The organism is Streptomyces sp. Pv4-95, from assembly GCF_045782725.1.
Classification (GTDB): Bacteria; Actinomycetota; Actinomycetes; order Streptomycetales; family Streptomycetaceae; genus Streptomyces.
Map to the genome: position 1 here is coordinate 6,070,083 of NZ_CP127172.1, position 56,505 is coordinate 6,126,587.

The following is a 56,505-nucleotide window of genomic DNA, read 5'->3' on the forward strand; positions in this document are numbered from 1 at the left end:
GTCAAGGTCGTCTCCCCCGAGCGGTACCGGGAGCACTTGAAGGACCTGGCGAAGAAGGGCCAGACCGGTTACCTGCCGTCGGGCATCGAGCAGACGGATCACGCCAGGAACGCGGAGACCAAAAACCAGTGAGCATCCTCAACGAACCTCAGGGTGCCGCCGCCGATTCGGCTCCGGCAGCACCGCCCGTACGCAAGAAGCAACCGGGTATCGCCGTGGTGAAGTGGCTCACGACCACTGACCACAAGACCATCGGCACGATGTACCTGGTCACGTCGTTCGCGTTTTTCTGCGTCGGCGGCCTGATGGCGCTCCTCATGCGCGCCGAGCTGGCCCGTCCCGGCACGCAGATCATGTCGAACGAGCAGTTCAACCAGGCGTTCACGATGCACGGCACGATCATGCTGCTGATGTTCGCGACGCCGCTGTTCGCCGGTTTCGCGAACTGGATCATGCCGCTGCAGATCGGCGCGCCCGATGTGGCGTTCCCGCGGCTGAACATGTTCGCCTACTGGCTCTACCTCTTCGGCTCGCTGATCGCGGTGGCCGGCTTCCTCACCCCTCAGGGTGCGGCGGACTTCGGCTGGTTCGCGTACTCGCCGCTCTCGGACGCGGTGCGTTCGCCGGGCGTCGGCGCGGACATGTGGATCATGGGTCTGGCCTTCTCGGGTTTCGGCACGATCCTCGGTTCGGTCAACTTCATCACGACGATCATCTGCATGCGTGCCCCTGGCATGACGATGTTCCGGATGCCGATCTTCACGTGGAACGTGCTGCTGACCGGTGTGCTGGTTCTGCTGGCGTTCCCGGTGCTGGCGGCGGCGTTGTTCGCGCTGGAGGCGGACCGTAAATTCGGTGCGCATGTCTTCGACGCGGCCAATGGCGGCGCTCTGTTGTGGCAGCACCTGTTCTGGTTCTTCGGGCATCCGGAGGTGTACATCATCGCGTTGCCGTTCTTCGGCATCGTTTCCGAGGTCATTCCGGTGTTCGCGCGGAAGCCGATGTTCGGTTACATCGGTCTGATCGCGGCGACGATTTCGATTGCCGGTCTTTCGGTGACGGTCTGGGCGCACCACATGTATGTGACGGGCGGCGTGCTGTTGCCGTTCTTCTCCTTCATGACGTTCCTGATCGCGGTGCCGACGGGTGTGAAGTTCTTCAACTGGATCGGCACGATGTGGAAGGGCTCGTTGTCCTTCGAGACGCCGATGCTGTGGGTGATCGGCTTCCTGATCACGTTCACCTTCGGTGGTCTGACCGGTGTCATCCTGGCTTCGCCGCCGATGGACTTCCATGTGTCGGACTCGTACTTCGTGGTGGCGCACTTCCACTACGTGGTCTTCGGCACGGTGGTGTTCGCGATGTTCGCCGGCTTCCACTTCTGGTGGCCGAAGTTCACCGGCAAGATGCTCGACGAGCGGCTGGGCAAGATCACGTTCTGGACGCTGTTCATCGGCTTCCACGGCACGTTCCTCGTCCAGCACTGGCTCGGCGCCGAAGGCATGCCGCGGCGTTACGCGGACTACCTCGCCGCCGACGGCTTCACGGCGCTGAACACCATCTCGACGATCAGCTCGTTCCTGCTGGGCCTGTCGATCCTGCCCTTCATGTACAACGTCTGGAAGACGGCGAAGTACGGCGAGAAGATCGAGGTCGACGACCCCTGGGGCTACGGCCGTTCGCTGGAATGGGCTACGTCCTGCCCGCCGCCGCGGCACAACTTCCTCACGCTGCCGCGCATCCGCTCCGAATCCCCGGCGTTCGACCTCCACCACCCGGAGATCGCCGCTCTGGAGGAGTTGGAGAAGCCCCACGGCTCCGAGGTCGCCAAGGCCGTCATCGGCGGTAAGGAGGAGGGCAAGTGAAGATCCAGGGCAAGATGTTCATCTGGCTCGCTGTCTTCGTCCTCGCCATGGCGGTCGTCTATGGCGTCTGGTCGAAGGAGCCCGCGGGTACCACCGCACTGTTCCTGGCCTTCGGCCTGTGCATCATGATCGGCTACTACCTGGCCTTCACGGCCCGGCGGGTGGACGCGGGTGCGCAGGACAACGAGAACGCCGAGGTCTCGGACGACGCGGGCGAGCTGGGCTTCTTCAGCCCGCACAGCTGGCAGCCGCTGTCCCTGGCCATCGGTGGCGCGCTCGCCTTCATGGGCGTCGTCTTCGGCTGGTGGCTGCTCTACTTCTCCCTCCCGGTGATCCTCGTGGGCCTGTTCGGATGGGTTTTCGAGTACTACCGCGGTGAGAACCGCACGCAGTAAACGCGGCCCACAGGCCGTACGGGCGGGCCCGGACACCCCAACAGGTGTCCGGGCCCGCCCCTTTTGCGCCTTGAGGTCGACCCCATTTGCAGTCCTCCAACGGGCTGAATCGAGTGATTCTTCATATTTTTGGGTCATGAGTAACAGACCTCGAACCCGGACGGTGCTGAGCTGCGGACTCCTGCTCGTGCCCCTTGCGGTGAGTGCCACCGCTTGCGGGGGCTCGTCGTCGGAACCGCTCTCCGCCAAGCCCTACGACGCGGCCGACCAGATCTCGGCCAACACCCCGGACGGCAAGCAGAAAGCGGATCCGGACAAGCCTCTTGAGGTCACCGTCAAGGGTGACGAGGCGCGGATCACGGACGTGACCGCCACCGACGCCTCCGGCCGCTACATCAGCGGCGAACTGAGCGCGGACGGCAGGCGCTGGCGCACCACCGTGCCGCTGGCCGCCGGAACCCGCTACACGGTGCGCGTGAGCACCGAGGACGAGGACGGCGCGCCCGGCCGCAAGACCCTCGTCGTGGAGACCACCGACGCCGACGACCGGCTGAGCGTCAAGTTCGGCCCGGACAGCGGTGAGTACGGAGTGGGCCAGCCGGTCACCGCCGAGCTGAGCAAGCCGATCAACGACCCGAAGGCGCGGGCCGTCGTCGAGAGCGCCCTGAAGGTGGACTCCGCGCCGCGCGTCGAGGGCTCCTGGCACTGGGTGGACGGCAAGTCCCTGCACTTCCGGCCGAAGGACTACTGGCCGGCGCACGCCACCATCGCGGTGCACAGCAACCTGGACGGGCTGAAGATCACCAAGAAGCTCTACGGCGGCCCGGCCAAGCCCGTTCGGCTCACCACCGGCGACCGGATCGAGGCGATCACCGACGCCGGATCGCACCAGATGACGGTGCTGCGCAACGGGGAAGAGGTCAACACCATCCCCGTCACCACCGGCAAGCCCGGCTACGACACCCGAAACGGCGTCAAGGTGATCCTGGGCAAGGAGAGCTTCGTCCGGATGACCAGCGCCAGCATCGGCGCCTCCGACTTCTACGACCTGCCGGTCTACTGGGCCACCCGGGTCACCTGGAGCGGCGAGTACGTGCACGCCGCACCCTGGTCGGTGGGCTCTCAGGGAGCCGCCAACGTCAGCCACGGGTGCACGGGCATGTCCACGGGCAACGCCGAGTGGTTCTTCAACATGGTGCGGGTCGGCGACGTCGTCAAGGTCGTCAACAGCGACGGCGAGAGCATGACCGCCTTCGACAACGGCTTCGGCGACTGGAACATGCCCTGGAAGGAATGGCGGGACGGCAGCGCGCTGAAGAACAAGGCGTCCACCACCACAGGAGCGGCCGAGCAGCAGCAGGGGCCCGCAGATGCCGCCCGACTGCGCCCGCAGTTCTGAGGGCCCCTCAGCGGGCCGCTCAGGCCTGTGTGAGGAGCTTGCGGCGCAGCAGGGACGCGAGGGAGTCCGCGAACGCCACCGGGTCCACAGGGTGCGTCACAGCCGCGTCCGCACGGCTCCAGGTGGCCAGCCAGGCGTCCTGGGGGCGGCCGATGAGCAGCAGCACCGGCGGGCAGCGGAAGATCTCGTCCTTGATCTGCCGGCATACGCCCATCCCGCCCACCGGCGCGGTCTCGCCGTCCAGCACGCAGACGTCGATGCCGCCCTGCTCCAGGGCCTCCAGGACGGCGGGCTGGGTGGCGCACTCCAGGATCTCGATCTGCGGGGCGTCGGGGGCGGGGCGCCGGCCGGCCGCCAGCCGGACCTGCTCCCGGGTGTGGGCGTTGTCGCTGTAGACCAGCACCGTGGCAGTCGGCTGCATCGTTCCTCCACGCTTCGTCGCGGCACAGGATGGGAGAGGCCCACCGTAGGTAGCCACGGATGCTACTCCCGCACCGGGCGCCCGCAGGAGGGTTCGGACGGATCCAAGATCTGCCCGACGGCCCGTCAGGACTGGTCGCGAGGCGGCCGGGGGGCCGCCGCGGAGGTGTTGCTTCCCTCCTTCGAGCGACTCGCGGAATGGGCCGTACGAGCAGGGCATACGCCCTTGACACACCGAACGGCACCCCCCGGAGTGAGGGCGGGATAAGCGACCGACATAATGTCGGTCGTGGCGACAGCAACGACAGTAGAAACCGGGCACGCGCACCCGTCGGTCAATCGGCCGAACCTCACCAGCGTCGGAACCATCATCTGGCTGAGTTCCGAGCTGATGTTCTTCGCGGCCCTCTTCGCGATGTACTTCACCCTCCGATCGGTGACCGGGGCCGAGTATTGGAAGGAATCCGCCGATGCGCTGAATCTTCCGTTCTCCGCGACGAACACCACCATCCTGGTGCTCAGCTCGCTGACGTGCCAGCTCGGTGTTTTCGCGGCCGAGCGCGGCGATGTCAAGAAGCTGCGAACGTGGTTCGTGATCACCTTCATCATGGGTGCGATCTTCATCGGCGGTCAGGTCTTCGAGTACACGGAGCTGGTCAAGCACGAGGGCCTCTCGCTCTCGTCCGGCCCGTACGGCTCGGTGTTCTACCTGACCACCGGCTTCCACGGACTGCACGTGACGGGCGGTCTGATCGCCTTCCTGCTGGTCCTGGGCAGGACGTACGCGGCCAAGAGGTTCACCCACGAACAGGCCACCGCGGCCATCGTCGTGTCCTACTACTGGCACTTCGTCGATGTCGTCTGGATCGGCCTCTTCGCCACGATCTACCTGATCAAGTAACCGGTCCAGGCCGGACTCGCATTTCAGACATAGCCAAAGCATCGACGCAGAAGATCCTGACACCGGGGTAATCCGTGAAAAAGCTCTCCGCACGACGGCGCCATCCGCTGGCGGCGCTCGTCGTCCTACTCTTCGCGCTGGCGGTCACTGGGGGGCTGTACGCCGCGTTCGCGCCGGCGGACAAGGCTCAGGCCGATGACGCCGCCCAGTCTCTTGCCATCAAGGAGGGCAAGAAGCTCTTCGCCGTGGGCTGCGCCAGCTGCCACGGCACCGGCGGTCAGGGCACCTCCGACGGCCCGAGCCTGGTCGGCGTGGGCGCTGCCGCCGTCGACTTCCAGGTCGGCACCGGCCGTATGCCCGCGCAGCAGCCGGGCGCCCAGGTTCCGCGGAAGAAGAACATCTACAACCAGGCCGAGATCGACCAGCTCGCGGCGTACGTCGCGTCGCTTGGCGCCGGCCCCACCGTGCCGGACAAGGAGCAGTACAGCCCCGACGGTGCCGACATCGGCAAGGGCGGCGAGCTGTTCCGCACGAACTGCGCGCAGTGCCACAACTTCACCGGCAAGGGCGGCGCCCTCACCAACGGCAAGTACGCACCGACGCTCGAGGGCGTGGACCCGAAGCACATCTACGAGGCCATGGAAACCGGCCCGCAGAACATGCCTTCGTTCGGTGACGGCTCGCTGACGAAGGAAAACAAGAAGGACATCATCGCGTACCTCGACGCCGTCAACGGCGACGAATCCGAGAGCCCCGGCGGTCTGGACCTCGGCGGTCTCGGGCCGGTCAGTGAGGGTCTCTTCGGTTACGTCTTCGGCCTTGGTGCGTTGATCGCGGTCGCCATCTGGGTCGCTGCCCGGACTACGAAGGCCAAGAAGTCATGAGTGAGACTGGACGACACCAAGACGTGCCGGAAGAAACCCTTCCCAGTGAGCGGGAGACGGCTCACGACACCGCGGTGGAGACGGCGGGCAACCCGTTCGCGGACCCGGGCCTGCCGCCTCACGAGCACCGCATCCAGGACATCGACGAGAAGGCCGCGCGGCGCTCCGAGCGCACCGTCGCCTTCCTGTTCCTGGTGTCCATGCTCGCCACGGTCGGCTTCATCGCCTCGTACGTGATCTTCCCGATCGAGAAGATCGTCTACATCTGGCCGATCGGTCACATCAGCGCGCTGAACTTCGCGCTCGGTATGACCCTCGGTGTGGCGCTCTTCTGCATCGGCGCCGGTGCCGTCCACTGGGCCCGCACGCTGATGTCGGACGAGGAGGTCGCCGACGAGCGGCACCCGATCGAGGCCGCGCCCGAGGTCAAGGCCAAGGTCCTGGCGGACTTCGCCCAGGGTGCCAAGGAGTCGCAGTTCGGCCGGCGCAAGCTGATCCGCAACACGATGTTCGGCGCGCTGGCCCTGGTGCCGCTCTCCGGCGTCGTCCTGCTGCGCGACCTCGGCCCGCTGCCCGGGACGAAGCTGCGCACCACCGGCTGGAAGAAGGGCGTCCGCCTGGTCAACCAGTCGACGAACCTCCCGCTCCGTCCCGAGGACATCGCGGTCGGCTCGCTCACCTTCGCCAAGCCCGAGGGCCTGGAGGAGCACGACGAGGACTTCAACCAGCAGATCGCCAAGGACGCCCTGATGCTCGTGCGGATTCAGCCGCAGAACATCAAGGACAAGCACGAGCTCGCCTGGTCGCACGAGGGCATCGTGGCGTACTCGAAGATCTGCACCCACGTGGGTTGCCCGATCAGCCTGTACGAGCAGCAGACGCACCACGTGCTCTGCCCGTGCCACCAGTCGACGTTCGACCTCTCCGACGGGGGCCGGGTGATCTTCGGTCCGGCGGGTCACGCCCTGCCGCAGCTGCACATCACGGAGAAGGACGGCTTCCTGGAGGCCGCAAGCGGCTTCGGGGAGCCCGTCGGCCCGAGCTTCTGGGAGCGCGGATGAGTAACGAGACGAGCGCGACCACCACGCGCCGCGGCAAAGCGCCCGCGGGCGAGCGGGTCGCCGACTGGGCGGACGGCCGGCTGGGCATCTACAGCCTCGCCAAGTCCAACATGCGCAAGATCTTCCCGGACCACTGGTCCTTCATGCTGGGTGAGGTCGCGCTTTACAGCTTCATCATCATCATCCTGACCGGTGTCTACCTGACGCTGTTCTTCCACCCGAGCATGGCCGAGGTCGTCTACCACGGCTCCTACGTGCCCATGCACGGTGTCCGGATGACGCAGGCCTTCGAGTCGACGCTGGAGATCAGCTTCGACGTCCGGGGCGGACTCCTCATCCGGCAGATCCACCACTGGGCGGCCCTGGTCTTCCTGGCCGCGATGATGGTCCACATGATGCGGGTGTTCTTCACCGGCGCCTTCCGCAAGCCGCGTGAGGTCAACTGGCTCTTCGGCTTCCTGCTGCTGGTGCTGGGCATGTTCACCGGCTTCACCGGCTACTCGCTCCCCGACGACCTGCTCTCCGGCACCGGCGTGCGGTTCATCGAGGGCGTCATCCTGGCGATGCCGCTGGTCGGTTCGTACCTGCAGTTCTTCATCTTCGGCGGGGAGTTCCCGGGGCACGACATCATCCCCAGGTTCTTCACGGTGCACGTCCTGCTGCTACCGGGCATCATGCTCGGCCTGCTGGTGGCGCACCTGATCCTGGTCTTCTACCACAAGCACACGCAGTTCCCGGGTGCCGGCAAGACCAACAACAACGTCGTCGGTATGCCGCTGCTGCCGGTCTACATGGCCAAGGCCGGAGGCTTCTTCTTCCTGGTCTTCGGTGTGATCTCGGTGATCTCCGCGATCGCCAGCATCAACCCGGTGTGGGCGATCGGCCCCTACCGGCCGGACCAGGTGTCCACCGGCGCCCAGCCCGACTGGTACATGGGCTTCGCCGAGGGTCTGGTGCGTGTGATGCCGGGCTGGGAGTGGAACTTCTGGGGCCACACCGTGAACTTCGGTGTGCTCATCCCGATCGTGGTGTTCCCGCTGGTCCTGGTGGCCATCGCGGTCTACCCGTTCGTGGAGTCCTGGGTCTCGGGCGACAAGCGCGAGCACCACATCCTGGACCGTCCGCGCAACGTCCCGACCCGCACCGGCTTCGGCGTCGCCTGGCTGGTCGCGTACTTCGTGATGCTGATCGGTGGTGGCAACGACCTCTGGGCCACGCACTTCCACCTGTCGCTCAACTCCCTCACCTGGTTCGTCCGGATCGGCTTCTTCGTCCTTCCGGTGCTGGCCTTCATCGCCACCAAGCGGATCTGCCTGGGTCTGCAGCGTCGCGACAAGGACAAGGTGCTGCACGGACGCGAGTCCGGCGTCATCAAGCGCCTGCCGCACGGTGAGTTCATCGAGGTGCACGAGCCGCTCGACCAGGAGCAGCTGCACACGCTCACGCAGCACGAGCAGCCCAAGCCCGTGGAGCTCGGCCCCGAGGTCGACGAGAACGGTGTCGCCCGCAAGGTGTCGCGGGGGCAGAAGCTGCGCGCCAAGCTGTCGAAGTCGTACTACGGCGAGGACAGCGTCATTCCGAAGCCCACGGCCGAGGAGTACAAGGAGATCACCAGTGGCCACGGCCACCACTGATCCCCGCAGCGCCGTGTAGTCACGGCAGGTAGCACGCCACCCAGAGGGCCCCGTCCGGCGAATGGACGGGGCCCTCCGGCCTGCCGGGGCCTCGGTAGGCTGACGGCACAAGCAGGAGACGATCCAGGAGTGTGGACCATGAACGTTGTGACCCCGGTAGGCGGCGACAGCGTGGCGGCCCACACCTGGCCGGACGTGCTGAACGCCCTGCTCGACGGCCGTGACCTCGCCGCGGACGACACCGCGTGGGCGATGGACCGGATCATGCGGGGCGAGGCCAGCGACGCGCAGATCGCCGGGTTCGCGGTGGCGCTGCGGGCCAAGGGCGAGACCGTCGCGGAGATCTCCGGGCTGGTGCGGACGATGTACCGGCACGCCCGGCTGATCGAGGTCCCCGGGCCGAGCGTCGACATCGTCGGCACCGGCGGCGACGGCGCCAAGACCGTCAACATCTCCACGATGTCCGCGATCGTGGTGGCCGGCACCGGCGCGAAGGTCGTCAAGCACGGCAACCGCGCGGCCTCGTCCGCCAGCGGCGCGTCCGATGTGCTGGAGAAGCTCGGGGTCAACCTCGATCTCACCCCCCAGCGGGTCACCGAGGTCGCCCAGGAAGCGGGCATCACCTTCTGCTTCGCGGTGAAGTTCCACCCGTCGCTGCGGCATGTCGCGCCCGCGCGGCGCGAGCTGGGCATCCGTACGACCTTCAACGTCCTCGGCCCGCTGACCAACCCGGCGAAGGTGCGGGCGCAGGCGACCGGTGTGGCGGACGCCCGGATGGCTCCCATCCTCGCCGGGGTGCTCGCCGAGCGTGGTTCCTCCGCGCTGGTCTTCCGCGGAGACGACGGGCTGGACGAGCTGACGACGACGGCGACCTCCCGGGTGTGGATCGTGCGGGACGGCGCGGTGCGCGAGGAGTCCTTCGACCCCAGGGACGTCGGGATCCCCCTGGTGCCGGTGGAGGCGCTGCGCGGCGCGGACGCGTCGTACAACGCCGATGTGGCCCGCCGGCTGCTGGAGGGCGAGACCGGGCCGGTGCGCGACGCGGTGCTGCTGAACTCCGCGGCCGCCCTGGTGGCCCTGGAGCCCTCCGACGCGCCCTTGGCGGAGCAGATCCGGGCCGGCATCGAGAAGGCCGCCCGGTCGATCGACTCCGGCGCCGCGAAGCGGGCCCTGGAGCGCTGGGTGGCCGCAAGCAACGTCTGACCGGCCGCGTGGTGTGACGCAGGACTCGGTCCGTCCTTCGGACCGGGTCTTGCGCCCGCCGGTCGGTGTGGCATGATTCTGCGCAGGTCACGAGTGACAGCGATGCAGGCCCCGGCCCGCTGTCCGGCAACCCTCCTTCCGTGGCGGGGTGCCCCGGGTGATGACCAGGCCGCAGGCAGCGAGGTCTGTGGCAAGCGCGGATCCCTCGCCAGGGATCCTGGTTGTCGAGGGAGATCTCTCCGTGATTCAGCGAATGCGATAGGGCCCGACGGCCCCTTTTCCGCACCCTTTTCTCTTCACGCTGCGCCGCCGCGGCTTTCTGTGCTCACGGCCGTTTCGCAGCGAATTCGCTTATCTCCCAGGGGAGTTCGCCATGTCTGTTTCCGCCGTCGCCGCCGACCGTTCGCTCTGTGCCCCGCTGCCGGTTCTGGGCCGGGATGTCCTCGTCCCGCTCGTGACCGGCGGCGAGGTCGACTACGCCGCGCTCGACTACGCCGCCAGCGCACCGACCCTGCAGCGGGTCTGGGACGACGTGGCCGGCTACGCGCCGTACTACGGCAGCGTGCACCGCGGTGCCGGATACCTCTCGCAGCTGTCCACCGACCTGTTCGAGAACAGCCGCGCCACCATCGCCGGCTTCCTCGGCTGCCGCGCCGATGACCAGGTGGTCTTCACCCGTTCGACGACCGACTCGCTGAACCTGCTGGCGGCCGCCCTGCCGCGGGACACCGAGGTCTTCGTCTTCGAGACCGAGCACCACGCCTCGCTGCTGCCGTGGGAGCAGCGTGCGGACACCGCCGTGACGTACCTGAACGCGCCGCGCACCCCGCAGCAGGCGGTGGAGACCCTGGAGAAGGCCCTGGCAGGCCGGGCGGCGGGGACCGGCCCGGCGCTGGTGTGCGTGACGGGTGCCTCCAACGTGACCGGTGAGCTGTGGCCGGTGCGGGAGCTGGCCGCCGCGGCGCATGCGCACGGCGCCCGCATCGTGCTGGACGCGGCCCAGCTCGCGCCGCACCACCCGGTCGACATCGCCACCCTGGACGTGGACTGGGTCGCCTTCTCCGGACACAAGCTGTACGCCCCGTTCGGCGCCGGAGTGCTGGCCGGCCGCGCGGACTGGCTGCAGGCCGCGGAGCCCTACCTGGCGGGCGGTGGCGCCAGCCGCAAGGTCTCGCGGCGCGCGGACGGCGGCGTGGACGTCGAATGGCACACCACCGCGGCCCGGCACGAGGCCGGCTCGCCCAATGTCATCGGCGCCTACTCCATCGCCTCCGCCTGCCAGGCGCTGACCGAGGCCGGCTTCGACAGCCTGGTCGCCCGCGAGCAGGCGCTGATCGCCCGCCTCCGCGAGGGCCTGGCCGAGGTGCCCGAGGTGAAGGTGCTCTCGCTCTTCGGGGACGACGCCCCGCGGGTGGGCGTGCTGTCGTTCGTCATCGAGGGCTGGAACAGCTCGCACTTCGCGGCGGCGCTGTCGGCCGAGTACGGCATCGGCGTCCGCGACGGCCTGTTCTGCGCCCACCCGCTGGTGCGGACCCTGCTGGGCAGTGAGCCGCAGGAGCCGGGCGAGTGCGGTGCGCCGGAGGCGGCGCCGGGGGAGCGGTCGCTGAACGCCATCCGGGTCAGCTTCGGCGCGGGGACGCCCGACGAGCATGTCGAGCGGTTCGTGCGGGCCGTCAAGGAACTGGTGGCGGACGGTGCGCGCTGGAACTACCGCACCGAGGACGGGCGTTGCGTGCCCGACACCTCGGCCTGACGCTGGTGCCCCGGGACCGGGCGGTCCTCGCCGCCGGCCTCCGGACGCCTGCTAGGCGTCCAGGCCGATGGCGAAGGCCGCTTCGAGGTCGTGCTGGGAGTAGGTGCGAAAGGCGATGTGCGTCTCGGTGGAGGCGACGCCGGGCACCTTGCTGATCCGGCCGGGGATGACATCGGCGAGGTCGTCGTGGGCGGCCACCCGCACCATCGCGATCAGGTCGTGCGCACCGGTGACGGAGTAGACCTCGCTGACACCCTCCAGCGCGGCGATCTTCTCGGCGATCTCCGGGATCTGGTCCACGCTGGTCTTGATGAGCACGATCGACGTGATCACGGCTGGCTCTCTCCCTCGGTCGCCGGTTCGTTCCCCCGGGTGGCCTCCACACTATCTCTCCCGTAGCGCACCCATGCGTACAGGAACCCGAGCGCGAACCCCACCACATGGGCGAGGTAGGCGACCCCCGGGCCGCCCGGATCGTGCCGCGCCGCCTGCCACTGCAGGCCGAACCAGAACAGCAGCACGATCCAGGCGGGGAAGCGCAGCGGCAGGAAGAACAGGAACGGGAAGAGGCTGGTCACCCGGGCCTTGGGGAAGAGGTACAGAAAGGCGCCGAGGACACCGGAGATCGAGCCGGACGCGCCCACGAGGGTCTGGGGGGAGGCCGCGTGGGCGGCCGCGTAGCCGAGCAGCGCCAGATAGCCGGTGGCGATGTAGAAGAGGGCGAACGGCAGCCGGCCCATCCGCGCCTCGGTCATGCCGCCGAAGACGTACAGGAACAGCATGTTGCCCAGCAGGTGCAGCCAGCTGCCGTGGACGAACAGCGCGCTGAGCGGGGTGGCGAGCGCGGCGACCGAGCCGCTCCACAGGTCGACGGGGATCACGCCCCAGCGCTCGAAGTAAGCGGTCTGGGCCTGCAGCAGGGCGTCGCCCGTGCCGTACACGTGGTTGAGGCCGGAGGCCGGGCCGATCACGAAGACCGTGCAGCACAGGCCGATCAGCACGTTCGTCACCCGCGAGAACACCACGGCGAGGGACCGGGCCGGGTGCGGGGGCCGGGGGACTCCGGGGAACAGGGACGGCGCCGTCATGAAGTGATCATGGCGCAATGCGGGCAATCGGGACAGAGTGCCTCGCCGCGTCCCGGCTCCTGGGCGGACCCGCACCGGCCCCCCGTCAGGCCGTAGGGTTACAGGCAGTACTTTGCGTACTTCCGCAGTCCGACGGCGCACCGCGTGAAACCGCACAACTGCACGAGCACGACGAGCACGAAAGAGGACGACACGATGGCTGTTCCCCTGCCGACGGCCGAGACCCGGTGGCGCTGCACGCTGTGCGGCAACCTCACGCGTTTCGATGTGACCCGTCAGTCCAAGGTGGTGGAGTACCTCCACCTCGACCTGGCCGGGGAGCCGAAGGTGGAGGAGCGCGAGGTTCTGAGTGAGAACATCGAGTCCGTGCGCTGCCGCTGGTGCAACGCGGTCGACCAGATCGAGCTGGTGGACCGGCCGGGCGCGAGCGCCTGAGATCGGAGCGATGCAGCCGTGGTGGAGCGTCCAGAAGGGGAGCCGGGGGCGGAGCGTGCCGCCGCATCCGAGGGTGCGGCCGACGACGTGCTGGACCGCCCGCTGCCCGAGGGCGTCCGGCGCCGTGTGGTGGCGCTCACCGCGGACTCGTTCGGCGGCCTGACCGTCTCCGAACTCCCGCCTCCGCTGCGTCAGTACGCCCGCTTCACGCCGTCCCGCCGCGCCAAGTTCGCCGGTAACGCGATGGCCGCGGCGCTGGAGAGCGACGCGGTCTTCCGGCAACGCATCGCGGGCAAGCTCCGCGAGGCCCAGCCGGAGCTGGCCGCCGCCCTCGACCACGGCACCCCGCCCGCCGCCGCCGACCCGCTGGATGTCGCGGCGGCGGCGTACGTCCTGCGCCCGGACGGCTGGGTCAAGCTCGTCGCGGCCGCCGGCGAGGAGGCCCAGCGGGCCAGTGCCGAGCGGGCCGGCGAGGAGGCCGAGCGGGAGCTGGCCAGGCTCCGCGAGGAGCTGTCGCAGGCCCGTACGGAAGCCCGTGCGGAAGCCGACCGGATCCGGGTGGACCTCGACGCCGCCCGCAAGGAGAACGAGTCGCTCCAGCGCAAGCTGCGCAGTGCGCTGAGCGACGTCAAGCGCGGTGAGGCCGCGGTGCGCAAGGCCGAGGCCGCCCTGGAGGCCCAGCGGTCCCAGGCGGCCACCGAGAAGACCGCGGCGGACAGCGAGCTGCGCCGGCTCAAGGCCAGGATCGCCGAGACCGAGGCGTCCCTGGAGACCAGCAGGCGGGCCGCCCGCGAGGGGCGCAGCGTCGAGGACATGCGGCTGCGGCTGCTGCTCGACACGGTGCTGGACGCGGCTCAGGGGCTGCGCCGCGAGCTGGCGCTGCCACCGGCCAGCGTCCACCCCGCCGACACCGTCGAGGCGGTCGCACCGGGCCAGATGACACCGAAGGACGTCGCAACCCGGGCGCTTTCGGACATGGATCCGGCGTTGCTCGACCAGCTTCTGGCCCTGCCGCAGGCGCACTTGGTGGTCGACGGCTACAACGTCACCAAGACCGGCTATCCCACGATGCCGTTGGACAAGCAGCGGCTGCGGCTGCTGGGCGGGCTCGCCGTGCTCGCGGCACAGACCGGCGCGGAGATGACCTGCGTCTTCGACGGCGCGGAGCTGGCGGCGCCGGTGCTGCTCGCGCCGCCGCGCGGGGTGCGGGTGCTGTTCAGCAAACCGGGCGTAACGGCCGATGAGTTGATTCGTCAGCTCGTAAGGGCCGAACCGCCCGGCCGCCCGGTCGTCGTGGTCTCCACCGACCGGGAAGTGGCCGACGGTGTCGCGAAGGCCGGCGCCCGGCCGGTCGCATCGGCCTTGCTTCTCAAGCGACTTGCGCGGACCTGAGCCGAGCGGAATCCGGCGGGAAAATCGCCGCCGACGGTATCTGAGCGTCAAATGCCCATTACTGCCCGTGTGATGTTGGTAAAGCTTGGGCGTGTGACGCAGTTTTTTGCCGTGAGGATTTGAAGCGATCACAACTCGGTTACTAAGGTCAGGCCTCGAACCTTCATGCAGGTGATCATCCACCCGGGATGAACAGTGAAGGAACCGCCGAGTCCGCAGCGTTCACGCGGAGCCGGGGTCTCACCCCCCCCACTTCCCGGTAGGCGGCTGGAGGAAGAAGGAGCTCGCCTTCGTGGCGTCCCACCGTCGACCCAAGCAGCCGAGCCGTACTCGTGTGACCGTGCTGACCGCGACCGCGGCCGCGGCCGTCGCCCTCTCGTCGCAGGCCGCCCAGGCCGATCCGCAGCAGACGAAGAAGGACGTCAAGTCCGAGGTCGACAAGCTCTACGAGCAGGCGGAGCAGGCCACCGAGAAGTACAACGGCGTCAAGGAAGACCAGGAGAAGCTCCAGAAGGAGGTCGAGAGCCTCCAGGACAAGGTCGCCCGCGGCCAGGGTGAGCTGAACCAGCTGCGCAAGGGCCTGGGCGCCGTCGCCTCCGGCCAGTACCGCAGCGGCAGCATCGACCCCTCCGTCCAGCTCTTCCTCTCCGGCGACCCGGACTCCTACCTCGAGAAGGCCGCCACCCTCGACCAGTTGAGCGGCAAGCAGGCCGACCAGCTGAAGACCATCGCGGACAAGCAGCGCCGGCTCGCCCAGGCGCGCGCCGAGGCCGCGAGCAAGATCGAGGACCTCACCGAGACCCGCAAGGCGCTCGGTGACAAGAAGGACGAGATCAAGGGCAAGCTCGGCAAGGCGCAGGAGCTGCTCAACACCCTCACGGCCAAGGAGCGCGCCGCGCTGCAGGCCAAGGAGGACCGCGCCAACCGCAGCAACTCCCGGATCGACCTCGGCAGCGACGTGCCTGCCTCGCAGCGGGGTGCGGCCGCCCTGTCCGCCGCCCAGGCGAAGATAGGCTCGCCCTACGTCTGGGGCGCCACCGGCCCGTCCTCGTTCGACTGCTCGGGACTGACCTCCTGGGCCTACCAGCAGGCCGGCCAGTCCCTGCCGCGCACCTCCCAGGAGCAGGCCAACGCCGGCACCCGGATCGGCGGGCAGGACGCACTCAAGCCGGGCGACCTGGTGCTCTTCTACGGCGACCTGCACCACATCGGCCTCTACGCGGGCAACGGCCAGGTCCTGCACGCCCCCAAGCCGGGCGCGGCCGTTCGCTACGAGTCGATCAACAACATGCCGTTCATGTTCGGGGTCCGCGTCTGAAGCGCCCCGCTCTGCCGCCCGAACGGGCGAATTGCGGCCTGCGCCGCTGACTTCCCGCCCCGCCGGTGACCTGCACAGTCACCGGCGGGGTGGCGTTTTGCGTACGGGCGGAGGTCTTTGGCCGGTGTGGACCGTCGCGGTTACTGTCTGCCCTCGCAGCTGCCGGTCACCGACCGCCCTCCGGGTGGGCAGGGGCTGCACACGGAAGGAGTGCGGCCCTCTTGGTGTCCCATCGCCGTACCTCGCAGCCCGGCCCCGTCACCCTCACCGGTGTCACCGTCCTGTCGGCCGCCCTGGCGACCGCGGCCGCGGCGCTCACCTCGGCACCGGCCGTCGCGGACCCCGCGGACGGCCCCGCCGGGCGCGACCCGGCGGCCTCGGCCACGCGGCTCACCGCGCTCTACGAGCAGGCGGAGCGCGCCACCGAGAAGTACAACGGCGCCCACGAGCGGGCCCGCAGCCTCCGCGTCCAGGTGACCAACCTCCAGGACCGCACCGCCCGCGCCCAGGAGCGGGTCAACCGGATGCGCGGACGGCTCGGCGTGCTGGCCGCCGCCCAGTACCGGGCCGGCGGCATCGACCCCACCGTGCAGCTGCTGCTCTCCGAAGGGCCGGACCGGTATCTGGAGAAGGCCGCCGCGCTCGACCGGCTGCACCGCACCCAGGCCGGCGAACTCCGTGAACTCCAGGTCGCCCAGCGGACCCTGGAACAGCAGCGCCGGGAGACCGTCGCCCGGCTGGCCGATCTGGAGGCGGGCCGCAAGGCGGTCGCGCGTCACAAGAAGGCCGTGCAGGGCAAGCTCGCCGCCGCGCGGCGGATGCTGAACGGACTGCCCGCGGACGTGCGCGCGGCCTACGACCGGGCCTCCAGGGCCCTCGGGCGGGACGGCATCCTCCCGGACCTCTCGGAGGCCCTGCCCACCTCGGGGCGGGCCGCCGCGGCCGTCGCCGCCGCCCGGGCCGCGGTGGGCTCCCCGTACTCCTGGGGAGGCTCGGGCCCCTCGGCGTTCGACTGCTCCGGACTCACCCAATGGGCCTACGGCCGGGCCGGCGTCTCCATCCCGCGGACGTCGCAGGGGCAGCGGGGCGCCGGGCGGCAGGTGTCGCTGGGCGAGGCGCAGCCGGGAGACCTGGTCGTCTACCGCTCGGACGCCAGCCACGTCGGGATGTATGTCGGCAACGGCCAGGTCGTGCACGCGCCCTACCCCGGCGCGCGGGTGCGCTACGACCCGGTCGGGATGATGCCGATCTCGTCCATCACCCGGCCCTGAGGCGGATCCCCCGCGGTGTTGCCCCGGCCCGGCCGCACATACGATCGGCCGCATGTCAGGTCAGCGGGCGATACGGACGCGGCCGCGAGCCGTGGCGGCGGGCTGCGGCGCGCTGCTGCTCGCGCTCCTCGGCCAGCTCGTGGGCTGCGCGCCGGCGCCGGACTCGCGTGACCGCTTCCCGGACGTCCAGCGGATGCTCGACGCCCGGGCGCGCGCGGTCGAGGGCCGGGACGCCGCCGCGTTCCTGGAGTCCGTCGACCCGCAGGCCACCGCCTACCGCGCACGGCAGCAGCAGCTGTTCGGCAACCTCGGCTCGGTTCCGCTCGCCGACTGGCGCTACGAGCTCGTCTCGACCGGCGACTTCCCGCTCCCGGAGGGCGGCACCGGCGAGCGGCTGGCCGCGAAGGTGCGGCTGAGCTACCGCCTGAAGGGCTACGACACCGTGCCGGTCGCCTCCTACCAGTACCTCACGCTGAGCGAGCGTGCGGGCCACTGGCGGATCTCGTCGGACACCGACGGCGCGGCGGACGGGCGGACGGGCCCACGTCAGCTGTGGGACCAGGGGCCGGTGCGGATCGTCCACGGCCGGCACAGCCTGGTCCTCGGTGGCGCCGCGGAGTCGCGGCGGCTGCGCGAGCTGGCGGACCGGGTGGACGCGGCGGTGCCCGCGGTCTCCGCCGCCTGGCGGGGGAAGTGGTCGCGCAAGGTGGTGGTGGAGGCCCCGGACTCGGTCGTGGGGATGGCGCAGCTGCTGGGCAGCGACGATCCGTCCGGATACGAGGAGATCGCGGCCGTCACGACCGGGGAGGCGAGCGCCTCGGCCAGCGCGCCGGCGGACCGGGTGATCGTCAACCCGGAGGCGTATGAGGAGCTCAACGACCTCGGCCGTAAGGTCGTCCTCACCCACGAGACCACCCATGTCGCCACCCGCACGGTCACCACTGAGACCACCCCGCTGTGGCTCTCCGAGGGCCTCGCCGACTGGGTCGCCTACCGCGGCACGCGCCGCAAGACCGCCACCGCCGCACCCGAACTCTCCCGTGCCGTCGCGACCGGCAAGATCCCCGCCCGGCTGCCCACCGATGACGACTTCCGCTTCGAGGCCGGCGCGGACCGGCTGGCGAAGGCCTACGAGGGCGGCTGGCTGGCCTGCCGGATGATCGCCGACAAATGGGGCGAGGAGAAGCTCATCGGCTTCTACCGGGAGGTGGGCAGGAGCCGGGGCGCGGTCGCCGGGGGCGCGGCCGCCCCGATCGAGGCGACCCAGGCGCAGGCGACGGAAGCGCCCGCCGTGGGCGCGTCCCCCGAGACGGGCGACGGCAAGCGGCAGCCGGCCCGCGCCGACCGCCTCGACCGTGCGATGCGCTCCCAACTGGGCGTCGGGCTCGCGGAGTTCACCGTGCGGTGGCGGGCGTACGTGAAGGGGCAGCTGCGCTGAGCAGCCGGCCGCTGCCGCCGCTGCTCAGCTCGTCCCGGCGGTCCGGGAGGCGCCTGCGCCGCCCGAGGCGGGCGACGGCCCGAAGGCGCCCGACGCACAACTGTCCTCGTCCGCCCGGCCGCCGGGCGCGGTGGCGGCGGTGCGCTCACCGGCCCCCGCTTCCTCGGCCGGCGGGGCGTCCTTCCCGGGCGTGGTCCGTCCACCGGCGCCCGTCGACACCCACAGTCGGCGGCAGGCCAGCAGCGAGGCGGCGACGAGCAGGGCGTTGCGGAGTGCGAGCACCCCGACGCCCTGCCAGTCGCTCGCCACGACATGGCCGAACCAGACGGGGAACTCCAGCAGCGTGACACCGGTGGCCAGGACCACCAGACCCGCAGGCAGCGCCTGCCGGCTCGCCCGCGCGGTCATGCACACCGCCGCGAGGCCCACCAGCCAGAGCAGGTACTGCGGGCTGATCACCCGGCTGGTGGTGGTGAACAGCAGCGTGGCCGTGAAGGCGGCGTCGGCGAGCGTCGAGGCGGTGAACTCCCGGGCACGCAGCCGCCACAGCAGCAGCCAGGCCAGGGCCGCCGCGGTCAGCAGCTGGGCGAGGGTGCTGACCAACGCGACCCCAGGCCCGAGGAACTCCACCGAGCCGTAGTTCAGCAGCACCTCACCGCTCCACCCGAAGTGCCTGGCCACATGGAAGACCAGCGCACCGAGCGACTCGATCTCCGTACCGCGGTCCCGCTGGAAGGTCAGGAAGGCGAGCGCGCCGGGCGCGGCGCTCACGAACGCGAGGGTCACCGCTGCCGCGGCGCCGGCCGCGGCCACCCACAGGGACCGCGCCCGCCGGCCGCGCACCGCCGCCCCGGTCAGGAGCAGCACCGGCCACGCCTTCAGCAGGGTGCCGAACGCGATGAGCGCGCCCGCCACCCGGGGCCGCCGGGCCGCCGCGAAGAGGGCCGCGACGGCGACGGCCGTGACCATCAGGTCGTAGCGCGCGTAGGCGGTCGGCCCCAGCAGCGCGACCCCCGCGATCCAGACCCAGGCGCCTAGCTGCCGGTTGCCGGGACGCCGGCCCGCGCGCAGGAAGAGCGCGAGGGCCGCGGCGTCGGCGAGGAGGACCAGGACGAAGAAGGCGGAGGTGTAGTCGAGGAAGGGCAGCAGTCCGGGGCCCAGCACCGCCAGGGCGGCGGCCGGCGGGTACTGCCAGGTGACGTCGTCCAGCGGGAAGGTGCCGGTCTTGAGGACCTCGAACCAGCCCCGGTAGATCACGCTGATGTCGCTGGTGACATCCGGGCCCGGCAGCACCAGCACCTTCTCGGCGCACAGCAGGAGCACGGCGCGGGTCACGGCCCAGGTCACGATCGGGAGCCACCGCCGTCGCGGCCCGGTGCTGGTGCTGGTGCTGGTCATCGTCACCTCGCCGGTCGTCCGCCGGTGGCCGCCGGCGCTGCCGACTGCATGATGGATCACTGGTCCCGCCTGACTGCATGATGCCGGTAGTGGCTGGTCACGACCGTAGAACAGGTGCCCGGCGTGGCGGGGACGCCCCTCCCGCGGCGGGCGGGCGGCCCGCCGTCGCCCGCGCCCGAAGCGGTACTGTCGGCCCCGACCCGCCGGGCCCGCCGGCGCGGACCGCCCGCCGCCCCGACCGCCGAGAGACCATCGTGCACAAGACCTTGATCGTCACGAACGACTTCCCGCCCCGTCCCGGCGGTATCCAGGCCTTCCTGCACAGCATGGCGCTGCGCCTGGACCCCACCCAGGTCGTCGTGTACGCCTCGACCTGGAAGCGCGGCAGGGAGGGCGCCGAGGCCACCGCCGCCTTCGACGCCGAGCAGCCGTTCCCGGTGATCCGCGACCGTACGACGATGCTGCTGCCCACCCCGCGGGTGACCCGGCGGGCCACCGCGCTGCTGCGTGAGCACGGCTGCTCCTCGGTGTGGTTCGGTGCGGCGGCGCCGCTCGGGCTGATGGCGCCCGCGCTCCGCTCGGCCGGCGCCCGGCGCATCGTGGCGACCACCCACGGCCATGAGGCGGGCTGGGCGCAGCTGCCGGCCGCCCGGCAGCTGCTGCGCCGGATCGGCGAGGGCACCGACACTCTCACCTACCTCGGTGAGTACACCCGCTCGCGGATCGCCGGCGCGCTCACCGACGAGGCCGCCGCGCGGATGGTGCAGCTCCCGCCGGGCGTGGACGAGAAGACCTTCCACCCCGGCTCGGGCGGCGAGGCGGTGCGCGCCCGGCTCGGGCTCGCCGGCCGGCCGGTCGTGGTGTGCGTCTCCCGCCTGGTGCCCCGCAAGGGACAGGACACCCTCATCGCGGCGATGCCCGCGATCCTGGCCGAGGTGCCCGACGCGGTGCTGCTGATCGTCGGCGGGGGCCCGTACGACAAGGAACTGCGGGCACTGGCCCGCGAGAAGGGCGTGGGGGACGCGGTGCGCTTCACCGGCGCCGTGCCCTGGGAGGAGCTGCCGGCGCACTACGGCGCGGGCGATGTCTTCGCGATGCCGTGCCGTACCCGACGCGGCGGGCTCGACGTCGAGGGCCTGGGCATCGTCTACCTGGAGGCGTCCGCCACCGGACTGCCCGTGGTGGCGGGCGACTCGGGCGGCGCACCGGACGCGGTGCTGGACGGCGAGACCGGCTGGGTGGTGCCCGGCGGCTCGCCGGCCGCCGCGGCCGAACGGCTCGTCGCCCTGCTCCGCGACCCGGAGCTGCGGCACAGGATGGGCGAGCGCGGACGGGCGTGGGTGGAGGAGAAGTGGCGCTGGGACCTGCTCGCGGAGCGCCTCAAGGAGCTGCTGTAGCGAGCCCCGACCGGCGCGGCCCCTGCGGCCGCACCGGTCCCACCGGTCCGGCGGACCGTACGGAACGACCGCTTCAGCCGCGGTAGAGCGCCTCGATGTCCTCGGAGAAGTCCTTCGCCACGACGTTCCGCTTGAGCTTCAGCGACGGCGTGACATGGCCGGACTCCTCGGTGAACTGGGTCGGCAGGACGCTGAACTTGCGCACCGACTCCGCCTTGGAGACCGCGGAGTTGCCGTCGTCGATCGCGCGCTGCACCGCGGCCAGCAGCTCCGGGTCCGAGGCGACCTGAGCCGGCGTCACATCGGCCGGGTGGCCGTGCTCCTCGGCCCAGTGGGGCAGGAACTCCTCGTCGAGGGTGATCAGCGCGCCGATGAACGGACGGCCGTCGCCGACGACCATGCACTCGGCGATCAGGGCGTGTGCCCGGATGCGGTCCTCGATCACGGCCGGTGCGACGTTCTTGCCGCCCGCGGTGACCAGGATCTCCTTCTTGCGGCCGGTGATGGCGAGGTAGCCGTCCTCGTCGAGGGTGCCGATGTCGCCGGTGTGGAACCAGCCGTCGGACAGGGCCTCCTGGGTCGCCGTCTCGTTGTTCCAGTACCCCGAGAACAGGTGCTCGCCGTGCAGCAGCACCTCGCCGTCGTCGGCGATCCGCACCACGGAGCCGGGCAGCGGCTGGCCGACGGTGCCGATCTTCTGCCGGTCCCACGGGTTGAAGGCGGTGGCCGCACAGGACTCCGTCAGGCCGTAGCCCTCCAGGGCGGTGAAGCCGACGCCGCGGAAGAAGTGGCCCAGGCGCTCACCGAGCGGGGCGCCGCCCGAGATGGCGTGGGTGGCGCGGCCGCCGAGGACGGCGCGCAGCTTGCCGTAGACCAGCCGGTCGAAGACCTTGTACTTGACCTTCAGGCCGAACGCCGGGCCCTCGGGGGTCTCCAGCGCACGGCTGTAGGCGATCGCGGTGTCCGCCGCCTTGTCGAAGATCTTGACCTTGCCGTCGGCCTGGGCCTTGGCGCGCGCCGAGTTGTACACCTTCTCGAAGACCCGCGGAACGCCCAGGACCATCGTCGGCCGGAAGGAGGCGAGATCGTCGGTGAGGTGCTTGATGTCCGGCGCGTGCCCCAGCTTGATGGGGGCCATCACCGAGGCGACCTGCACCAGCCGGCCGAAGACATGCGCGATGGGGAGGAAGAGCAGCACCGAGGAATCGCCGGTGCGGAACAGCGGGCGCAGCCGCTCGACGATGTTGCCGCACTCGGCGAAGAAGCTGCGGTGGGAGAGCACGCAGCCCTTGGGGCGGCCGGTGGTGCCGGAGGTGTAGACGATGGTGGCGGGGGAGTCGGCGTCGGCGAGGGCGCTGCGCGCGTCCACCTCCTCGTCGGCGATGCCGTCACCCGCGGCGCGCAGCCGTGCGATGGCGTCCCGCTCGATCTGCCAGATGTTCTCCAGGCCGGGCAGCCGGTCGCGGACCGACTCGACGGCGGCCTCGTGCGCGGGGGACTCCACCAGGCAGGCCACCGCGCCCGAGTCGCCGAGTATCCACTGGATCTGCTCGGCGGAGCTGGTCTCGTAGACCGGGACGGTGATCGCGCCCGCGCTCCAGATGGCGAAGTCCAGCAGGGTCCACTCGTAGCGGGTGCGGGACATCAGGCCCACCCGGTCGCCGGGCTGGACGCCGGAGGCCATCAGGCCCTTGGCGGCGGCACGGACCTCGGCGAGGAAGGTGGTGGCGGTGACGTCCTGCCACGCACCGTTCACCTTGCGTGCCATGACCGCAACATCCGGGTGCTGCGCGGCATTTCGGCGGATGAGATCCGTCAGATTGCCGTCCGCGGGGACCTCGTACAGGGCCGGAAGGCTGAACTCGCGCAAGACTGCTGCTCCTCATTGGCGCCGGCGCCACGACGCTGTGTGTACACCGGCTGCGGTCCATGATCATGCAAGGGGGATCGGACTGCCCGGACGTTACCCACCGGTATTGCTTCAGCGATAGGGGGTCACGCCCAGATGTTTTATGCGTCACACGCTTGGGGACACGCCTTCGGACTGCTCCGCGAAGACTAGACCAGGCCCTCGGTGACCGGAAAGTAACCGCAGGTCCAGGACCTCTCCCGGCGGCGGCCGGGGCCCTCTAGGGTGGCGCCATGCGCGTGCATGTGGTCAGTGACGTACACGGGAACAGCCGGGACCTCGCCGAGGCCGGGACCGGGGCCGATGCGGTGGTCTGCCTCGGTGACCTCGTTCTCTTCCTCGATTACGCCGACCACTCGCGCGGCATCTTCCCCGACCTCTTCGGTGTGGAGAACGCCGACGCCCTGGTCCAACTGCGCACCGCCCGCCGCTTCGAGGAGGCCCGCGAGCTGGGCCGCCGGCTCTGGGGCGCCCTGGACCGCGACGGCGCGAGCCGGGAGTCGGTCATCGAGGAGGCGGTCCGCAAGCAGTACGCCGACCTCTTCGCGGCGCTGCCGACCCCCACCTACGCCACCTACGGCAACGTCGACATCCCGCGCCTGTGGCCCGAGTACGCCCGGCCCGGCACCACGGTCCTCGACGGGGAGCGGGTGGAGATCGGCGGCCGGGTCTTCGGTTTCGTCGGCGGCGGTCTGACGACACCGATGCGCACCCCCTACGAGATCAGCGACGAGGAGTACGCCGCCAAGATCGAGGCGGTCGGCGAGGTGGACGTGCTGTGCACCCACATCCCGCCGGACGTCCCCGAGCTCTGCTACGACACCGTCGCCCGCCGCTTCGAGCGCGGCAGCGCGGCGCTCCTGCACGCCATCCGCACCACCCGCCCCCGCTACTCCCTCTTCGGTCACGTCCATCAGCCGCTGGCCCGCCGGGTCCGCATCGGGGGGACGGAATGCGTCAACGTCGGACACTTCAACGCGACCGGGACGCCGTACGTCCTGGAGTGGTGAACCCGGCGGCCCCGAGCGGGAGGCGGTGCGCCCGGCACCGCGAGGGGTGGCCGGTAGTCGACGGCCCGGTCGCGCGGGGCCTGCTGGTGTCCGCCGCCCTTTCCCCGCGCGGTAGCCTTCAGCAGCAGAGACACCGAGTTTGACGCGTGTCGGCGGACCGGCACGAATCGGCATGGAGGAGTCACGGCGATGGCCGAACACACCAGCTCGAGCATCACGATCGCGGCGGCACCCGCCGAGGTGATGGGCGTGATCGCCGACTTCGACCGCTATCCGGAGTGGACCGGAGAGGTCAAAGAGGCAGAGGTGCTGGCCAAGGACGCCCAGGGCCGCGCCGAGCAGGTGCGCCTGTTGCTCGACGCCGGCGCGATCAAGGACGACCACACCCTCGCCTACACCTGGACCGGTGAGAACGAGGTCAGCTGGTCACTGGTCAAGTCGCAGATGCTGCGCGCCCTCGACGGCTCCTACCGCCTCGCCGCGCGCGACGGCGGGGCCCGCACCGAGGTGACGTACCAGCTCACCGTCGACGTCAAGATCCCCATGCTCGGCATGATCAAGCGCAAGGCCGAGAAGGTCATCATCGACCGCGCCCTGGCCGGACTGAAGAAGCGCGTCGAGAGCGGCCCCGAGGCGCCCGCCGACGAGGCCGAGAAGCTCTGAGCGTGCGCACCGTCCTCGTCACCGGCCCCGGCGGCGCGGGCCGCACCACGCTCGCCGCCGCCACCGCCCTGGCAGGTGCCCGGCGGGGAGCGCGCGTCCTGCTGCTCACGACCGGGAGTGCCGCGCCGGAGGCGGTGCTGGGCTCCCGCCTCGCCGCCGACGCGGCCACCGAGATCGCCCCCGGTCTGCACGCCCGCCGGATCGACCCCGCCGACCGCTTCCGCCAGGAGTTCCTGGCCTTCCAGGAGCGGGCCGGCGCCGCACTGGACCTGCTCGGCGCGGCACCCCTCGAAGAGGACGAACTCACCGAACTCCCCGGCTCCGAGGCGTTCGCGCTGCTGCACGCGCTGCGCGTCGAGCACGGATCGGACGACTGGGACACCGTCGTCGTCGACATGCCCCCGGCCGCCGAGACGATCCAGCTGCTCGCGCTGCCCGCGCAGGTACGCCGCTACCTCCGCCGCCTGCTGCCGCCCGAACGCCAGGCCGCCCGCGCGCTGCGCCCGGTGCTCGCCCAGCTCGCCGGCGTGCCGATGCCGGCCCAGAAGCTGTACGAGGCCGCGGAGCGCTGGGAGGGCGAACTCGCCGCCGTCCAGCGGGTGATCGACGACCCCGGCACTTCCGTACGCCTGGTCACCGAGGCCGGCCCGGTCGCCGCCGCGAACCTGCGCCCGCTGCGCGCCGGGCTCGCGCTGCACGGCCGCCGCACCGACGGCGTCCTCGTCAACCGGCTGCTGCCCACCGGCTCCGCCGACCCCTTCCTCGCCGGGCTCTCCGGCAGCCAGCAGAGCGCCCTCAAGGCGCTGCGCGAGGAATTCCCCGACCTGCCGCTGCACGAAGTGCCGCACCTGGGCCGCGACCCACAGGGCACCGAGGAACTCGACGAGCTGATCGACGGTCCTGCCTGCGAGATCGGCGAGATCGGCGAGGGCCGGCCCGCCGCCGGGAAGCTCGACCCCTGGACCGTCGAGGACCGCCTGACCGACGACGGCATCCTGGTGTGGCGGGTGCCGCTGCCCGGCGCCGAGCGGGACACCCTCGGGCTGGTGCGGCGCGGCGACGAGATCGTCGTCAGCGCAGGGCGCTTCCGCCGCATCCGGACGCTCCCCTCCGCACTGCGCCGCTGCACCGTCTCCGGCGCCGGACTCCGGGACGGCGTGCTGGAGATCCGCTTCACCCCCGACCCCGCTCTGTGGCCGCAGAGCCACTGAACGTCCTCCCGCCGTTCGGGTACCGTCGAGGGTGAGTCCCGCTCCGCAGTCCGCCCCAACCGTCGCCGCACCCGCCGCGCCGCAGGAGTCCACGGAGATCGTCATGAGTGATGCCACCGAGCGCCCCGCCGACCACACGGCCGCCGAGCCCGACGCCGATGCCTGGGAGAGGGCGTGCGCCGAGGACCTCGCGTCCGAGCAGGCGCGACGCCGTACCGAATTCGGGCCGCAGCCCGGCAGCGCGGCGGAGGAGCTGCGCAAGCTCGCCGACGCCGTGACCGACAAGCTCGCCGGGATCCAGCTGCCCGGCGCCCTCGGCGGGATCGCCGCACAGGGCGCGGTCAACCAGCTGCTGAAGCAGGCCAAGGCCGCGGTCGAGCCGGTCGTCGAGCGCAACCCGGAGATCTTCGACCACCTCGCGGCGGCCGGCTCCGAGCTGCTCGCCGCCTACCGCTCGGCCGTCGAGGGCAGCGAGCGCCGCTGGACCCGCGACGACCTCGACGACCGGCCCGGCAGCCCGGGCAAGGGCGCCCGCGGTGACGATCCGCGCGACGACGACGGCCCCACCGGCACCGAGCGGATCGATCTCGACTGACCTGTTCCTGAAGGCTCATGGGCCCGGACGCCGCCGTGACCTCCGGTACGGTGGTTCCCGGCGGGGTTCGAGCGAATAACTGAGGGACACATGGGACTCACCATCGGCGTTGACATCGGCGGCACGAAGATCGCGGCCGGCGTGGTCGACGAAGAGGGCTCGATCCTGGAGACGTGCAAGGTGCCGACTCCGCAGGCCACCGACGAGCTGACGGAAGCCATCGCGGACGCCGTCCGCCGGGTCGGTTCCGGCCACCAGATCGAGGCGGTCGGTATCGGTGCAGCCGGCTATGTCGACGAGAAGCGGGCCACGGTCCTCTTCGCCCCGAACATCGACTGGCGCCACGAGCCGCTCAAGGACAGGGTCGAACAGCGCGTCGGACTCCCCGTCGTCGTCGAGAACGACGCCAACGCCGCGGCCTGGGGCGAGTACAAGTTCGGCGCGGGCCAGGGCCACAGCGACGTCATCTGCATCACCCTCGGCACCGGCCTGGGCGGCGGCATCATCATCGGCAACAAGCTGCGCCGCGGCCGCTTCGGCGTCGCCGCGGAGTTCGGCCACATCCGGGTCGTCCCCGACGGACTGCTGTGCGGCTGCGGCAGCCAGGGCTGCTGGGAGCAGTACGCCTCCGGCCGCGCCCTGCTGCGCTACGCCCGCCAGCGTGCCTTCGCCACCCCCGAGAACGCCGCGGTGCTCCTCTCGCTCGGCGACGGCACCTCCGAGGGCATCGAGGGCCGGCACATCAGCGAGGCGGCCCGCCAGGGCGACCCGGTCGCCATCGACTCGTTCCGCGAACTGGCCCGTTGGGCCGGCGCGGGCCTGGCCGACCTCGCCTCGCTCTTCGACCCGTCCGCCTTCATCGTCGGCGGCGGCGTCTCGGACGAGGGCGAGCTGGTCCTCGGCCCGATCCGCAAGTCCTTCCGCCGCTGGCTGGTCGGCAATCAGTGGCGGCCGCACGCCCAGGTGCTCGCCGCCCAGCTCGGCGGCAAGGCCGGTCTGGTCGGTGCGGCCGACCTGGCCCGACAGGGCTGACCGCGATGGTGGCTGAGCGGCCCGGACTTCCCGCGTCCGGCACGGAGGAGGACTCCGCGATCGTCCGTGTGCTCAGCTACAACATCCGCTCGTTGCGCGACGATCGGGCGGCGCTGACCCGGGTCATCCGGGCCTGCGCCCCCGATCTCGTGCTCATCCAGGAGGCGCCGCGGTTCTTCCGCTGGCGCAAGGCCGCCGAGCGGCTGGCCCGCTCCTGCGGCCTGGTGTACGTCACCGGCGGCGGCACCACCGCGGGCCCGATGATCCTGTCCTCGCTGCGCGCCCATGTGGAGCGCACCGAGGACGTCCTGCTGCCCCGCACGCCCGGCCTGCACCAGCGCGGTTTCGCCACCGCCGTGGTCCGCATCGGCGGCGCAAGGCTCGGGGTGCTCAGCTGTCACCTCAGCCTCGCCGCGGCGGAGCGCCACGCACAGGCCGGACTGCTGCTGGATCGGCTGGCGCACTGGGACGTGCCGTACGCCGTCGCCGCCGGGGACCTCAACGACCGGCCCCGTGGCCGCAGCTTCCAGCGGCTGGCGGGGGCGCTGACCGACGCGTGGGCGGCGAAGCCGTGGGGCGGGGAGTACACCTCGACGCCGGACGATCCGCACCAGCGCATCGACGCGGTGTTCACCACCGACGGCATCGAGGTCCTGGGCTGCGGGGTGCCGCACGGCCTGCCGGGGGTGCGGGAGGCGGACCTCCGCGCGGCCACCGACCATCTGCCGGTGCTGGCGGCCCTGCGGGTGCCGGCCGGCGGCTGAGCGCCGCGGGCCGGACCGCTCACACCACCGCGCCGCCGCCCGGCATCCCCTCGTCGTCCTCGTCGTCCTGCTTCATCCGGGCCACCAGGGTGGCGAATCCGCCGAGGAAGCCGCCGATGCCCAGGACCGAGATCCACCACGTCACCGGCTGCTGGAACAGCACCATCAACACCAGCAGCAACGGCCCGCCGAGCACCGCGATCCAGGCGAACTTGGTGGTGACGTCGGCCTCGGGCAGCGGAGGCGGCTCGGGCGGGGTGAAGTGCCCCTCGTCCGACTCGTCGAAGTCCTCGTCGGACGGCTGCGCGGCGTCCCAGTCGCGCGGCCCGACGCCCGGCGCGTAGACCACGAAGCTGCCGACGGCGTCACCGGCCGGGCCGCCGGGGGTGCCGCGCTCCGGCCGCTTCTCTTCCGTCCCGCTGCCGCCGTCCGCGGCATCGCCGGACCCGGCGCCCTCGGCCGCCGGCGCGTCCGCGGTGTCCGTCTCCGGCTTCGTCAGATCCAGGGCGCCCGGGACAGCCGGGATGCCGGCCGGACCCGCGGAGCCCGCGGGCCGGGCGGTGGCGCCGTCGTCGTGTGATCCGGCCGCGTCCGAGCCGTCCTGACCGGTCCGGCCGTCCTGGTCGTCCCGGTCGTCCTCTCGGTCCTGATCGTCCCGGCCGTCGTCCGCCGCCGGGAACTGCGGCTCCTCGCCGTAGCCCGCGACGATCTCCGCCCACGCGGCCTCTTCGTCCAGCGGGTCCCGGGGGTCGCGGGGGCTACGCTCCACCACTGGCCGCCGTCCCCTCCTCGACCGCGCCCGCCCGCACCTCCGGCGCGAGCCGGGCGAGGAAGGCGAAGGTGTCCTCGAAGATCTGCTCCGCGTCGTGGTCCAGCGTCGCGACGTGGTAGCTGCGCTCCAGGAGCTTCTGCCGGACGTCCTGGGAGGACACCCGGCTCAGGATGCGCTCGGAGTCCACCGGCGGCACGACGTGGTCCTGCGGGCTGGTCATCACCAGCAACGGCTGGGTGACCTGCGGGAGTTCGGAGTCGACCTGGAGGAAGAACCTGCGCACGGAGTGCGCGGCGTGCAGCGGTGTGCGGTCGTAACCGACCTCCGCGGCGCCCGGCTTGGCGATGTCGCTCGCCAACCCCTTGGTGGTCCGCACCACATAGCGCAGCACCGGCAGCAGGGCGCCGGCCTTGTCGTGCACCCGGTTGGCCGGGTTGACCAGGGCCAGCCCGCTGATCGCGTCGCCGTGCTTGGCGGCCAGCCGCAGCGCCAGCGCGCCACCCATCGACAGTCCGCAGATGAAGACCTTCGTGCAGCGCTCGGACAGCGCCCGCAGCTCGCGGTCGACCTCGGCGTACCAGTCCTGCCAGGTCGTGACCTGCAGGTCCTGCCAGCGGGTGCCGTGGCCGGGAAGCAGCGGCAGGGAGACGGTCAGCCCGCGGTCGGCCAGATATTCGGCCCAGGGGCGTACGGACTGAGGGGAGCCGGTGAAGCCGTGGCACACAAGGACGCCGACCTCTCCGCCGTCACGGCGGAACGGTTCGGCTCCGGGAAGGAGCGGCACCGGGGAACTCCGATCGATGAGGGGGCCTGGCGAGTTACCTCAGGGTACGCGGAGTGACGGCGGGCGGATAGGTCCGGCGGAGGCGGCTCACGGCCCCGGGCGACCGACGGCCGGTGACCGTCGCGCAGCACGTCGCAGCCCCGCCGCGGCGAGGGGGGCGCCGAGTCGGGTTAAGGTCTTTGCGTCACACACAGGAGGCAGTCGGTTGATCTACGGCGCAATGAAGTTTTCCATCGGCGGGTCGCTGAAGCTTGCCTTCCGCCCCTGGGTGGAAGGCATCGAGAACATCCCCGCCGAGGGTCCGGCGATCCTCGCGAGCAACCATCTGTCCTTCTCGGACTCCTTCTTCCTGCCCGCGGTGCTCGACCGCAAGGTGACCTTCATCGCGAAGGCCGAGTACTTCACCTCCCCGGGGGTCAAGGGCAAGCTGACGGCGGCCTTCTTCAAGGGCGTGGGCCAGCTGCCGGTCGACCGCTCGGGCGCCCGCGGCGCCGGCGAGGCGGCGATCAAGAGCGGCATAGAGGTGCTGGAGCGGGGTGAGCTGTTCGGCATCTATCCGGAGGGCACCCGTTCACCGGACGGCCGGCTCTACCGCGGCAAGCCGGGCGGTCTGGCGCGGGTCGCCCTGGCCACCGGCGCCCCGGTCATCCCCGTCGCGATGATCGACACCGAGAAGGTGCAGCCGCCGGGCAAGGTCGTGCCGAAGATGATCCGGCCCGGCATCCGCATCGGCAAGCCGCTGGACTTCACCCGCTATCAGGGCATGGAGGGCGACCGCTTCATCCTGCGGTCGGTCACCGACGAGGTCATGTACGAGATCATGAAGCTCTCGGGCCAGGAGTACGTCGACGTCTACGCGACGGCCGCCAAGCGGCAGATCGCCGACCGGGCGAAGGCGGAGCAGGCCCGCAAGAAGGCCGAGGCGGAGCAGGCCGCGAAGGACGACGGCGCGGCCGGCAAGGGCAGCAGGGGCAAGGCCGAGGCCGGGGCGTAACGCGCGCCCGGCGAGGGGTGGGGGCCGGCATGACGGATACGGACATACGGACGGTGGGCGGCGACGCGGCCCGGCGGGCGGGCAAGCGCCCGGCGCCGCTGCGGATGTCCGTCGAGCTCCCGCTGTGGCGCGCGCTCACCGGCTACCGGATCCTCACCCTCGTCTACGCCCTGGGTCTGGTCGGCCTCTCCTATCAGAACTACGAGCACCCGCCGGGAGCCGCCGCCTACATGGGGGCGCTCACGGTCTGGATGCTGCTGACCTGGCGCCGTACGACCTCCGCCGAGCGCTGCACCCGCAGGTTCCTGCTCGCCGACCTCGGCTTCGCCGTCGGCGGCATTCTGCTCACGCCACTGGTCGACACCCACGCCCGCATCATGGACGGCGCCCCGACGCTGCCCTCCATCTGGACGGCGGGTGCCGTCCTGGGCTTCGCGATCAAGGGCGGCTGGCGGTGGGCCGCCGTGGCCTCCAGCGCGGTCGCCGTCGCCAACCTCGTCGAGCGCCAGGAGCTGGCCCGCGACACCATCCACAACGTCGTCCTGGTGTGGGTGGCCAGCGTCGCGATCGGCTATGTCGTCGAGGTGGCCCGCGCCAGTGAGCGCACCCTCGCCCGCGCCCTGCAGATCGAGGCCGCCACCCGGGAGCGGGAGCGGCTGGCCCGCGACATCCACGACAGCGTGCTGCAGGTCCTGGCGATGGTGCAGCGGCGCGGCGCCGAGATCGGCGGGGAGGCGGGCGAGCTGGGCCGGATGGCGGGCGAGCAGGAGGTGGCGCTGCGCACCCTGGTCTCCAGCGGTCTGGTGCCACCGCAGCGCGAGCCCGCGCCGGCCGGGACGGCGGAGCCCGCGCAGCCGGCCGGAGCGGCGCCCCGGGCCCCGGGCCCCGAGCTGTCCCCGGAGACGTCCGGCGAGCCGTGCGACGTCCGGGCGCTGCTCGCGCCGTACGCGAACGCCGGTGTCACTTTCTCCGAGCCCGGCGCCCCGGTCGTGCTGCCGGCGGCCGCGGCGGCGGAGCTGACGGCCGCTGTCGGTGCCGCGTTGGACAATGTGCGGGTGCACGCGGGGGCCGGCGCCCACGCGTGGATCCTGGTGGAGGACGAACCGGACACGGTGATCGTGACAGTGCGCGACGACGGCCCCGGCATTCCCGAGGGCCGGCTCGCGGACGCCGAGCGCGAGGGCCGGCTGGGAGTTGCCCTGTCGATCCGCGGGCGGCTGCGGGAGCTGGGCGGCAGCGCCGACTGGATCTCGGTCCCGGGCCAGGGCACGGAAGTGGAGTTGAAGGTCCCCAAGGGCGCGGCGCCCGGGGACGGCGGACGGGGGAAGGTGAACGCGTGAGTGAGCAGGCGGCCCTGAAGGTGATGGTGGTCGACGACCACCCGATGTGGCGGGACGCGGTCGCGCGGGACCTGGCCGAGGCCGGGTTCGATGTGGTGGCGACGGCCGGTGACGGCCTCCAGGCCGTGCGCAGGGCGCAGGCCGTGGCGCCCGATGTGCTGGTCCTGGACCTCAATCTGCCGGGCCTGCCCGGCGCCCAGGTGTGCAAGGAACTCGTCGGCGCCGATCCGACGCTGCGGGTGCTGGTGCTCTCCGCGAGCGGTGAGCACGCCGATGTCCTGGAGGCGGTCAAGTCGGGTGCGACCGGCTATCTGCTGAAGTCGGCCAGTACGCAGGAGCTGTTGGACGCGGTGCGCCGTACCGCCGTGGGCGATCCGGTGTTCACTCCCGGCCTTGCAGGGCTGGTGCTCGGTGAGTACCGCAGGCTGGCGACGGAGCCCGAGCTGGCGACGGCCGACGAGCCGGGCGCGCCGCAGCTGACGGAGCGGGAGACCGAGGTGCTGCGGCTGGTGGCCAAGGGCCTCTCGTACAAGCAGATCGCCGAGCGGCTGGTCATCTCGCACCGCACGGTCCAAAACCACGTCCAGAACACCCTCGGCAAGCTGCAGTTGCACAACCGCGTGGAGCTGGTGCGCTACGCCATCGAGCGCGGCCTCGACGACGCGTAGCCGGCCGCCGCCGTCAGCGGCCGGGTGCAGGACCCGCAGGGTGATCCGCTCGTACGGGTGAACGCCCCGCCTCAACTCCCCGGTGAATCAACGAAATCGGCGTGCGCCTTGTCCCGGAGTGCCCCAAATCACCACTAACGTGACGAGGGTCGGCTCATGCATGGCCGTACGCGGCCACTGACGGGATGTAGGTGAAGCAGCGATGCGGGTCGGAGTGCTGACCGGCGGTGGCGACTGCCCCGGTCTGAACGCGGTGATCAGGGGCGTCGTCCGCAAGGGCACCCAGGAGTACGGATATGACTTCGTCGGCTTCCGGGACGGCTGGCGCGGCCCGCTGGAGGGCGACACGGTGCCGCTGGACATCCCGGCGGTCCGCGGCATCCTGCCTCGCGGAGGCACGATCCTGGGCTCGTCGCGCACCAATCCCTTCAAGGAGCAGGACGGCGTCCACCGGATCAAGGAGACGCTGGCCAAGCAGGAGGTCGACGCGCTGATCACGATCGGCGGCGAGGACACCCTGGGCGTCGCCACCCGGCTCTCCGGCGAGTACGGCGTGCCCTGCGTCGGCGTCCCCAAGACGATCGACAACGACCTCTCGGCCACCGACTACACCTTCGGTTTCGACACCGCCGTCGGCGTCGCCACCGAGGCCATCGACCGGCTGCACACCACCGCCGAATCGCATATGCGGGTGCTGGTCGTCGAGGTGATGGGCCGGCACGCCGGCTGGATCGCCCTGCACTCCGGCCTGGCCGGCGGCGCGAACGCCATCCTCATCCCCGAGCAACGCTTCGACATCGAAGAGGTCTGCGCCTGGATCGAGTCCCGCTTCAAGGTCCGCTACGCCCCGATCGTGGTGGTCGCCGAGGGCGCGATGCCCAAGGACGGGCAGATGGTGCTGAAGGACGGGAGCACCGACTCCTTCGGCCATGTCCGGCTGTCGGGCGTGGGGGAGTGGCTGGCCAAGGAGATCGAGTCGCGCACCGGCAAGGAGGCCCGTACGACCGTCCTCGGGCACACCCAGCGGGGCGGCACCCCCAGCGCCTTCGACCGCTGGCTGGCCACCCGCTTCGGGCTGCACGCCATCGAGGCGGTGCGCGACGGCGACTTCGGCACGATGGTCGCGCTGCGCGGCACGGACATCGTGCGGGTGCCGATCGCGGAGGCGACGGCGAAGCTGAAGACCGTCGATCCCGTGCTCTACGCCGAGGCCGGGGTCTTCTTCGGCTGAGCCGCGACAGCGTCACGCACTCCCGCCGCTCCCGCCGTCCGCGGACGGCACCGCTGAGCGAGCGGCCGTACATTCGCAGCGAGAGGACCGGCGGGAGCAGCCGTGGAGATCTTGGCATTCGGTGTGCAGGCGGACGAGCGTCCCCTGCTGGAGAGGGCCTTCGCGGGCCGTCACCAGGTGCGCAGCCTGGACATCTTCCTCAACCGCGACACCGCACCCATCGCGCAGCACTACGAGATCGTCAGCACCAGCGTGAACGCCGATCTGAGTGCGGAGGTGCTGCAGTCCCTCGCGGCCGGCGGCACGAAGATGATCGCCCAGCGCGCCACCGGCTTCAACAACATCGATCTCCAGGCGGCGGCCGACCTCGGACTGAGTGTCGGCCGGGTCGCCTCCTACTCGCCCTACGCGGTGGCCGAGTTCGCCTGGGCGCTCGCCCTGGCCGTGAACCGGCACCTCGTACGGGCCGCCCACCGCACCCGCAACTTCGACTTCCGGCTGGACGGCCTGATGGGCCGCGACCTGCGCGGCCGTACGGCGGGCGTGCTCGGCACCGGCAGGATCGGCGAGGCGTTCAGCCGGATCGCCCATGGCTTCGGTATGCGCCTGCTGGGCTGGGACGTCACCGAGAACCCGCGCTGCGCGGAGCTCGGGATGACGTACGTCGGCCCGGAGCAGCTGTTCGCCGAGGCCGACCTGGTGAGTCTGCACGTCCCGCTGGTGGCGGCCACCCGCCACCTGGTCGACGCCGCCGCGCTGGCCGCGATGAAGGACGACGCGATCCTCATCAACTCCAGCCGCGGCGGACTCGTCGACGCCGCCGCCCTCGTCGAGACGCTCAAGGCCGGCCGGCTCACCGGCGTCGGCCTGGACGTCTACGAGGAGGAGGCCGGGCTGTTCTTCTTCGACAAGTCCGTGGAGGGCATCGGCGACGACACCCTCGCCCGCCTGATGACGTTCTCGAACGTGCTGATCACCTCCCACCAGGCGTACTTCACCGAAGAGGCGGTCGGCCGGATCATCGAGACCACCGTGCGCAATGTCGAGGATCACCTGGCCGGCCGCACCAACGAGAACATGCTGGTCACACGAGGACAGCTGCCAGCAGCTGCGCGGTGACCGAGGCGCCGTCCAGAGTCAGCACCGACTCGGGGTGGAACTGCACGCCGGCGAAGCCGGGGCCGCGCAGCGCGTGCACCTCCCCGGTCTCCGCGTCCCGGCTCAACTCCACGCGGTGCATCGCCAGTTCGGCCGCTGTGGTGTCGTCGCACCGGGCCGTGAAGGTGTTGTAGAAGCCGACCGTCTCGGGGCGCCCGAAGAAGTCGATGCGCTCCTGGGCGCCCTGGAACGGCACCTCCTTGCGGACGATCTCCAGCCCCAGCTCCGCGGCGAGCAGTTCGTGCCCGAGGCAGACACCGAGCAGACCGTGCCGGTGTCCCGCGACCAGTTCCGCGGTCAGCGACCGCAGAAAGCGCATCTTGGGGTCGGCGGCGTCGGACGGGTTTCCGGGGCCGGGGCCGAGCACGACGGGTCCCTGGTGCGTGCGGGCGGCCTCGCGCAGCCCCGGCTCGTCGTACCGGCGGACGGTGACGGTCAGGCCCGAGGTGCGCAGCAGGTGCGCCAGCATCGCGGTGAAGGTGTCCTCGGCGTCGATGACCAGGGCGTGACCGTGCAGCGCGGCGATCGGCGCGGTGGTCTGCATCCGCAGCCAGAAGGGGGCCAGATCCGCGCGGCGGGCGTCCAGCGCGGCCCGGACCCGCGGGTCGTCCGCCAGCCGCGGGGCCGGCTGCGCGGTGCCGGCCCGCTCCGGAGCCTGCCGTGCCCCGAGGACGGTGAGCACGCCCGCCGCCTTGGCGTGCGTCTCGGCGACCTCGCTGTGCGGGTCGGAGGCCCTGACCAGGGTGGCGCCGACGGGGACGCGCAGCCGCCCGTCCGCCGCGATGTCGGCGGTACGGATCAGGATCGGCGAGTCCAGGGTCTGCGCGCCGCCCGCGTCGCGGCCGATCAGGGCCAGCGCCCCGGCGTAGTAGCCGCGGCCCCGCCCGTCGGTGCCGGCCGGCTCGTGCCGCTCGATGACACGGCAGGCGTTCTGCACCGGCGACCCGGTGACCGTCGCCGCGAACATCGTCTCCTTGAGGACCTCGCGCACGTCGAGGGTGGAGCGGCCGCGCAGCTCGTACTCGGTGTGCGCGAGATGGGCCATCTCCTTGAGCCGGGGCCCGACCACCACACCGCCCTTGTCGCCGACGGTGCACATCATCTTCAGCTCCTCGTCCACCACCATGGACAGCTCCTCGACCTCCTTGCGGTCGCCGAGGAAGGCCAGCAGGCTCTCGGGGGTGGGACCCCCGGCCGGGTAGCGGTAGGTCCCGCTGATGGGGTTCATCACGACCGTGCCGCCGGTCATCCGCACATGCACCTCGGGGCTGGCCCCGACCAGGGTGCGCAGGCCGGGGCGGTGCACCACGTACGTCCAGTACGCGCCGCGCTCACCGGCCAGCAGCCGGCCGAACAGCGCCAGCGCGTCGGCCGCGGAGAAGTCTGCGATCTCGCCCTCGAACGTCCTGCGGATGACGAAGTTGGCGCCCTCGCCGCTGCCGATCTCGTCCCGGACCACCCGCTCGACGATCTCCGCGTACGCCGCGTCGTCCACGTCGAAGGCCCCGTCCGCCACCTGGACCTCGTGCGCGGGGAGGGCCGCCAGCACGTCGTCCAGGGGAAGTTCGCAGGTTTCGCGGGGGCGCAGCACGGCGAGCGGGGTGCCGTCGTCGTGGGCGTGGAAGCCGCGCTCGCGGATCTGCCGGAAGGGGATCAGCGCGAGCGCGTCGGTGACCGGCGCCTGCGGAGTCCCGTCGCCCAGGGGGATGTCGGCCAGCCGCTCGACCTCCTCGACCTCACCGATCAGCACCTCGACGCGGTCGGCCGCCTCCCGGCCGGGGGAGCGGCGGCGCAGCAGGGCGAACGGTGGGCAGGCGGGGTCGAGCAGCCGCTGGACGAGCGCGGTGGCATCGGGGGCAAGGGGCTCGCGGTGCATGGCGGGGTTGGTTCCTTCCGGGGAGGAGGACCGGCCCGCCTTACGACGAAAGGCCGCCCCTCGGGCGGCCTTTCGCGGAGTCTGTGGTGTGCGCGCGAATCAGTGGGCCGCCGGATGAGCGGTCCACCACCAGTTCATGGTCGTCGTCGATTGCGCGTGCATGGACGGCACCCTACCGGATGGCGGGACGGGCCGCGGGCGGTGTCCGTGGCGGGGCCGCGGCCGGGCGGCGGCGGGTCAGGGCCGTGGCAGGAGGCGCGCCAGGAAGGCCCGCAGGGCGTCGTCGAAGCGGGCGCTCTGCTCCAGGTTCGGCAGGTGCGCGGCGTCCTCGATGACGGCGAGCGTCGCGTCGGGGAGCGTACGGTGCAGGAACTCCGCGTCCGCGACCGGCGTGTAGGTGTCGTCCCGCCCGACGACCACCAGCGCCGGGACCGGGAGGCGGCTCAGCGTCGCGGTGTAGTCGGGTCGTTCTGCCCGGCCGCGGAGGGCCGCCGCGGCGCCCTCCGGGGGTGCGCCGAGCATCATGCGGCGGACGTGCGCGGCGATTTCGGGCCGGCCCGTGACGGTGTAGGGAGCAATCATCCTGTCCAGGACCTCGGCCGTGTAGCCGGCCAGGCCCTCGCGCAGCAGCCGGTCGGCGGCGGCGTTGCGCGCGTCCTTGCCCGCGGCGGTCTCCGCCTGCGCGAAGGTGTCGGCGAGCAGCAGCCCGCGCAGCCGGCCGGGGAAGAGCCGGGCGAACTCCATGGCGATCTGGCCGCCCATGGACAGTCCGCCGAGCACGACGCGCTCGCCGGCGAGCCCCAGGTCGTCCAGCAGTGCGGCGGTGTCGCGGGCGAAGGTCTCAAGGGGAGTGACGCCGGGGACGACGGTCGAGGCGCCGTAGCCCCGCAGATCCGGTGCGATCACGCGCACCCCGGGGGGCGCGCCCGCGCCCCCGAAGGCCGCGAGCTGCGGTGCCCACATCGTGCGGTCGAAGGGGTGCCCGTGGAGGAGGACGAGGGGCACGCCGCTGCCCCGGTCGTCGTAGCCGATGCTGATCCCGTTGACGTCCGCCGTACCCGTCGTTCCCGGCCTGCTCGATGACGCGCTTCGCACAACTCACCCCTCACCCTTGCCCGTTGGGGCCTGGCCCCTTGACGGCTCGATGCTATGAGGTGCACACTCTCGGTGCAATATAAACATTGCACTCGGTGCAATGATGGGGACCCGACGGTTACGGGGATGCATCCGGAACCGGAGCATGAGGGAAGGGGCAGGGCATGGCCGCGGAGGAGTACCAGCGCATCGCCGACGCCGTCGCCGCGGAGATCGCCGACGGGCGGCTGCGCCCCGGTGACCGCCTCCCCACCCAGCGGGCCTTCGCCCGCAGCCGCCGGATCGCCGACTCCACCGCCACCCGCGTCTACCGCGAACTGGCCCGCCGCGGCCTGACCGTCGGCGAGGTCGGCCGCGGCACCTACGTCCGCGCCGCCCAGCACGCGCCGGGCCCCGCGCTGGCCGAACCACCCGCCCCGGGCGCCCTGCACGTCAACCTCGAACTCAACTACCCCGTCGTCCCCGAACAGGCCGCCCTGCTCGCGACCGGACTCACGCCGCTGCTGCGCCCGGACACCCTCGAAGCCGCCCTGCGCCCGGCGGGTCCGGCAGGCACCGGCGCCGCCCGCGACGCCGCGGCCGCGCTGCTCGCCGGGACGGGCCTGCGGACCGAACCGGACCTCGTCCGCTTCGCCGGCAACGGTCGCCAGGCGATGGCCGGAGCGCTCGCCTGCCTGGTGCCGCCCGGTGAGCGACTCGGTGTCGAGTCCCTGACCTATCCGATGGTCAAGGGGATCGCCGCCCGGCTCGGCATCACCCTCGTCCCGCTCGCCACCGACGACCAGGGGCTGCGCCCGGACGCCGTACGCGCCGCCCACCGTGCCGCCCCGCTGCGTGCGCTCTATGTCCAGCCCACCCTCCACAACCCGTTGGGCGTGACGATGCCCGCCGAGCGCCGGGGGGAGCTCGCCGCGCTCCTGGAAGAGCTGGACCTGTGGGCGGTGGAGGACGCCATCTGGAGCTTCCTGAAGCAGGACGGCAGCCCCGGAGCCGGCCCCGGCACCGCAGGTCCGCCGCTCGCCACCCTCGCGCCCGACCGCACCTTCCTCGTCGACAGCCTGTCCAAGCGGCTGGCCCCCGGCCTGACCATCGGCCTCGCCGTCGCACCGGCCTCGCACACCGACCGGCTCGCCGCCGCCCTGCGCTCCGGCGGCTGGACCGCCACCGGCTTCGCGCTGGAGGCGAGCACCCGCTGGATGACCGACGGCAGCCTGGAGCGGATCGTGGCCGCCAAGCGCCGCGACGCCGCCGCCCGTCAGGCCCTGGTCAAGGAGCAGCTGGCGGGCTTCTCCGTCCACGCCGACCCCGGCTCGTACTTCGCCTGGTGGGAGCTGCCCGCGCCGTGGCGCGCCGAGATGTTCCTGGCGGCCGCCGCTCGCCGGGGGATCGCCGTCACCCCCGCCGCCGCGTTCGCGGTCGCCGCGGAGGGCGCCCAGGGGACCGGCCCCGCCCCGAACGCCGTGCGGCTCGCGCTCGCGAGCCCGCCGCCCGCCCTGCTCTCCCAGGCCCTGGCCACGCTCGCCGCCCTCGCCCACGGCTCCCCGGACGACTCCCTGCCGGAGTGAGGGACTGGCCGGGACGGCGGCCGGCGTGGCGGAAGTAAACGGTGCGGGCGGAGGTCCGGCCGGCCCCGGCGCCCCGTCCCCGCCGTGCCGATCACCGCTGGTCGGAGCGGAGTGGAGTGGAGTCCGTCTCAAACTCCGGGCGACTGGCGGACGCCCCCCTGCGACCCCGTAATGTGGGGAACGTGACCGTGAACGCTGAAACCCACGCCGGTGGCAACACCTGGCAAGACCTGCCCGCGGCGCAGCAGCCTGACTGGCCGGACCAAGAGGCTCTGCGCGATGTGATCGCGGAGCTCGAGTCCTATCCGCCGCTCGTCTTCGCGGGCGAGTGCGACCAGCTGCGCGAGCGCCTGGGAGCGGTCGCCCGTGGTGAGGCGTTCCTGCTTCAGGGCGGCGACTGCGCGGAGGCCTTCGACGCCGTATCCGCCGAGCACATCCGTAACAAGCTCAAGACGCTGCTGCAGATGGGCGCCGTGCTGACCTACGCCGGGTCCGTCCCGGTGGTCAAGGTCGGCCGGATCGCCGGTCAGTACAGCAAGCCGCGCTCCAAGCCGACCGAGACCCGCGACGGCGTGACCCTGCCGACCTACCGCGGCGACTCCGTCAACGGCTTCGAGTTCACCGAGGCGGCCCGCATCCCGGACCCCGAGCGGCTGAAGCGGATGTACCACGCCTCCGCGGCGACGCTGAACCTGGTGCGTGCCTTCACCACCGGTGGCTACGCCGACCTGCGCCAGGTGCACGCCTGGAACCAGGACTTCGTGAAGTCCTCGCCCTCCGGACAGCGCTACGAGGCGCTGGCCCGCGAGATCGACCGCGCGATGAACTTCATGAACGCCTGCGGGGTGGACCCCGAGGAGTTCCGTACCGTCGAGTTCTACGCCTCCCACGAGGCGCTGATCCTGGACTACGAGTCGGCGCTGACCCGCACCGACTCGCGCACCGGCGACCTCTACGACGTCTCCGGCCACATGGTCTGGATCGGTGAGCGCACCCGTCAGCTGGACGGCGCGCATCTCGAATTCGCCTCGCGCATCCGCAATCCCATCGGGGTGAAGCTGGGCCCGACGACCACGCCCGAGGACGCGCTCACGCTCATCGAGCGCGTCGACCCGGACCGCGAGCCGGGCCGGCTGACCTTCATCACCCGTATGGGTGCGGACAAGGTCCGCGACAAGCTCCCCGAGCTGGTCGAGAAGGTCACCGCCTCCGGTGCCCAGGTGGCCTGGATCTGCGACCCGATGCACGGCAACACCTTCGAGGCGGCCTCGGGTCACAAGACCCGTCGCTTCGACGATGTGCTGGACGAGGTCAAGGGCTTCTTCGAGGTCCACAAGAGCCTCGGCACGCACCCGGGCGGTATCCACGTCGAGCTGACCGGCGACGACGTCACGGAGTGCGTGGGCGGCGGCGACGAGATCTTCGTCGACGATCTGCACCAGCGCTACGAGACGGCCTGCGACCCGCGGCTCAACCGCAGCCAGTCGCTCGACCTGGCGTTCCTGGTGGCGGAGATGTACCGCGATCAGTGAGGCCATCCGTCGCTGACCTGCGGCGACGGCGACCGACAGTACAACGATGGGGCGCGGATCCTGTGATCCGCGCCCCATCGCGTTGTGCAGGTGCGCCGCTATGGGTAAGGTAAGGGTAACCTCACTCAAGATCAGCCAGATCGACGAGCCGTCCTCCCAGGAGGTGACCCGCGTGTACGTCTGCTCCTGCTTCGGCATCACCGAGCAGCAGGTCCGCGACCACGCGGGCACGGGCGCCTGTACGCCCCGCCAGATAGCGTCCGCCTGCAAGGCCGGCACCGACTGCGGCGGCTGTGTGCGCCGCATCCAGGCCCTGCTCGGCCGGGGCGCCTGCCCCCGGCGCGAACTCATCGACAACGGCGCACCCGAGCCGCTGGTCGCGGAGGTGGCCGAAGCGGAGCCCGCGGTGCTCCCGGAGGCCGCCTAGCGCTTTCCGGGCGCGTGATCACCCGCCGCCGGGTGCGCATCGCCCGGTCTCAGCTCGGCTGCTCGATCAGCTGGGCGATGTAGAGCGCCTCCCCGAGCTTCTCGACCAGCTCCAGCTGGGTGTCGAGATAGTCGATGTGGTGCTCCTCGTCCGCGAGGATGTCCTCGAAAATGTTCGCCGAGGTGATGTCGCCCTTGGCGCGCATCAGCTCGATACCGCGCCGGAGCCGGTCGATCGCCTCCACCTCGACCTGCCGGTCGGCCTGGAACATCTCGGTGACGGTCTGGCCGATCCGCACATGGAACAGCCGCTGGTAGTTCGGCAGGCCGTCGAGGAAGAGAATGCGGTCCGTCAGGAGTTCCGCGTGCTTCATCTCGTCGAACGATTCGCTGCGCGTGTACTTCGCGAGCTTGGTCCAGCCGAAATTCTCCTGCATCTTGGCGTGCAGGAAGTACTGGTTGATCGCGGTCAGCTCGGCGGTCAGCTGCTCGTTGAGAAATTCGAGGACCTCGGGGTCGCCCTGCATGGCAGCGGGCTCCTTCCGCACGGGAATCTGGGCAGGTGCCGCGCATCCTTGCACCGCGTGAAGCGGCCCGTCCAGTAAGTGCACGCTTAGTATGAGTTGCCCGAATCCCTGCCGCCCTGGTCATCGGCACCCCGTCCGGTCTGACAACATGGAGGGCATGGGTCAGCCGGAACGCCGCGAAGAGGAGCATTCTCAGCTGCCTCCGGGGCAGCGACTGCAGCGGGGCTGGCCGGTGACGCATTACGGGCCGGTTCCCAAGTTCCGCCCCGAGCGCTGGGAGTTCCGTGCGTTCGGCGCCACCGCGGACGGCGGAAAACACTGCTGGACGCACGAGGAATTCGCCGCGCTGCCGTACACCACGGTCGTCTCGGATATGCACTGCGTGACCAAATTCAGCATGCTGGGCGCTGAATGGGGCGGGGTGCGGACGCAGACCATCCTGGAACTCGCGCCGCCGGCGCCCGATGTCACGCACGTGATGGTCTGGGCGGAGTACGGCTTCAGCTCGAATGTGCGGCTGGAGGATTTCGCGGCGGAGAACTGCATCTTCGCCACCCACCGGTCCGGTGAACTCCTCACCGCCGAGCACGGTTTCCCGGTGCGGCTGATCGTCCCCCACCTGTACGCCTGGAAGGGCCCCAAGTGGGTCCGCGGCATCGAGTACATGACGGCGGACCGCCGTGGCTTCTGGGAGGAGCGGGGCTACCACAATCTCGGCGACCCCTGGCAGGAGCAGCGGTACTCCTATCAGGAGGAGCCGGGCGACGGCCCCGAGCTGTGAGTGCGGCCGGCCCGGCGCGTGGCGGCCGGGCCGTGTCAGCCGTGCCGGCTGTGCACCACCGCGTGCCCCTTGCCGCGGCTGATCATCCAGCGGTTGACGGGCGTGGTCACGACGAACGCCACCACGAGTGAGAGCGCCAGCGCCCCCCAGAACAGCCAGCGCGACAGGCCGGCGTCCATCGCGCCCGGAATCAGGGCGATCACGCTGTTGTCGACGAGTTCCATCACCGCGATCGACAGGGTGTCCGCGGCCAGGGCGATCTTGACGGCGGCCCTGAGGTCCAGGCCGGTCCGCAGGACGCCGCGCAGGGTGAGCGCGTAGCCGAAGAAGAAGGCCAGCGCGATCGCGAGGATCAGCGTCGGGATGTTGTGCCAGCCCAGGGCCGTGCCGATCACCATGCCGAGCACCTCGCCGATGGCGCAGCCGGTGAGGCAGTGCAGGGTGGCGCGGGCGGCCATGCCCCAGCCGGCCGGTGCGTGAGCGTCCGGTCCGGCGGGGGCGTGGGGCGCGTGCTGTTCGTGTCCGGTGGGATCCGCGTGTTCGCGGTGTGCCTCGTGCCCGTGCAGCTTCATCGAAACCCCCAGGGGGAGGGTGCGGCTACTTCCCGACCATCAACAAACTATACCCCCCTAGGGTATGCATCAAGAGATCGGAGCACAGCCCTCGCGCAGCTCCTTGAGGCGGGACACGTCCGCCGCGTGCCCTTCCTTGCCGCCCGGCGTCTCGATCACCAGCGGAACGCCGGCGGTCGCGGGGTGGGCGAACAGCTCCCCGAACGGCTCGGCGCCGATGTGGCCCGCGCCGATGTTCGCGTGGCGGTCCTTGTGGGCGCCCACCACGTCCTTGGAGTCGTTGGCGTGGATCAGCCGCAGCCGGCCCTCGCCGGCCACCTCCACCAGCTCGTCCAGAAGCAGCTTCGTACCGCCCGGTGCCGCCAGGTCGTGGCCCGCCGCGAAGGCGTGGCAGGTGTCCAGGCAGATCCCGAGCTTGGGGTGCCGGTCCAGCGCGTCGAAGTACGGCCCGAGATCCTCGGCGAGTGCGCACAGCGACGCCCCCTGGCCGGCCGTCGACTCCAGCAGCAGCCACGGGTCGTCGTCGTGCGTCAGCTCGTCGAGCAGCGGCCGCATCCGCTCCCTGACCTGGGCCAGGGCCACGTCCCGCGGCCGTCCTCCGGTCGCCGAGCCGGTGTGCACGACCACTCCCAGCGCGCCGATCTCCCGACCGCGCCGCAGCGAGTGGCGCAGCGACTCCACGGATTTGTCGACTGTCGCCTCGGTGTGCGAGCCGAAGTTGATCAGATACGGGGCGTGGACGTAGGCCGGGATCCCGTCCTGTGCGCAAGCCGCCCGGAACGCCTCGTCCTGCTCGGGGTTGCCGGGCGGGGTCGCCCAGCCGCGCGGGTTGGCGACGAAGACCTGCACGGTCTCGCCGCCGATCTCGCGGGCGTAGGGGAGACCGACCTTGGCCAGGCCGCCGGCCACCGGAACATGGCCCCCGACCGGATTACGTCGACGGGAGGGCTGCGGGGAAGGGGAAGTGGTCACCTTCCCAGGGTGCCAGGTCCACCGCGGACGCCCGCCGCCGGTCCGGGCCCAGGACCGGCGGCGAGCTCGCGCGGATCGCCGCTACAGCGCTCCCTTGAGCCTGATGGTGATCGTGTCGCCCTTGGGGGCCTTCTCCCCGCCCTCGACCGACTGGGAGTCGACCGTGTCCTGCGGGAAGAGGAACGGCTTCTTCACCTCGACCTGGAACCCGAGGGCCGAAAGCTCCCGTTTGGCGTCCTCGACGTCCTTGCCGGTGAGGTCCGGAACGGTGATCATCTCGGGGCCCTTGGAGATCGTGAGGGTGATCGTCTCGCCCTCGCCCAGGCTCTCGCCCTCGGCCACCGACTGCCGGGCGATGGTGCCCTTGTCCTCCTCGGAGTTGACCGGCGCCGCCGCGAACTTCACCCGCAGCCCGGCCTCGCGCAGCGTCTCCTGCGCGTCGGCCCGGTCGTCGCCGACCACATCGGGCACTTCCACCTCGGCGCCCCGGCTGATCGTGAGTGCCACGGCCGTATCGGGCCGCCGCTTGCTGCCCGCGGCCGGGTCCGTACGGATCACCGAGCCCCTGGCGACCTCTTCGTCGAACGCCCGCCTCTCGGTGCCCGGCGTCAGACCGAGGTCGCGCAGCCGGCGCTTGGCGTCGGCGGCGGGTGTGCCCGACAGGTCCGGGATCGAGACGATCTCGGGGCCGCGGGAGATCGTGAGGGTGACCGTGCCGTTGCCCCGGATCCGCTTGCCGTTGGCCGGATCCGTCGCCATGACATGGCCGCGCTGGACGTTCGAGCTGTAACCGCGCGCCACCTTCACGCCGAGCCCCTCGCCGCGCAGCGTCTTCTCCGCCTTGGCCTGCGTCATGTCCAGCACCGCGGGGACGGTCGTGAACTGGCCGGAGTTGATGTACCAGACGCCGGTGCCCACCCCGAGCAGCAGCAGTACGGCCGCGAGGACGGTGGCGAGCTTGCGCCGCTGCAGCAGACCGGCGCGCGGCGCGGGCGCGGACGCCCGGCGCAGCCGCGTGGTGCGGTCCGTGGGCGGCGCGGTGTCCGCGGGCACTTCGAGACGGCTGGTGCGGTTCAGCTCCGCCTCCCCGGCGGCACCGGGCAGCGGCAGCTGTACGCCGCCGGGCCGCGGCAGGACGTCCGTACGCTCGGCGCCCGTGCCGTCGGCGGCCGGCGCCGTCGCCTGCGGCGGCACCGCGTCCAGCTGCGCGTCGGTCAGCTCGGCACGGACCGCGCGCGTGCGGGACAGCATCGCGACCGCGTCCTGCGGGCGCTGCTGCGGATCGCGGGAGGTGGCCAGTGCGACCAGCTCGTCGAGCTGCCGCGCCAGGCCGGGGACGGACTGCGAGGGCGGCGGTACGTCCTCGTGCAGGTGCTGGTAGAGGACCTGCGCCGCGGAACCGCCGGTGTGCGGCTTGGCGCCGGTCAGCATCTCGTAGAGCACCACGCCGCAGGCATAGACGTCGACCCGGGCGTCGGCCGTGCCGCTGTCGATCTGCTCGGGGGCGAGGTAGGAGACCGTCCCCAGGATCGCGCCGGTGGAGGTGGTCTGGGTGTCGACGGTGCGCACCAGGCCGAAGTCGGCGACCTTGACCCGGCCGTCGTCGCCGATGAGGACGTTCTCCGGCTTCATGTCGCGGTGCACCAGGCCGGCGCGGTGCGCGGCGCCCAGGGCCGCGAGGATCGGCTCCAGGATGTCCAGCGCGGCCCGCGGCTGCAGGGCGCCCCGCTCGCGCAGGACGTCGCGCAGGGTGCAGCCGGCGACGTACTCCATCGCCAGATAGACGTAGGTGCCGTCCGCGCCCTGGTCGAAGACGCCCACCACGTTGGGGTGGGACAGGCGCGCGACCGACTTGGCCTCGCGGATGAAGCGCTCGACGAACGCCTGGTCCGTCGCGAGGGTCGGGTGCATGACCTTCAGCGCCAGCACGCGGTCGAGCCGGGTGTCCACGGCCCGGTAGACGGTGGCCATACCGCCGGCGGCGATGCGCGCCTGGACGCGGTAGCGGCCGTCGAGCAGCTGGCCCACGAGCGGGTCCTGAAGGGTGGTATCCACGGCAGACGAGTCTACGAGGAAGCACCGACAGGAGTACGCCGCGGCGGTCCCCCGCGGCGTACTGCAGCCGAACGGTGACAGGACCGCCGTTTCCGGACGGTGCCCGCCCGCCGCTCCCGGGCCCGGAGCGGAGGGCGGCCCGCCGGTCAGAACGCGGGTCGCTCCGGATCCAGCTCCGCCACGCCCTCGGCGGGCGAGGACGCCTGCGCGAAGTGCCGGCGCGGGATCCGGCCCGCGCGGTGCGCCAGCCGGCCGGCCTCGACCGCGTGCCGCATGGCGTCCGCCATCAGCTCCGGCTCCTGGGCCCGGGTCACCGCGGACGCCAGCATCACCGCCGCGCAGCCCAGCTCCATGGCGAGCGCGGCGTCGGAGGCGGTGCCGGCACCGGCGTCCAGCACGACCGGGACCCCGGCCCGCTCGGTGATCAGCTGGAAGTTGTGCGGGTTGCGGATGCCCAGGCCGGAGCCGATGGGGGAGCCGAGCGGCATGATCGCGGCGCAGCCCACCTCCTCCAGCTTGCGGGCCAGCACGGGGTCGTCGTTGGTGTACGGCAGCACCGTGAAGCCGTCGTCCACCAGCGTCTCGGCGGCGTCCAGCAGCTCGATCGGGTCGGGCAGCAGGGTGCGCTCGTCGGCGACGACCTCCAGCTTGACCCAGTCCGTGCCGAGCGCCTCCCGGGCGAGCCGGGCGGTGAGGACCGCCTCGCCCGCGGTGAAGCAGCCGGCGGTGTTCGGCAGCACCTGGATGCCGTGCCGTTCCAGCACGGACAGCACCGAGCCCTGCACGGTCGGGTCCAGGCGCCGCATGGCGACCGTCGTCAGTTCCGTACCGGAGGCGAGCAGCGCACGCTCCAGGACGTCGAGGCTGGGCGCGCCACCGGTCCCCATGATCAGACGGGACCGGAACGTGGTCCCGGCGATGGTGAGAAGATCATCGGCCATCGGTGCGGATCAGCCTCCCTGGACCGCGGTGAGCACCTCGACGCGGTCACCGTCGCCGAGGGGGGTGAGGGGCCAGCGGGTGCGCGGCACCACGGTCTCGTTGACCGCGGCGGCGACACCCGCCGGCGCCTTGGACAGGGTCGCGACGAGCCGGTCCAGGGTGAGGCCGGCGGGGACGTCGCGGGACTCGCCGTTGACGGACACGGATACGGTCGGGGCGCTCATACGGGCTGCTCCTGTGGGGCGCGGGCGCTTTCCGGCCGCGCACCGGCGGTGGCGGAGAAGCGCGCGGGGGAGAAGGGGCGGGCCTCTTCCGGGAGGTTTCCGGTGGCCAGTACCTCGGCCATCGCGTCGCCGGTGACCGGGGTCAGCAGCACCCCGTTGCGGAAGTGGCCGGTGGCCAGGTGGAGGCCGGGCAGCGCGGTCGGGCCCAGCATCGGGGCATTGTCCGGCGAGGTGGGACGCAGGCCCGCGCAGGTCTCGACGAGCGGCAGCTCGGTGATGCCGGGGACCAGCTCGTGCGCGTCCCGCAGCAGCTCGTAGACCCCGCCGGCGGTGACGGTGGTGTCCCAGCCCAGCTCCTCGCTGGTGGCGCCGACGACCAGTTCCCCGTCTTCCCGGGGCACCAGATACAGCGGGCCGCCGCGGACGACCGCCCGTACGGTGCGCGACAGCAGGGGCGAGCCCCCGCGTGGCGGCTCCGGCATGCGCAGCCGCAGCACCTGGCCCTTGACCGGGCGCACCGGCGGCAGCACCTCCTCGGGGACACCGGCAAGCCGCCCGCTGTGACTGCCCCCGGCCAGCACGACCTGGCCGGCCGACAGGCGGGTGCCGTCGGCGAGCCCGGCGCCTGCCGCCCGGCCGCCCTGGACCGTCAGCCGCTCCGCCCAGCTGCGGTGGAAGGCCACCCCGGCGCGTTCGCAGGCGATCAGCAGGGCGCTCGCCAGCCGGCGCGGGTCCACCTGGTGGTCGCCGTCCACCCGCAGACCGCCGCGTACGCCGGGCGCGAGCATCGGCTCAAGACGGCGGCACTCGCGCCCCGTCAGCCACTGCGAATCCAGCCCCGACCGGGTCTGCAGCGCGTGCAGCTCGCGGAGGTGGGCGCGGTCGTCGGCGTCCAGGGCGACGGCGAGGGTGCCGCACCTGCGGTAGCCGATCCGCTGCCCGCTGGACTCCTCCAGCTCGGCCGCGAAACGCGGATAGCGCTCCGCGGAGGCGACGTTGAGCCCGAGCAGGGTCTGCTCGCCGTAATGCAGCTCGGTGACGGCGGCGAGCATGCCCGCGGCGACGCGGGCGGCCCCACCGCCGGGCGCGGGGTCGGCCACGGCGGCGCGCAGCCCGCGGCCGGCCGCCCGCCAGGCGGTGACCAGTCCGATGATGCCGCCCCCGATGACGAGGACATCGGGGTGCGTGTCCGCAGGAGCCGATGGTGTGGCAGGTGGATGCATGGGCGTCCAGCCCCTCCCTTCGCCGGCATGACCCGGATCAGGTTCGTACGGTCGGAGGCCGGCCAGCCTCCCTCTCAGCCCGGTGCGTCCGGGCTCCCGCGAGTGCGTGTACCCGTCACCCTAATACGCGCCCGCGACACGTCGTAAGGGAGCGCCCCCGGGCCTTCGGCGGGCCGGCCTACCCGCGAGCGCCCCGGTGACGCTGTGTCAGAGATCTCCTTGCGCGCTGCTGCGAACGGCGCGACCCGCCGTCCTAGAGTGATCGGGTGAGCGAGCAGAGCAAGTCCTCCCAGGCCCCTGACCGCACGCCGCGCGTGGTGATCGTCGGCGCGGGAATCGCGGGTGTGCAGACCGCGGTCGCGCTGCGCGAACAGGGCTGGCGCGGCGCGATCACGCTGCTCGGCGACGAGCCCCACCAGCCGTACGACCGGCCCCCGCTGTCCAAGGCGGTGCTGCTCGGCAAGGCCGACGGCTCCGCCTTCGACGTCGACTTCCCCGCCCTCGGCATCGATCTGCAGCTCAGCAGGCCGGTCACCGGCCTGGCGCCGGACGCCCATGTCGTCGAGACGGCCGACGGGCCGGTGCCGTACGACTACGCCGTGATCGCCACCGGCGCCGATCCGATCCACCTGCCGGGCGGTGAGTCGCAGCCGGGCGTCCATCTGCTGCGCACCCTCGACGACGCGGAGCGGCTGCGGCCGGTGCTGGCCGCCGGGAAGCGCATCGTCGTCGTGGGGGCCGGCTGGATCGGTGCCGAGTTCGCGACCGCCGCCCGCGAGTCCGGCTGCCCGGTCACCGTCGTCGAGGCGTCCGACCGCCCGCTGGCCGGTGCGCTGCCCGCCGAGGTCGCAGGCCACATGACCAGCTGGTACACCGAGGCGGGGGCCGAGCTGCGCACCGGCGTACCGGTCGATTCCGTTCGGCCGGGCGCGGTCGAGCTGGCGGACGGCACGACGCTGCCCGCCGACGCGGTGGTGGTCGGCATCGGTGCCAGGCCGGCGACCGGCTGGCTGGGCGGTTCGGGAATCGAGCTGGCCCCGCAGGACGGCTCCGTGGTGGCCGACAAGTGGCTGCACACCTCCGCCCCCGATGTGTTCGCGGTCGGCGACTGCGCCTCCTTCCCGTCCGCCCGCTACGGCCGCCGGCTGCTGATCCACCACTGGGACAACGCCCTCCAGGGCCCGCGCACGGTCGCCGAGAACATCGCCCGCGGCGCCGCGCCCGGCATGGTCTACGACCCGGTCCCGTACTTCTGGTCCGAGCAGTTCGGCCGGTTCGTGCAGTACGCGGGCCACCACCCGGCGGCCGACACGCTGGTCTGGCGCGGCGATCCGGCCGGCGCCGCATGGACGGTGCTGTGGCTGCGCGAGGGCGCCCTGGTGGCGCTGCTGGCCGTGGGGCGCCCCCGGGACCTCGCGCAGGGGCGCAAGCTCATCGAGCGCGGCACGAGGCTGGATCCCGACCGTGCGGCACTGGCCTCCGTACCGCTGAAATCGGCGGCCCGGTAGCGGGCGGATCGGGGCGCTCACCGGGCGCCGCGCCGCCGGAGGAGGGCCGGGCCACCAGGCGGGGCGGCCCGCGCGGCTCACCCAGCGGTGTGCCCGCGGGGCCCTTACGGCGATGCCCGGCTACCGGCTGTCAGTGCGAGGTGGCACGCTTGTCCTGTGACCGAGATTGACGCAAACATCGATGGACTCGTCCCCGCCTGGCTCACCCTCCCCGACATCGCCGAAGAGTTCGACCTCGAGGTGACGCGCGTCCGGCAGCTGGTCAAGGAGGGCCAGCTGATCGCGGTGCGCCGCGGCGAGAACAGGGCACTGCACGTGCCGGCCGACTTCATCAAGGACGGCAAGATCGTCAAGGGCCTGGTCGGGACCCTGACCCTCCTGCGCGACGACGGCTTCGCCGACGAGGAGATGCTGGAGTGGCTCTTCACGCCCGACGAGAGCCTGCCCGGCACCCCGGCGCAGGCGCTGCGCGAGAATCGCGGCACGGAGGTGAAGCGCCGCGCTCAGGCGCTCGCCGTCTGACGCACCGGCGCGAACACGCGCACATCAGCACACACCAGCATCCGTAACCGCATCCGAGGGGTGTACGGGCCGGACCGTCCGGCCCGTACACCGCCGACCTGGGGGGACACCGCCCGATGGACACCGCACGACAGGCCCTGGCCGACGCCCGGCTGTATCTGTGCACGGACGCCCGCAAGCGGCAGGGCGACCTCCCGCAGTTCCTGGACGCGGTGCTCTCCTCCGGTGTGGACATCGTCCAGCTGCGCGACAAGGGCATGGAGGCGGCCGAGGAGCTCGACCACCTCGAAGTCCTCGCGGACGCCTGCCGGCGGCACGGCAAGCTGCTGGCGGTCAACGACCGCGCGGACGTCGCCCACGCCGCCGGCGCCGAGGTGCTGCATCTGGGACAGGGCGACATCCCGGTGCCCGCGGCCCGCGCCGTCCTCGGCACGGGCGTGCTCATCGGCCGCTCCACCCACGCCGAGGCAGAGGTGGACGCCGCGATCGCCGAACCGGGCGTGGACTACTTCTGCACGGGGCCGTGCTGGCCGACGCCCACCAAGCCCGGCCGCCACGCCCCCGGCCTCGACCTGGTCCGCCACACCGCCTCCCGCGCCCCCGAGCGCCCCTGGTTCGCGATCGGCGGGATCGACGCCGACAACCTGGACGAGGTGCTGGATGCCGGCGCGCGGCGGATCGTGGTGGTCCGCGCGCTCACCGAGGCGGACGACCCCGCCGCGGCGGCCGCGTCGCTGGCGAAGCGGGTACGCGCCCGGGACGTGTGAGGCTCGGGCACACCGCAGGCGCGGAACCACCGCGCCGCGTGCCCTGTTCCAGGTGGCGCCGCTTCTTTCAGGACGCGCGGATGGCCGGGAGATGTCCAACCAGTGGACATGAAACCGGCTTACCAGGCATAACGCCGGTGCCGGTTGGAGTGTGACCGGCCGGTGGTTAACCTGCCCGTATGGCCCTAGGTACAGCTTCCACCAGGACTGATCGCGCACGGACTGTGCGCGAGCTGCTGGCTTCCGGCAAGCAGTCGTATTCGTTCGAGTTCGCCGCCCCGAAGACCGAGAAGGGCGAGCGGACCCTGTGGAACGCCATTCGCCGGATCGAGGCCGTCTCCCCGACCTTCGTCTCCGTGACGTACGGCGCCGGCGGCACCTCCCGTGACGGCACGGTGCGCGCCACCGAGCGCATCGCCACGGACACCACCCTCACCCCGGTCGCCCACCTGACCGCGGTCAACCACTCCACGGCCGACCTGCGCAACATCATCGGGCAGTACGCCGGTGCGGGTATCCGCAACATGCTCGCGCTGCGCGGGGACCCGCCGGGCGACCCGATGGGCGAGTGGGTGCGGCACCCCGACGGTGTGGGCTACGCGGCCGACCTCGTCCAGCTGATCAAGGAGTCCGGCGACTTCTGCGTCGGCGTGGCCGCCTTCCCCGAGATGCACCCGCGCTCGGCGGACTGGGATTCCGACATCGCCCACTTCGTCGACAAGTGCCGGGCCGGCGCGGACTTCGCCATCACGCAGATGTTCTTCTACCCGGAGGACTACTTCCGGCTGCGGGACCGCGTCTCGGCGGCCGGTTGCTCGACGCCGATCATTCCCGAGATCATGCCGGTCACGAACGTGCGCCAGATCGAGCGTTTCGCGCAGCTCAGCAACGCGGCCTTCCCGCCGGAGCTGGCCGAACGCATCCTTGCCGTCAAGGATGACCCGGCCGCTGTACGCTCCATTGGCATCGAGTACGCAACGGAGTTGTGTGCGCGCTTGATGGCCGAGGACGTTCCCGGGTTGCACTTCATTACCCTGAACCACTCCACGGCGACCCTGGAAATCTACGAGAATCTGGGGCTGCACCAGCAGTCCTGATGACGGTGGCCGGAAAGCGGCGGAAGAGGGGCGTATATGGGCTGGACGGTCCTCTACATCGCATTCGGCCTCGTCGCGCTGTGGCTGCTGGGTGAGGTCCTGCTCCAGTACAAGGCCCGGCTGCGCTGGCGGCTGCTCGCCTTCGCGGGCTTCCTCGGCGTGGTTCTCGGGGTCGTCATCCCCTCGGTGATCGTGATCGCGTTGGGTGCCATCGCCTTCGCGGTCGGGCAGACGAACGTCACGCTCTCCTTCCGCCGGGGCTTCTCCACGGGCTGGGCGCTGGGCGGCAAACCGGGCGAGAGCCGGCGGCGCAGGGCCCGGTCCGCCGCGGCGCCGGCCGCCGAGCCGACCTTGCAGGTGTCCGATCTGGAAGCGGTGCCCGTCGGCGACGGCGCGGCTGGCGGCGACGCGGGCGGCTACGCGCCGCAGCACGGCGCCTACGCGGGACCGAACGGCCAGGACGCCTACCAGGACCAGAACGTCTTCACGGGCGCGTACGGCGACGACACCCTGAACGGCCCCTTGGTCCAGGAAACTTACGCCGGCGACGGGTCCTACGGCCCCGGTGACGGCTACCGCGCGCAGGACCCCTACCAGGACCAGCAGACCTACGCCGGCCAGGACGCCTACGCGCGTCACGACACCGCCGTCTACGCACCGCAGCCGCTGCCCGACGAGACCGGTCAGTACGGCATCTACAGCCCCGACGCCCGCACCTCGCAGGCCGATTACCCCGACTACCCGGGCTACGACGCCTACGGCAACCCCGTCGGCAACGGGAACGGCGACGGCAACGGCTATGGATACGGCGGCAGTTACGGTCAGCCCGCCGCCGGCCAGGACGCCTACGCCGATCCGTACGGCGGGTATGGCGGGTACGGCGAAGGCCAGGGGCAGCAGACGCCCTATTCCGACCCGTACATCGGCACCCAGCAGTACTCCGCGCCGTACGACCCCTACGCGCAGCCGGATCCCTATGGCGGGTCGCCCTATGGGGAGCAGTACGGCCAGCCGTCCGACGGGCAGGGGCAGCAGCTGGGCCAGGACTACGGGCAGGGCTACGGCACGACACCGCCCGGTGGGGTCTGGGTGCCGCAGCAGCGCGACGGGGAACTCCCGCCCGAGCAGCCGCCCTACCCGTCGAACTCGCCGCAGGGCTACGACGAACAGCACTACCGCTACTGAGCCACTGCCGCTGACGAGCCAGTGCCACTACTGAGCTGCCGCCGAGGCGGTGTTCCGGCGCTCACGTTTCGACGGGTGAGCTCCGACGGCCGGCGCGAGCACGCCTCCCTCAGCGTCAGGTCGAGCCGCGCCAGTCGTCGCCGTTCACGATCAGGCCCGCGACGATCGCACCGGACATGCCGGCATGCGCAAGGCCGCCGCCCGGGTGCGACCAGCCGCCGACGGCGTAGAGCCCGGGGACGCGGGTGCGGTTGGCGGGCCGCAGGAAGCGGCCGTCCGCGCCGGCAAGTGCCGGTCCGGGCACCCGCGCCTCCGCGCCCGCCGGCAGGATCTCCCGCCACAGCAGCCGCTCCCGCAGCCCGGGCACCGCGGCCTCGGCGATCTCCGTCAACCGCTCGGCGAAGGACTCCGCCCACCCCGGCCCGGCGGGCGTCTCCGCCCGGAGGGGAGCGGCGACGGTCGCGGTGAGCGTCACGGCCTCGTGGTCGTCATCCGGCCGGCAGCCGGGGTCGTCCGGCCGCAGGACCGTCACCGTCGGGTCGGTGCACGCACCGTCCCGCGACGCGTCCTCGCCGAACACCGCGGACAGTTCGGCCCCGCGGTCCGCGGTGTGCACGACCGTGCGGTGCACGGCGTCCTGCGGGCGGCGGCCGCTCAGCGCCAGGGCGACGGTGAACCGACCCGGGGCGCGCGCCTCCGCGGTGCCGCCGGGACGGACATCGTCGTCACCCCAGGGCAGTCCGCCCCGCAGCATCGGCTCAAGGAGGGCCGGGGCGACACCGGCCACGACGACATCCGCCTCCTCCACCCGGCCGTCGGCGAGTTCGACGCCCGCCGCCCGGCCGTCCTTCTCCACGATCCCGGTCACCTCGGCCCCGAAGGTGAACTCCACCTTGCGGGCCGTGCAGCGCGCGAACAGGGCGTCGGCCAGCGCGCGCATGCCGCCGCGGACGTACCAACTCCCGAAGGTCTCCTCCATGTAGGGCAGCACGGCCGCGCTCGCCGGAGCGCTGCGCGGGTCGAAGCCGTACGCCGACGCATGGTTCTCCAGCAGCGCGACGAGCCGCGGATCGGCCAACTCGCGGCGGGCGACGGCGGCGAGCGTCGCCGTCGTCGAGCCCTTGCCCCGCCCGAACAGGCCGCGTCTGCGCACCGCCGGATACGGGTCACGCCCGAGCACCCGCCAGTCCGGTCGCAGCGGCTCCTCCAGCAACGGCCGGCGGGTGGCGTCCCAGGTCTCGCGGGCGCGGCCCATGTACGCACTCCAGCGCTCGCCCGCGCCGGCGCCCAGCGCGGTGTCCAGCGCCTCGACCACGCCGGCCCGTGAGGCGTTCGGCAGCGAGACGGCGGTGCCGTCCGCGAAGACATGGCGCACCGCCGGGTCGACCTGTGTCAGCTCGACGCAGCGCTCCAGCGGCTCACGGCCGGTCTTGACGAACAGGTCGCGGTAGACGGCCGGCAGATGCAGCAGGCCGGGGCCCGTGTCGAAGGCGAAGCCGTCCTTCTCGAACCGCTGCAGCGCGCCGCCGTGCGTCGCGCCGCGCTCGAACACCGCCACCCGGTGGCCCGCGACGGCCAGCCGGGCAGCGGCCGCCATCGCGCCCATCCCGGCGCCGATCACCGCAATACGTGCCATGCCTGCGACTTTATCCGGCCCCTCCGACAACGCCCGCACGGCCGGTGGTTCAGCTGGTTCAGCCCGGTGGCGCCGCGCCCCGCACCATCGCAGGCTGCCGCTTCGCCGCGCGCCGCTCGCGCCGGCCCCGCAGATAGCGGCGGATCCGCGACCACAGGAAGATCACCACGGTGGCGCCCGCGACCAGCAGCGCGGCGGCGATGAGCGCGGCGGCCAGCGGATGGAACACCGCGAAGACGATGACCCCGGCGACGCCCAGGTCCTCGACCACGCTCAGCACGATGTTGCTCGCGGGCTCCGGCGAGGTGTTCACCGCGATCCGGGTGCCCGCCTTGACCAGATGGCTCAGCAGGGCCGTGGAGCCGCCCACCGCGCCCGCCGCCAGCTCGGGAAGCGATCCGTCGTGCCCGGCCAGCAGGGCCGCCACCACCGCACCGGCGACCGGCCGGATCACCGTGTGCACGGCGTCCCACACCGAGTCCACGTACGGGACCTTGTCGGCGACCGCCTCGCAGAGGAACAGCAGCCCCGCCACGATCAGGACATCGGGCCGCTGGAGCGCCGCGGGGACGTCGTCACCGACCCCGGTCGCGCCGAGCAGGCCGAGGAGCAGGACG

Annotated in this window: 54 protein-coding genes and 2 riboswitches (2 of these 56 running past the window's edge); of the genes, 36 read left to right on the forward strand and 18 right to left on the reverse strand. The window is 71.8% G+C overall.

Annotated elements, in window-relative coordinates; all coding sequences use genetic code 11:
- The 4 genes from coxB to QOM21_RS26565 form a co-directional block, all read left to right on the forward strand.
- Positions 1-132 carry the end of a cytochrome c oxidase subunit II gene (coxB, locus tag QOM21_RS26550; protein WP_393892218.1) on the forward strand. 831 nt of this gene lie to the left of the window's left edge, so the window shows 132 of its 963 coding nt (coding positions 832-963); its start codon lies beyond the left edge, outside the window; it ends in the stop codon at positions 130-132.
- Entirely contained in the window at positions 129-1,865 is a 1,737-nt protein-coding gene (ctaD, locus tag QOM21_RS26555) for a cytochrome c oxidase subunit I (RefSeq protein WP_407553531.1), read from the forward strand. The genes coxB and ctaD overlap by 4 nt, the downstream gene beginning before the upstream one ends.
- Positions 1,862-2,260 (forward strand): cytochrome c oxidase subunit 4, encoded by a 399-nt coding sequence (locus QOM21_RS26560; protein ID WP_407553532.1) that lies wholly within the window; start codon positions 1,862-1,864, stop codon positions 2,258-2,260. The genes ctaD and QOM21_RS26560 overlap by 4 nt, the downstream gene beginning before the upstream one ends.
- Positions 2,261-2,396: 136 nt before the next feature.
- A complete protein-coding gene (locus QOM21_RS26565) occupies positions 2,397-3,659 on the forward strand; it encodes an Ig-like domain-containing protein (RefSeq protein WP_407553533.1) in 1,263 nt (420 codons plus the stop codon).
- Between the two features lie 19 nt (positions 3,660-3,678).
- Here the strand turns inward: QOM21_RS26565 and QOM21_RS26570 are convergent, their stop codons facing one another.
- Positions 3,679-4,080 (reverse strand): hypothetical protein, encoded by a 402-nt coding sequence (locus QOM21_RS26570; RefSeq protein ID WP_407553534.1) that lies wholly within the window; start codon positions 4,078-4,080, stop codon positions 3,679-3,681.
- A gap of 279 nt (positions 4,081-4,359) precedes the next feature.
- Here QOM21_RS26570 and QOM21_RS26575 point away from each other — a divergent pair, with 279 nt between their 5' ends.
- The 6 genes from QOM21_RS26575 to QOM21_RS26600 all read left to right on the forward strand — a co-directional run bounded on the left by QOM21_RS26575 (position 4,360) and on the right by QOM21_RS26600 (position 11,515).
- Complete coding sequence (locus tag QOM21_RS26575) at positions 4,360-4,980, forward strand: heme-copper oxidase subunit III (protein ID WP_393892223.1); 621 nt, start codon at positions 4,360-4,362, stop codon at positions 4,978-4,980.
- Positions 4,981-5,054: 74 nt separating this feature from the next.
- Positions 5,055-5,864 (forward strand): c-type cytochrome, encoded by an 810-nt coding sequence (locus QOM21_RS26580; RefSeq protein WP_407553535.1) that lies wholly within the window; start codon positions 5,055-5,057, stop codon positions 5,862-5,864.
- On the forward strand, positions 5,861-6,925 hold the full coding sequence (locus QOM21_RS26585) for a Rieske 2Fe-2S domain-containing protein (protein ID WP_407553536.1): 1,065 nt from the start codon (positions 5,861-5,863) through the stop codon (positions 6,923-6,925). Before QOM21_RS26580 ends, QOM21_RS26585 begins: the two co-directional genes overlap by 4 nt.
- Positions 6,922-8,559: a cytochrome bc complex cytochrome b subunit gene (locus QOM21_RS26590; protein ID WP_407553537.1), complete on the forward strand. Its 1,638-nt coding sequence runs from the start codon at positions 6,922-6,924 to the stop codon at positions 8,557-8,559. The genes QOM21_RS26585 and QOM21_RS26590 overlap by 4 nt, the downstream gene beginning before the upstream one ends.
- Positions 8,560-8,697: 138 nt before the next feature.
- Positions 8,698-9,762 carry an anthranilate phosphoribosyltransferase gene (trpD, locus tag QOM21_RS26595; RefSeq protein WP_407553538.1) on the forward strand — a complete coding sequence of 355 codons (1,065 nt, stop codon included), beginning with the start codon at positions 8,698-8,700 and terminating at the stop codon, positions 9,760-9,762.
- An 85-nt stretch (positions 9,763-9,847) separates the two neighbouring features.
- Positions 9,848-9,965, forward strand: a riboswitch (SAM riboswitch).
- A 170-nt stretch (positions 9,966-10,135) separates the two neighbouring features.
- Complete coding sequence (locus QOM21_RS26600) at positions 10,136-11,515, forward strand: aminotransferase class V-fold PLP-dependent enzyme (RefSeq protein WP_407553539.1); 1,380 nt, start codon at positions 10,136-10,138, stop codon at positions 11,513-11,515.
- A 51-nt stretch (positions 11,516-11,566) separates the two neighbouring features.
- Here QOM21_RS26600 and QOM21_RS26605 read toward each other — a convergent pair whose 3' ends face one another.
- Together QOM21_RS26605 and QOM21_RS26610 are read right to left on the reverse strand one after the other, a co-directional pair.
- Positions 11,567-11,848: an Lrp/AsnC family transcriptional regulator gene (locus tag QOM21_RS26605; protein WP_136741556.1), complete on the reverse strand. Its 282-nt coding sequence runs from the start codon at positions 11,846-11,848 to the stop codon at positions 11,567-11,569.
- Positions 11,845-12,603, reverse strand: coding sequence for a rhomboid family intramembrane serine protease (locus QOM21_RS26610; RefSeq protein ID WP_407553540.1), 759 nt, complete (start codon positions 12,601-12,603; stop codon positions 11,845-11,847). Before QOM21_RS26610 ends, QOM21_RS26605 begins: the two co-directional genes overlap by 4 nt.
- Before the next feature lie 195 nt (positions 12,604-12,798).
- Here QOM21_RS26610 and QOM21_RS26615 point away from each other — a divergent pair, with 195 nt between their 5' ends.
- The 5 genes from QOM21_RS26615 (at position 12,799) to QOM21_RS26635 (ending at position 18,457) form a co-directional block, all read left to right on the forward strand.
- Positions 12,799-13,038, forward strand: coding sequence for a hypothetical protein (locus QOM21_RS26615; protein WP_393892230.1), 240 nt, complete (start codon positions 12,799-12,801; stop codon positions 13,036-13,038).
- 18 nt (positions 13,039-13,056) lie between these two features.
- Positions 13,057-14,430, forward strand: coding sequence for an NYN domain-containing protein (locus QOM21_RS26620; RefSeq protein WP_407553541.1), 1,374 nt, complete (start codon positions 13,057-13,059; stop codon positions 14,428-14,430).
- 292 nt (positions 14,431-14,722) lie between these two features.
- A complete protein-coding gene (locus QOM21_RS26625) occupies positions 14,723-15,748 on the forward strand; it encodes an NlpC/P60 family protein (protein ID WP_407553542.1) in 1,026 nt (341 codons plus the stop codon).
- A gap of 221 nt (positions 15,749-15,969) precedes the next feature.
- Entirely contained in the window at positions 15,970-17,019 is a 1,050-nt protein-coding gene (locus tag QOM21_RS26630) for an NlpC/P60 family protein (RefSeq protein ID WP_407553543.1), read from the forward strand.
- A 52-nt stretch (positions 17,020-17,071) separates the two neighbouring features.
- Entirely contained in the window at positions 17,072-18,457 is a 1,386-nt protein-coding gene (locus QOM21_RS26635; RefSeq protein ID WP_407553544.1) for a hypothetical protein, read from the forward strand.
- A 24-nt stretch (positions 18,458-18,481) separates the two neighbouring features.
- Here the strand turns inward: QOM21_RS26635 and QOM21_RS26640 are convergent, their stop codons facing one another.
- Positions 18,482-19,855 (reverse strand): glycosyltransferase 87 family protein, encoded by a 1,374-nt coding sequence (locus QOM21_RS26640; protein ID WP_407555831.1) that lies wholly within the window; start codon positions 19,853-19,855, stop codon positions 18,482-18,484.
- A 254-nt stretch (positions 19,856-20,109) separates the two neighbouring features.
- On the opposite strand from QOM21_RS26640, the gene QOM21_RS26645 reads away from it, so the two are divergent.
- Entirely contained in the window at positions 20,110-21,252 is a 1,143-nt protein-coding gene (locus QOM21_RS26645) for a glycosyltransferase family 4 protein (RefSeq protein WP_407553545.1), read from the forward strand.
- Positions 21,253-21,325: 73 nt separating this feature from the next.
- Here QOM21_RS26645 and QOM21_RS26650 read toward each other — a convergent pair whose 3' ends face one another.
- A complete protein-coding gene (locus QOM21_RS26650; protein ID WP_407553546.1) occupies positions 21,326-23,122 on the reverse strand; it encodes an AMP-dependent synthetase/ligase in 1,797 nt (598 codons plus the stop codon).
- A gap of 272 nt (positions 23,123-23,394) precedes the next feature.
- Here QOM21_RS26650 and QOM21_RS26655 point away from each other — a divergent pair, with 272 nt between their 5' ends.
- From QOM21_RS26655 to QOM21_RS26680, 6 genes are all read left to right on the forward strand, one after another.
- The gene (locus tag QOM21_RS26655) at positions 23,395-24,171 is read left to right on the forward strand and encodes a metallophosphoesterase (protein WP_407553547.1); all 777 of its coding nucleotides are present in this window, start codon (positions 23,395-23,397) and stop codon (positions 24,169-24,171) included.
- A 189-nt stretch (positions 24,172-24,360) separates the two neighbouring features.
- Positions 24,361-24,834, forward strand: a complete 474-nt coding sequence (locus QOM21_RS26660) for an SRPBCC family protein (protein WP_407553548.1) — start codon at positions 24,361-24,363, stop codon at positions 24,832-24,834.
- A gap of 2 nt (positions 24,835-24,836) precedes the next feature.
- Positions 24,837-26,045, forward strand: coding sequence for an ArsA family ATPase (locus tag QOM21_RS26665; protein ID WP_407553549.1), 1,209 nt, complete (start codon positions 24,837-24,839; stop codon positions 26,043-26,045).
- A 103-nt stretch (positions 26,046-26,148) separates the two neighbouring features.
- A complete protein-coding gene (locus QOM21_RS26670) occupies positions 26,149-26,640 on the forward strand; it encodes a DUF5304 domain-containing protein (protein WP_407553550.1) in 492 nt (163 codons plus the stop codon).
- Positions 26,641-26,730: 90 nt separating this feature from the next.
- Complete coding sequence (locus tag QOM21_RS26675) at positions 26,731-27,672, forward strand: ROK family glucokinase (RefSeq protein ID WP_393892242.1); 942 nt, start codon at positions 26,731-26,733, stop codon at positions 27,670-27,672.
- Positions 27,673-27,677: 5 nt separating this feature from the next.
- On the forward strand, positions 27,678-28,436 hold the full coding sequence (locus tag QOM21_RS26680; RefSeq protein WP_407553551.1) for an endonuclease/exonuclease/phosphatase family protein: 759 nt from the start codon (positions 27,678-27,680) through the stop codon (positions 28,434-28,436).
- Positions 28,437-28,455: 19 nt separating this feature from the next.
- Here the strand turns inward: QOM21_RS26680 and QOM21_RS26685 are convergent, their stop codons facing one another.
- Together QOM21_RS26685 and QOM21_RS26690 are read right to left on the reverse strand one after the other, a co-directional pair.
- Entirely contained in the window at positions 28,456-29,208 is a 753-nt protein-coding gene (locus QOM21_RS26685; protein ID WP_407553552.1) for a hypothetical protein, read from the reverse strand.
- Complete coding sequence (locus tag QOM21_RS26690) at positions 29,195-29,992, reverse strand: alpha/beta hydrolase (RefSeq protein WP_407553553.1); 798 nt, start codon at positions 29,990-29,992, stop codon at positions 29,195-29,197. Before QOM21_RS26690 ends, QOM21_RS26685 begins: the two co-directional genes overlap by 14 nt.
- Before the next feature lie 220 nt (positions 29,993-30,212).
- On the opposite strand from QOM21_RS26690, the gene QOM21_RS26695 reads away from it, so the two are divergent.
- The 5 genes from QOM21_RS26695 (at position 30,213) to QOM21_RS26715 (ending at position 35,344) form a co-directional block, all read left to right on the forward strand.
- Positions 30,213-30,986, forward strand: a complete 774-nt coding sequence (locus QOM21_RS26695) for a lysophospholipid acyltransferase family protein (RefSeq protein WP_393892246.1) — start codon at positions 30,213-30,215, stop codon at positions 30,984-30,986.
- Between the two features lie 29 nt (positions 30,987-31,015).
- Complete coding sequence (gene macS, locus QOM21_RS26700) at positions 31,016-32,326, forward strand: MacS family sensor histidine kinase (RefSeq protein ID WP_407553554.1); 1,311 nt, start codon at positions 31,016-31,018, stop codon at positions 32,324-32,326.
- 23 nt (positions 32,327-32,349) lie between these two features.
- On the forward strand, positions 32,350-32,994 hold the full coding sequence (locus QOM21_RS26705; protein ID WP_407555833.1) for a response regulator: 645 nt from the start codon (positions 32,350-32,352) through the stop codon (positions 32,992-32,994).
- Positions 32,995-33,196: 202 nt separating this feature from the next.
- Entirely contained in the window at positions 33,197-34,225 is a 1,029-nt protein-coding gene (locus tag QOM21_RS26710) for a 6-phosphofructokinase (protein WP_407553555.1), read from the forward strand.
- Positions 34,226-34,327: 102 nt separating this feature from the next.
- On the forward strand, positions 34,328-35,344 hold the full coding sequence (locus QOM21_RS26715) for a 2-hydroxyacid dehydrogenase (protein ID WP_407553556.1): 1,017 nt from the start codon (positions 34,328-34,330) through the stop codon (positions 35,342-35,344).
- Here QOM21_RS26715 and QOM21_RS26720 read toward each other — a convergent pair.
- Positions 35,310-37,259, reverse strand: a complete 1,950-nt coding sequence (locus QOM21_RS26720) for an anthranilate synthase family protein (RefSeq protein ID WP_407553557.1) — start codon at positions 37,257-37,259, stop codon at positions 35,310-35,312. The genes QOM21_RS26715 and QOM21_RS26720 overlap by 35 nt on opposite strands.
- Before the next feature lie 237 nt (positions 37,260-37,496).
- Positions 37,497-38,291, reverse strand: coding sequence for an alpha/beta fold hydrolase (locus tag QOM21_RS26725; protein ID WP_407555835.1), 795 nt, complete (start codon positions 38,289-38,291; stop codon positions 37,497-37,499).
- Between the two features lie 227 nt (positions 38,292-38,518).
- Between QOM21_RS26725 and QOM21_RS26730 the strand changes: the two genes are divergently transcribed.
- From QOM21_RS26730 to QOM21_RS26740, 3 genes are all read left to right on the forward strand, one after another.
- Complete coding sequence (locus tag QOM21_RS26730) at positions 38,519-39,919, forward strand: PLP-dependent aminotransferase family protein (RefSeq protein ID WP_407553558.1); 1,401 nt, start codon at positions 38,519-38,521, stop codon at positions 39,917-39,919.
- A gap of 182 nt (positions 39,920-40,101) precedes the next feature.
- Positions 40,102-41,451, forward strand: coding sequence for a class II 3-deoxy-7-phosphoheptulonate synthase (locus QOM21_RS26735; protein ID WP_407553559.1), 1,350 nt, complete (start codon positions 40,102-40,104; stop codon positions 41,449-41,451).
- A 100-nt stretch (positions 41,452-41,551) separates the two neighbouring features.
- Positions 41,552-41,878: a bacterioferritin-associated ferredoxin gene (locus QOM21_RS26740; protein WP_407553560.1), complete on the forward strand. Its 327-nt coding sequence runs from the start codon at positions 41,552-41,554 to the stop codon at positions 41,876-41,878.
- A 49-nt stretch (positions 41,879-41,927) separates the two neighbouring features.
- On the opposite strand, the gene bfr is transcribed toward QOM21_RS26740, so the two are convergent.
- Positions 41,928-42,404: a bacterioferritin gene (gene bfr / locus QOM21_RS26745; protein WP_393892255.1), complete on the reverse strand. Its 477-nt coding sequence runs from the start codon at positions 42,402-42,404 to the stop codon at positions 41,928-41,930.
- Positions 42,405-42,552: 148 nt separating this feature from the next.
- Between bfr and QOM21_RS26750 the strand changes: the two genes are divergently transcribed.
- Positions 42,553-43,185: a sulfite oxidase-like oxidoreductase gene (locus QOM21_RS26750; protein WP_407553561.1), complete on the forward strand. Its 633-nt coding sequence runs from the start codon at positions 42,553-42,555 to the stop codon at positions 43,183-43,185.
- A gap of 35 nt (positions 43,186-43,220) precedes the next feature.
- On the opposite strand, the gene QOM21_RS26755 is transcribed toward QOM21_RS26750, so the two are convergent.
- The 6 genes from QOM21_RS26755 to thiO form a co-directional block, all read right to left on the reverse strand.
- Positions 43,221-43,757, reverse strand: a complete 537-nt coding sequence (locus QOM21_RS26755; protein WP_407553562.1) for a DUF4396 domain-containing protein — start codon at positions 43,755-43,757, stop codon at positions 43,221-43,223.
- A gap of 69 nt (positions 43,758-43,826) precedes the next feature.
- Complete coding sequence (locus tag QOM21_RS26760) at positions 43,827-44,729, reverse strand: deoxyribonuclease IV (RefSeq protein ID WP_407553563.1); 903 nt, start codon at positions 44,727-44,729, stop codon at positions 43,827-43,829.
- Positions 44,730-44,810: 81 nt separating this feature from the next.
- Positions 44,811-46,784 carry a Stk1 family PASTA domain-containing Ser/Thr kinase gene (pknB, locus tag QOM21_RS26765; protein WP_407553564.1) on the reverse strand — a complete coding sequence of 658 codons (1,974 nt, stop codon included), beginning with the start codon at positions 46,782-46,784 and terminating at the stop codon, positions 44,811-44,813.
- Between the two features lie 146 nt (positions 46,785-46,930).
- Positions 46,931-47,725: a thiazole synthase gene (locus QOM21_RS26770; protein ID WP_407553565.1), complete on the reverse strand. Its 795-nt coding sequence runs from the start codon at positions 47,723-47,725 to the stop codon at positions 46,931-46,933.
- A gap of 9 nt (positions 47,726-47,734) precedes the next feature.
- Entirely contained in the window at positions 47,735-47,950 is a 216-nt protein-coding gene (thiS, locus tag QOM21_RS26775) for a sulfur carrier protein ThiS (RefSeq protein WP_398556122.1), read from the reverse strand.
- On the reverse strand, positions 47,947-49,173 hold the full coding sequence (gene thiO, locus QOM21_RS26780) for a glycine oxidase ThiO (RefSeq protein ID WP_407553566.1): 1,227 nt from the start codon (positions 49,171-49,173) through the stop codon (positions 47,947-47,949). The genes thiS and thiO overlap by 4 nt, the downstream gene beginning before the upstream one ends.
- Positions 49,171-49,283, reverse strand: a riboswitch (TPP riboswitch). Its footprint overlaps the gene before it by 3 nt.
- 156 nt (positions 49,284-49,439) lie before the next feature.
- On the opposite strand from thiO, the gene QOM21_RS26785 reads away from it, so the two are divergent.
- The 5 genes from QOM21_RS26785 to QOM21_RS26805 all read left to right on the forward strand — a co-directional run bounded on the left by QOM21_RS26785 (position 49,440) and on the right by QOM21_RS26805 (position 54,252).
- Positions 49,440-50,681: an NAD(P)/FAD-dependent oxidoreductase gene (locus QOM21_RS26785; RefSeq protein ID WP_407553567.1), complete on the forward strand. Its 1,242-nt coding sequence runs from the start codon at positions 49,440-49,442 to the stop codon at positions 50,679-50,681.
- Positions 50,682-50,837: 156 nt separating this feature from the next.
- On the forward strand, positions 50,838-51,203 hold the full coding sequence (locus QOM21_RS26790) for an Rv2175c family DNA-binding protein (protein WP_407553568.1): 366 nt from the start codon (positions 50,838-50,840) through the stop codon (positions 51,201-51,203).
- Between the two features lie 116 nt (positions 51,204-51,319).
- Complete coding sequence (gene thiE, locus QOM21_RS26795) at positions 51,320-51,970, forward strand: thiamine phosphate synthase (protein WP_407553569.1); 651 nt, start codon at positions 51,320-51,322, stop codon at positions 51,968-51,970.
- 179 nt (positions 51,971-52,149) lie between these two features.
- The gene (gene metF / locus QOM21_RS26800) at positions 52,150-53,067 is read left to right on the forward strand and encodes a methylenetetrahydrofolate reductase [NAD(P)H] (RefSeq protein WP_407553570.1); all 918 of its coding nucleotides are present in this window, start codon (positions 52,150-52,152) and stop codon (positions 53,065-53,067) included.
- A 36-nt stretch (positions 53,068-53,103) separates the two neighbouring features.
- Positions 53,104-54,252: a hypothetical protein gene (locus tag QOM21_RS26805; protein ID WP_407553571.1), complete on the forward strand. Its 1,149-nt coding sequence runs from the start codon at positions 53,104-53,106 to the stop codon at positions 54,250-54,252.
- 115 nt (positions 54,253-54,367) lie between these two features.
- On the opposite strand, the gene QOM21_RS26810 is transcribed toward QOM21_RS26805, so the two are convergent.
- Positions 54,368-55,888 (reverse strand): phytoene desaturase family protein, encoded by a 1,521-nt coding sequence (locus QOM21_RS26810; protein WP_407553572.1) that lies wholly within the window; start codon positions 55,886-55,888, stop codon positions 54,368-54,370.
- A 58-nt stretch (positions 55,889-55,946) separates the two neighbouring features.
- On the reverse strand, positions 55,947-56,505 hold the 3' portion of the coding sequence (locus QOM21_RS26815) for a DUF4126 domain-containing protein (RefSeq protein ID WP_407553573.1). Its footprint extends 62 nt past the window's final position; 559 of the gene's 621 nt are visible here — the last part of the coding sequence; its start codon lies off the right edge, out of view — the gene reads right to left on this strand; its stop codon occupies positions 55,947-55,949.

Bases quoted from the DNA above. Each gene is read 5' to 3' on its own strand.
- QOM21_RS26565 (WP_407553533.1), top strand. From the start codon at position 2,397: ATGAGTAACAGACCTCGAACCCGGACGGTGCTGAGCTGCGGACTCCTG.
- QOM21_RS26570 (WP_407553534.1), bottom strand. From the start codon at position 4,080: ATGCAGCCGACTGCCACGGTGCTGGTCTACAGCGACAACGCCCACACC.
- QOM21_RS26575 (WP_393892223.1), top strand. From the start codon at position 4,360: ATGTCGGTCGTGGCGACAGCAACGACAGTAGAAACCGGGCACGCGCAC.
- QOM21_RS26585 (WP_407553536.1), top strand. From the start codon at position 5,861: ATGAGTGAGACTGGACGACACCAAGACGTGCCGGAAGAAACCCTTCCC.
- QOM21_RS26590 (WP_407553537.1), top strand. From the start codon at position 6,922: ATGAGTAACGAGACGAGCGCGACCACCACGCGCCGCGGCAAAGCGCCC.
- trpD (WP_407553538.1), top strand. From the start codon at position 8,698: ATGAACGTTGTGACCCCGGTAGGCGGCGACAGCGTGGCGGCCCACACC.
- QOM21_RS26600 (WP_407553539.1), top strand. From the start codon at position 10,136: ATGTCTGTTTCCGCCGTCGCCGCCGACCGTTCGCTCTGTGCCCCGCTG.
- QOM21_RS26610 (WP_407553540.1), bottom strand. From the start codon at position 12,603: ATGACGGCGCCGTCCCTGTTCCCCGGAGTCCCCCGGCCCCCGCACCCG.
- QOM21_RS26615 (WP_393892230.1), top strand. From the start codon at position 12,799: ATGGCTGTTCCCCTGCCGACGGCCGAGACCCGGTGGCGCTGCACGCTG.
- QOM21_RS26635 (WP_407553544.1), top strand. From the start codon at position 17,072: ATGTCAGGTCAGCGGGCGATACGGACGCGGCCGCGAGCCGTGGCGGCG.
- QOM21_RS26640 (WP_407555831.1), bottom strand. From the start codon at position 19,855: ATGACCAGCACCAGCACCAGCACCGGGCCGCGACGGCGGTGGCTCCCG.
- QOM21_RS26655 (WP_407553547.1), top strand. From the start codon at position 23,395: ATGCGCGTGCATGTGGTCAGTGACGTACACGGGAACAGCCGGGACCTC.
- QOM21_RS26660 (WP_407553548.1), top strand. From the start codon at position 24,361: ATGGCCGAACACACCAGCTCGAGCATCACGATCGCGGCGGCACCCGCC.
- QOM21_RS26670 (WP_407553550.1), top strand. From the start codon at position 26,149: ATGAGTGATGCCACCGAGCGCCCCGCCGACCACACGGCCGCCGAGCCC.
- QOM21_RS26675 (WP_393892242.1), top strand. From the start codon at position 26,731: ATGGGACTCACCATCGGCGTTGACATCGGCGGCACGAAGATCGCGGCC.
- QOM21_RS26680 (WP_407553551.1), top strand. From the start codon at position 27,678: ATGGTGGCTGAGCGGCCCGGACTTCCCGCGTCCGGCACGGAGGAGGAC.
- QOM21_RS26695 (WP_393892246.1), top strand. From the start codon at position 30,213: ATGAAGTTTTCCATCGGCGGGTCGCTGAAGCTTGCCTTCCGCCCCTGG.
- macS (WP_407553554.1), top strand. From the start codon at position 31,016: ATGACGGATACGGACATACGGACGGTGGGCGGCGACGCGGCCCGGCGG.
- QOM21_RS26705 (WP_407555833.1), top strand. From the start codon at position 32,350: ATGGTGGTCGACGACCACCCGATGTGGCGGGACGCGGTCGCGCGGGAC.
- QOM21_RS26710 (WP_407553555.1), top strand. From the start codon at position 33,197: ATGCGGGTCGGAGTGCTGACCGGCGGTGGCGACTGCCCCGGTCTGAAC.
- QOM21_RS26720 (WP_407553557.1), bottom strand. From the start codon at position 37,259: ATGCACCGCGAGCCCCTTGCCCCCGATGCCACCGCGCTCGTCCAGCGG.
- QOM21_RS26730 (WP_407553558.1), top strand. From the start codon at position 38,519: ATGGCCGCGGAGGAGTACCAGCGCATCGCCGACGCCGTCGCCGCGGAG.
- QOM21_RS26740 (WP_407553560.1), top strand. From the start codon at position 41,552: ATGGGTAAGGTAAGGGTAACCTCACTCAAGATCAGCCAGATCGACGAG.
- bfr (WP_393892255.1), bottom strand. From the start codon at position 42,404: ATGCAGGGCGACCCCGAGGTCCTCGAATTTCTCAACGAGCAGCTGACC.
- QOM21_RS26750 (WP_407553561.1), top strand. From the start codon at position 42,553: ATGGAGGGCATGGGTCAGCCGGAACGCCGCGAAGAGGAGCATTCTCAG.
- QOM21_RS26755 (WP_407553562.1), bottom strand. From the start codon at position 43,757: ATGAAGCTGCACGGGCACGAGGCACACCGCGAACACGCGGATCCCACC.
- QOM21_RS26770 (WP_407553565.1), bottom strand. From the start codon at position 47,725: ATGGCCGATGATCTTCTCACCATCGCCGGGACCACGTTCCGGTCCCGT.
- thiS (WP_398556122.1), bottom strand. From the start codon at position 47,950: ATGAGCGCCCCGACCGTATCCGTGTCCGTCAACGGCGAGTCCCGCGAC.
- thiO (WP_407553566.1), bottom strand. From the start codon at position 49,173: ATGCATCCACCTGCCACACCATCGGCTCCTGCGGACACGCACCCCGAT.
- thiE (WP_407553569.1), top strand. From the start codon at position 51,320: ATGGACACCGCACGACAGGCCCTGGCCGACGCCCGGCTGTATCTGTGC.
- metF (WP_407553570.1), top strand. From the start codon at position 52,150: ATGGCCCTAGGTACAGCTTCCACCAGGACTGATCGCGCACGGACTGTG.
- QOM21_RS26805 (WP_407553571.1), top strand. From the start codon at position 53,104: ATGGGCTGGACGGTCCTCTACATCGCATTCGGCCTCGTCGCGCTGTGG.
- QOM21_RS26810 (WP_407553572.1), bottom strand. From the start codon at position 55,888: ATGGCACGTATTGCGGTGATCGGCGCCGGGATGGGCGCGATGGCGGCC.